This is a genomic window from Yersinia aldovae 670-83 (assembly GCF_000834395.1).
Lineage (GTDB): Bacteria > Pseudomonadota > Gammaproteobacteria > Enterobacterales > Enterobacteriaceae > Yersinia > Yersinia aldovae.
Window position 1 is genome coordinate 461,372 of the sequence record NZ_CP009781.1, and the last position, 57,671, is coordinate 519,042.

Consider the following 57,671-nt stretch of genomic DNA (forward strand, 5'->3'; position numbering starts at 1 on the left):
CCGATATCTACAAACGTTTTGGCGAATTGCCTTTCTTATTCAAAGTGCTTTGTGCCGCGCAGCCATTATCGATTCAGGTTCACCCGAGTAAAGCCGCTGCCGAAATAGGTTTTGCCCGAGAGAATCAAGCGGGTATCCCACTGGATGCAGCCGAACGCAATTATAAAGATGCGAACCATAAGCCAGAATTGGTTTATGCCCTGACGCCATTCCAGGCGATGAATGGTTTCCGCACACTGGATGACATTCAGTCATTATTACAGCCATTGTCTGCCGCCCACCCTGATATCACGGCTTTCCTGCGCGAACCGGATACCGCACACTTAGCCACGCTGTTCGCCAGCTTGCTCAGTATGCAGGGCGAACCGAAAGCGCTGGCACTTGGCATTCTAAAAGCCGCCCTCAATCATCAGTTGGGTGAGCCTTGGGATACGATTCGCAGCATTTCGCGCTTCTATCCTGAGGATAGCGGCTTGTTCTCACCATTGCTGCTGAATGTAGTTACGCTGCAACCGGGTGAAGCGATGTTTTTGTACGCTGAAACCCCCCATGCCTATTTGGACGGTGTGGCGCTGGAAGTGATGGCTAACTCGGATAACGTATTACGCGCAGGGTTAACCCCTAAGTTCATTGATATTCCTGAACTGATGGCCAATCTGCAATTTATTGCCAAACCGGCGGATACTCTGCTGACCACCCCAACACAGCAGGGTAATGAACAAATATTCCCCATCCCGGTTGAAGATTTTGCTTTTTCACTCCATACATTGACTCGCGAGCCGCAAACGTTGGCACAGCACAGTGCCGCCATTGTATTTTGTGTACAAGGTCATGCAGTATTGAAAAAGCACGATCAGGAAATTATGCTACAACCCGGTGAATCATGTTTTATCCCGGCGAATGAATCGCCGGTGACCGTGCATGGCGAAGGTTCTATTGCCCGTGTTTATAACTGAAACGGAACAAAACCAGTAAATGGGTTGTCAATTATCGGCCAGACGAGGTTGTTATCGTCGCAATAATCTTTGTGTATAGGTAATCTATGCCTATATTGATTTGGGGATGCCCTTTTGACGGCACTCCCCTTAATTTGGTGGTAGGTCTTAGTGCCGCGTTCAACATAGTGAATTTGGTATATTAGAAAAGGATGAACGGAACAATGAAAAAATCGTTAGTGGCTGTCAGCGTCATTGTGGTACTTGGCACAGCATGGACTGGAGCCTCATGGTATACCGGTAAACTAATTGAACAACGTATGGGCGAGTTGGTTAATAACGCTAACGGGCAGATTAGAACTCTGTTACCGAAAGCGGGCGTGAAATTCGCGTATAAAGACTACCAACGTGGTCTGTTCAGCAGTCAGGTTCGCTATATTCTGCAAGCCGATAGCAGTGTTGCCGGCGAAAAAGCGTTAAAAGAGGGCGATGAAGTGGCCTTTATCGAGACTATCGATCACGGCCCCTTCCCCTTGGCTCAGTTGAAGAGATTCAATCTGATCCCCAGCATGGCTTCTGTCCATACCGAACTGGCGAACACGCCAGCACTGAAGAAGTTATTTGAAGTGACGAAAGGTAAGTCACCATTTACCGCTGACTCACGTATTTCTTACAGCGGTGACACCTCTTCTGCCATTACTTTCATTGCGATCGACTATCAGCAAAATACCACCAGTATGAAATTCTCTGGTGCTACCATTGATGCTGATGTCTCGCGTGATATGCGTAATGTGAAGATGAGCGGCAACAGTGACAACATCGTGTTCACCAGCAAAAATCAGTGGGACCAACTGGAACAATTTAACCTGCAAGGTCTGACGCTGAAAAGTGACAGCAAAATGGGCAAATTTGATCTCAGCATTGGTGACCAACAACTGGCTATCAAGCAGATGGGTTTCAGTATTGATGGCAAAGAAATGGCCACGCTGGCGGGCTTTAATCTCAACACCCAGTTGGGCGAAACCGATAAAGATCTGAATGGTAAGCTGACCTACTCCCTTGATGCATTAAAGATTCAGGGTAATGATTTTGGTTCAGGTAAGCTGGCCTTCGCCTTCGATAAACTGGATGGGCAAAGTCTGAAGCAGTTCACCAGCGCGTATAACCAACAGGTGCTGCAAGCGGTTCAGGCCGGTGAAAATCTGGACCCAGAAGCCTACCAACAACAAATGACCGAGATGTTGCTGGCCAACGTACCTGCCCTGCTGAAAGGCAATCCGACCGTAAGTATCGCGCCTCTAAGCTGGAAAAATGCCAAAGGGGAAAGCTCATTTAACCTGAATATTGATTTGATGGACCCCGCACAGGCTAAAGCCACAGCAGAACCGCTGCTGCTGAAGTCAGTGAAAAAAGTTGATGCCACGTTGGCCATTCCGATGGCAATGGCAACCGAACTGACCACGCAGGCGGCACGTCTGCAAGGTTACAGCGCGGAAGAAGCTCAGAAACTGGCACAGCAACAAGTCCAGGGCATTGCCGCGATGGGCCAGATGTTTAAACTGACCACCACCAAAGATGACGTTATCAGCAGCAGCTTCCACTTTGCAGATAACCAGGTCGATTTGAATGGTCAGAAAATGTCACTGCAAGAGTTTGTCGGCTTGTTTGGTATGTTCGGTGGCGGCGCACCGGCTGAAGAAGATACCGGCAGTGAGCCAGTAGCACAGTAATCCGTCCCGACAAGAGTGTGGCGGCGATGCAACCACACTCTGTTTCACGCCCCCAGCCGCGTTTTATACTCGCCCCTCCCTCGTAAATATCCTTTCCCTGCATGATGGCGGCTAAGATCCATTTTCTCGACCAAAACGACCTCATACTCTAACTATTTTTGAGCACAATCCGTAGCAGTAAATAATAGGGCTAAACCTTGCTGGCGAATTAATACTCAACAGCCACTCGGCCACTTATCATCATCTGTTATAAATGGGATCTGTTGGCTCTATTTATTTGAAAGACATATTGCATAAAGATAATCCGATACATACTCGTTTTCTTAAAGAAAGAAAAATTGCCACACGCTATTTTAGCGTTTTATTTAGGGCGAGGTATGTAACATGAAATTAAGAACAGTATTAAAAACGTATGATTCAGAAAAAAAGATCCAACATAAAATACGCCAAGAAGCGACCGTTTCCATTAACTCACCGACCAATAACAATTTACTAGGCAGATTATTTGGTGTTAAAAACACACAAGTTATAATCAGGGTCAATTCTCAAGAGGCGAAGATAAACTATAACAAAGTGTTGGGCGGTTTAAAACAGACCATAACTGACTCAAACATGGAGCATAACAAAGCGTGGTTAATTGATGAAAGATTAACAATAGTTTCAGTTGCAGTCAATCAAGCCATTGATCATGCCAATATCGGAAATGAATCAAAAATAGATAAAAAAGATAGAGCAGATTTATTAAATAGAGTAAAAAGTGAATATCATTTAAATGAGGGTTTTTTCAACACTAACAGCCAAGAGGGTATTACTGATAAAGATTTAAGTCTTAACCTGACTCAAAGTTCAGTCAGGACTACACTCCAATCAGATAAATATATTGATGGGAAATTGGCAAAAGTCTACCCACAGTTCGTAAAAAACCTCAGTCTCGAACAATATCAAAAAATAGATTTAGAAAAGAAGAAAATTAAAGATATTGTCATCGAAAAATTAATGGGGAAAATTTGCACCGAGATGATATTTGGTGAAAAACTATTACCAATGGCATTGTCCTCCTTGAAGCAAACGGTAAAATCAGAAGCGGTAAATATTATAACCAGAAACAAACAAGAATCCACCAGGTTATAAAGAGGTAAATACAAATAAAACTCACAATCGATTTGTGAGTTTTATTTTCTCGTGCTGCTGGCTAACGCCAGGCTGAAACTATATGCTCGCGCAGATCTATGTTCAAGCCGAGCCACGGCGAATTAATACCGGCGGCAAAATAACGTTTTGCAGTTGCAGGTCAACGCCCGCGATACGCTGGAGTAACCGTTGCCCGGCACTGTAACCAATCTCTCTGGCAGAACTGGTGACAAAGGTTAATGGTGGCTCGGTTAGCTCGGCTTCCGGTACATCACCAAAACCGATGAGTGCCACTTGTTGATCTAGGTAAGTATCGACACCGGCGCTGCCGATAGTCCGGCCAGTGCGTAAGATACCGAAGTAAGCCCCCAACGCGACCGATGCCTGATGACAAACAATAGCGCTGACATTGGGGTGATTGCGTAACAGCGTTTCTGCTGCATCAGCCGCCGCCTGTTGTTGACTCTCGCATTCGACCACCCATTCAGAACGAAATGGCAGGCCATATTGCACCAAGGTGGCACAAAAGCCCCCCAACCGCTCGGCTCGGGTTAAGGAGTGTGAATGCCCACCAAGATAGGCAATCTGTCGATGGCCGCGGCCAATCAGAAACTCTGTCGCCATTTTTGCGGCCTGCATGTTGTCAGGACGCACCACATCCACCCCTTCCAACACATTCGATCGCGCGGCACAAATCAGCGGGATATCATGCTCGGCGGCCTTTTGCTGCAACCCCATCTCCCGCTTCGCGCCACCGCCCAATACCAGCCCGTCGACCCCTTGAGCAATCAACGTATCAAAACAACGCAGCAATCCCTTCCCCTCCCGACCACTTTGTGTCAGAAAGAGCAGTTTGCCCTCCGCCTCAATCGCCTCACTTAAGCCTGCCGTCATTGCGGCATAAAAGGGATCGCCAATATCGCGCACGATCAAGCCGATAACACCCGATTCACCGCTGCGCAATTGCGCCGCCTGACGGTTGCGGACATAACCGAGCTGTTCGATGGCCTGATTAACCCGCTCTGCGGTTGCCCCAGAGATACGCCCTTTGCCACTGATAGCCAATGAAACGGTCGCCACTGAGACGCCAGCCAATTTAGCCACATCGGTAATCGTAATTTTTTTAATGGTCATAACTGCGGATAAACAAGCCAAGTTAAACGTTTAATCTGATGATGCCCTCGCTAGCCAAAGAATTTGGCGTTGCAGGTAGGCGGCCAGCACGCAAATCCCGATGAACTTATACCGGTAAGTGATTCGGGTGTGTGTCCGCAGCTAACAACTCTGCGGCTTCAAATGCGAAGGTTATACAAAAATAGGATCAGTAATTGTGACATGTCGCTCATATTATCTCGGTTAAACGTTTTATCTTATTTTACCTTTAGGCAGGACGGCGAAATCATCGCCATTTATCGAAAAACAAACCGTTACCCAGAACTGCGGTTGTGAAATGCAGGCATTGCTAACATCAGGTGCGTTAAAACAGGAGTCATTATGTCAGCGGTAAAAAAACAAAAAATTACGCTGTGGGAATTTTTCCAAAGTTTGGGAAAAACCTTCATGCTACCGGTCGCCTTACTCTCTTTCTGTGGGATCATGCTTGGTATCGGCAGCTCACTCAGTAGCAAAGATGTCATCACCCTATTGCCCGTGATTGGTCACCCTGCTTTCCAGTTATTATTCACCTGGATGAGCAAGGTGGGTTCATTCGCCTTTAGCTTCCTGCCGGTAATGTTTGCCATTGCCATCCCTCTGGGCATGGCGCGTGAGAATAAAGGGGTGGCCGCGTTCTCCGGTTTTGTTGGTTTTGCGGTGCTGAATCTGGCGACCAATTTTTACCTGACAACCCGCGGTGTGTTGCCAACCACCGATGCGATGGTACTGAAAACCCACAACATTCAGAATATTTTAGGTATTCAGTCAATTGATACCGGTATTCTCGGCGCAGTCATTGTCGGTATCATCGTTTACCTGCTGCATGAGCGCTTCAATACCATTCGCCTGCCGGATGCCTTAGCCTTCTTTGGCGGTACCCGTTTTGTGCCGATCGTCACGACGGTGGTGCTGGGGCTGGTCGGTTTATTGATCCCGCTAATTTGGCCATTCTTCGCCGCCGGTATCACCGGGTTAGGTAACTTGATTAATGGTGCCGGTATCTTCGGCCCGATGATTTTTGGCAGCGGCGAGCGGTTATTACTGCCGTTCGGCTTGCACCACATTTTGGTGGCACTGATTCGCTTTACTGAAGCGGGCGGTACGATGGATGTCTGTGGCAATAGCGTCAGCGGTGCGCTGACCATCTTCCAGGCCCAGCTCTCCTGCCCAACCACAAGCGGTTTCTCTGAAAGTGCCACGCGCTTCCTGTCGCAAGGTAAAATGCCAGCCTTCCTTGGTGGCCTGCCGGGTGCTGCGTTAGCCATGTATCATTGCGCCAAGCCTGAGAATCGCCATAAGATTAAAGGGCTATTGATTTCCGGTGTGGTGGCCTGTGTGATTGGTGGCACCACTGAACCGATTGAGTTCCTGTTCCTGTTTGTTGCCCCGTTCTTGTATCTGATCCATGCAATCTTAACCGGTTTGGGCTTTACCGTGATGGCATTGCTCGGCGTGACCATTGGTAATACCGACGGTAATATCATTGATTTCGTGGTGTTTGGTATTCTGCACGGCACCGCCACCAAATGGTATTGGGTTCCGGTGGTTGCGGCGATTTGGTTCGTGGCGTACTACATGATTTTCCGCTTTGCCATTCAGCATTTCAATATCAAAACACCGGGACGTGAAAGTGAAACCACGGCCAGCCGCAATGCCGAGAAAGCCGCCAGCGGTGCGGTCATCGGTAAATCCGGTTATAACTCCCCGGCTATTCTGGCGGCACTGGGCGGCGCGGATAATATCGTCTCGCTGGATAACTGTATTACCCGGCTGCGGATGTCCGTTAAGGACATGAATTTGGTAGATAAAGAGGCGCTAAAAGCCAACCGTGCTATTGGTGTTATTCAACTGAACGACCATAACTTACAAGTCGTTATCGGCCCGCAAGTGCAATCGGTGAAAGATGAATTAGACTCACTGATAGGGAATGAACAATTTGCAACGTCATAAGACGCCAGATCAATGAGTGAAGGGGTGCTCCGGTGGCTTACCACCACGACCCCAGCGGCACGTTTCTCTTTCATTTGACTGAGCTATAAATAGGTTTGTCATTAACCTCTACGGGGCACTCGATGCCCCGTTTTTTGATAAGCGAGATGCTGATGTTTGATTTCTCCACACCGGTTGACCGTCACGGCACCTGGTGTACCCAATGGGACTATATTGCCGACCGCTTTGGCGCGGCTGACCTGTTGCCCTTTACTATTTCTGATATGGATTTCCCCACCGCACCGGTGATTCTGCAAGCGCTTAATCAGCGTATCGAACACGGGGTTTTGGGCTATAGCCGCTGGCAACATGACGATTTTCTCGGTGCTATCCGCCATTGGTATCAACAACGTTTTCATTGCAGTATCGATACGTCAATGGCGGTGTACGGGCCGTCCGTGATTTATATGGTGGCTCAGTTGATCCGCTGCTGGTCTGCACCGGGCGATTTTATTGTCACCCACACGCCAGCTTATGACGCCTTCTACAAAGTGATCCTCGGTAACCAGCGCCAGTTACTCAGTTGCCCACTGCACAAAGTGGATAACCAGTGGCAATGTGATATGGCACATCTGGAAGCGTTATTGGCGCGGCCACAAACTAAAGTGCTGCTGTTGTGCAGCCCGCATAACCCGACCGGCAAAGTTTGGACTGCAAAAGAGCTGGCTCAGATGGCGGAACTGTGCGAACGCCATCAGGTAAAAGTGATCAGTGATGAAATTCATATGGATATGACCTGGGGCGAGCAGGTTCATACGCCGTGGAGTGAGGTTGGCCAAACGCCGTGGGCATTGCTGACCTCCGGTTCCAAGACCTTCAACATCCCTGCGTTGACCGGGGCATACGGTTTTATCAGTGACAGTGAAACCCGTGATAGCTACACACAAATGCTAAAAGGCCGGGATGGGCTGTCTTCTCCTGCGGTGCTGGCTATTGTGGCGCATATTGCCGCTTATCGTCAGGCTGAGCCGTGGCTGGATGAGCTGCGCAGCTACCTGCAAGCCAATCTGCTGTATGTGGCACAACGCCTTAACCAGGCGTTCCCCGCATTAAACTGGCAGCCACCGCAAGCAACTTATCTGGCTTGGATAGATTTACGCCCGTTGAATATTGATGACCATCAGTTGCAGGAGGTGCTTATCGAGAAAGAGAAAGTTGCCATCATGCCCGGCTTCACCTACGGCGAAGAAGGCCGTGGCTTCTTACGGCTCAACGTCGGTTGCTCGCGCAGCAAGGTAGAAGCTGGGATGGACAAGCTGATTAATGGCATTCGTGTGTTACAAGCCAATAGCACCAATTAGATAACCCCCGATGATGGGCACTGATCGCCCCGCCCATCATTTGGTGTGATTTCCATCACTTTTTTATGCAACTCAGTGGATATTTTCATCCATTTGTTTTTATAATGATCTGCACTTTACCCACAAGAATCACCTTCTGATAACAAGTGAGTGCCCAGCATGATTGATCCCCGCCTTCCCCTGACTGACATTCATCGCCATCTTGACGGCAATATCCGTGCGCAAACAATTTTGGATCTGGGTCGCCAATTTAATCTGGCTTTGCCTGCTAATGAGTTAGCGGCACTGCGTCCCCATGTGCAGATCACCAAAACTGAACCTGATTTAGTCAGTTTCTTGCAAAAACTCGATTGGGGCGTGGCGGTATTGGGTTCGCTGGATGCCTGCCGCCGTGTGGCTTATGAGAACGTCGAGGACGCAGCCAATGCCGGTTTGCATTATGCCGAGCTGCGCTTTTCGCCATTCTATATGGCGATGAAACACCAATTGCCGGTGGCCGGAGTGGTCGAGGCCGTGATTGATGGCATCCAGTCCGGTTGCCGTGATTTTGCCATTGATATCCGCTTGATTGGCATTCTCAGCCGCACTTTCGGCGAACAAGCCTGTTTGCAAGAACTGGAAGGTTTACTGGCGCATCGTGAGGCGATTACGGCACTGGATCTGGCCGGTGACGAGCTGGGCTTTCCCGGTGGCCTGTTTCGCAGCCACTTCAACCGCGCCCGGGATGCCGGTTTACGCATTACCGTCCACGCAGGTGAAGCCGCAGGGCCGGAGAGTATCTGGCAGGCCATCCGCGAACTGGGCGCAGAACGTATTGGTCACGGTGTAAAAGCGGTGGAAGACATTAAGCTGATGGATTATTTGGCTGCACACAACATTGGTATCGAATCCTGCCTGACATCCAATATCCAGACCAGCACCGTTTCCTCGCTGGCCACTCATCCGCTGGCGACCTTCCTGCGTCATGGCGTATTGGCATCAATTAATACCGATGACCCGGCGGTTCAGGGTATTGAGATTGCCAATGAATACCAGGTGGCAGCACCGGCTGCGGGCTTAACGCCACAGGAGATCCGTCAGGCGCAGCTTAACGGCTTGACGATGGCGTTTATCAGTGAGCAAGAAAAGCAGGCGCTGCGGGATAAAATCGGCGCATAACGGCCTAAAACAGCCCAATAAAAACGCCGGTATCGACTCGCTACACCGGCGTTTTTATTGTTTTTTATCTATTTATATTCAATCATTTGCCTTCTGACTGACCGGCTGAGGCCAGCGCACTGGCAGCCTGCGTTTTTTCAGCATTCTCTCTGGCCACTCGTTTAGCATAACGCTGTGCCAACACCGCGCACACCATCAATTGAACCTGATGGAATATCATCAGCGGCAATACCATAACCCCGACCACAGAGGCAGGAAACAGCACATTGGCCATCGGGATACCGTTAGCCAGGCTCTTCTTCGAGCCACAGAACACGATGGTGATTTCATCGGCGGTATTGAACCCCAGCCAGCGGGCTGCCAGCGTATTAACCACCAGCACCACCGTCAGTAACACCAGCGAACAGAGCAGGATCGCCAACAGCGACCAGCCATCAATTTGATGCCATATCCCCTGAACCACCGCTTCACTGAAAGCAACGTACACCACCAGCAGAATTGATGACCGGTCAGTGATATTGACCCATTTTTTATGGCGCTCCACCCATTTGGCAATCAGCGGGCGTGATAGATGCCCCACAATAAACGGCACCATCAATTGCATAATAATTGAACCGATCGCGTGTAAGGTATCGGTATCTCCCCCCTGTGTTTGCATCAGCATCCCTACCAGCAGCGGCGACAGGAACACACCGAGAATACTGGAAGCCGAAGCACTGCATATCGCCGCCGCAACATTACCGCCAGCAACCGAGGTATACGCAATGGCCGATTGCACCGTCGCGGGCAAAGCACACAGATAGAGAAAGCCCAAATAGAGCGTGGGCGTTAATACGCCAGGGACCAACGCATTCATTCCCAGCCCTAACAACGGGAATAAGGCAAAGGTGCTGAGAAACACCACCAGATGTAGCTTCCAGTGCCCCATGCCCGCCACAATCGCTGCGCGTGATAACTTGGCTCCGTGCATAAAGAACAGCAACGCGATAGCCGCAGTGGTCAGATGCTCAAACCACACTTTAACCTCCCCTTCACACGGGAAGAGGGAGGCAATCATCACCACCAGAATCAGCACGAGTAAAAACTTATCTATCCGTAAACGTTGTAACCAGGACATGCCACTCAATTCCTTCAATATCCCCTTATTTTTGACGTTGTCGGGCGGAGCGGCCTACCGGCAACGTCAATGGTTTTAGGGACCGTTTTTATAATATAACCGTATGAAAAATAACCGTATCAGAAGACATTACTCAGTTTGCAGTGACAACCGGCAACGTTTTTTGCTGTTGATAAGAAGCCAGGCCCAGTTCAATCAGCTCCATCACTTTAATCGCGTCACTGGCCGGAACCGGATTATCAGCGGTGCCGAGAATTGCATCACGAATACCGGCATAATAAGCAGGATAATTACCCGGTAAGGTCAGTAGCGGTTTTGCTGTCAACACGCCATCATGTGACAGTGTCACTATGCCATCGCGCATATCATAACCCCAATCCGCCTGCGGCAGGCGCTCACCGGATTTTAAGCGGTCTTCCTGTGGATCAAGCCCATACTTAACGTAGCTCCCTTCTAGGCCGTGAACGATATAACGGGCCGTTTCTGCAGCCGCCAGCACCGTGCCGTGCAGCACTACACGTTTCCCCTGATAACCAAGCGTGGCGTGGAAATAATCAACAGATTGCGCGCCGGGGCGCAGCATCCCTAAATCGACATTCAGCGTGTCTGGCAAACCAAACAGTTGTAGCGCTTGATCCAGCAAATGTGGCCCTAAATCATACCAAATACCACTACCGGCACCGGCTTGTTCACGCCAGCGCTGACGGATCTGCGGGCGGTAACGGTCGAAATGCGACTCAAAATAGACCACATTGCCTAAGCTGCCTTCCGCCAGTAAGGTTTTTAATGTCAGAAAATCGCTATCCCAACGCCGGTTGTGGAACACCGACAATAGGCGTTGCGCTGCATCCGCTTGTTTCTTCAACTCGTTTGCTTGTGACAGTGTCACGGTAAACGGCTTATCAACCACCACATGCTTACCTGCCGCCAGCGCTTGCTGGGCGAGCGGGAAGTGGGTGTCATTTGGGGTAGGGATCACGATAAGGTCGATGGTGGGATCATCAAATAACGCTTGTGGGCTGGAAACGACGGTCATTGATGGCCAGTCAGCATGGACTTTACTGGCATCGCTACTGGAAACGCCCGCCAGTTCTAATCCCGGCGTACCCATAATCAACGGCGCATGGAACGTTTTACTGGCGTAGCCATAGCCCAGTAAACCTACCTTTATCATTTCAGTCATTCTACTTCCCCTTAGCCGCAATCTATTTGTTTGTTTGGTGTCACTCAATCAACCGATTTGACACCATGATGATTGCCGCGACAAGAGGTAATTTCTGACTTAACGTACCGCACCGCTAAAGCCGCACAATACTCCCCTGATTATCCTGCCATTCCGGTTGACGCAGACTGCGCTGTGGATAATTGGTTTCGATGCTGCGCCGCCGGAAATCACTGGGGCTGACCCCGACCCGTTTGCGGAAAACGCGAGAGAAATAGAGTTGGTCATCATAGCCCACCACCCGGCCAATGGTCGCAATCGGTTCTTGGGTCGTTTGCAGTAATAGTTTTGCCCGAATAACGCGCTGATCTTCACGCCAACGCAATATATTGATACCCACTTGTTCACGGAACAGATGCGCCAAACGTGATGGCGACAAGCAAACATGGCGCGCAACTTCGTCAATACGCAGCTCTCCGGCTAAATTACCGGTAATAAACTGGCACGCCTCGATGACTCGCGAGTCCATAATGCGTTGCGGGCTGAGGGGATCTTCTTCCATCGAACGCAACAACAGCCGTTCAAGCAAGTTCATCCCCAGCTCTTCACCAAAACGGCGACCTGACTTTTGCGTCTGTTCGATATTGGCAAACAGGCGGTCAAATTCCAGTAGTAAGTTATTGTTAGGCAATGATAAACGCCCAACCTCATGGGTTTTGCTGTGCCATTCCAGCCAATCCGCCCAATAAGCCCGTGGGCGAAAATAGACCCAGCGGTGATACCAGCAATCGCTGTTAGGTGAGCGCCCGTAGAAATGCGGCGCTTTCGGCGGAAACAACAGCAAATCACCGGGATTACTGTAAAAAGTATTTTCGCCATCAAAAATCTTCCCCTGACCTTTGATGGTCAGATTAAGAATATAGCCTTTCATGCCGCCCGGTCTGTCGATAAAGAAATCGAGTGGTCCGTCGGCCAGAATCGGGGTTAATCCCGCCACCAAATAGGCGTTAAAGGTATAGCCCGGCAGTAAGGGATTGGGTTGCGGTTCCTGAACCATTCGATGATACATTTAGCCTCCTTGAAGCCCGGCACTTTTTTAAACCACTACGTCACGATGTCAGTTTATCGGGCAGATGGCGTGCTGCCCGATAGTGATCGCAGAACTGTGAGCAAGAGTGGCTTTTTATGGACTTTTCTGCCATCTGGCAATTATACCGTCCGTTTAGCCAGTTGTTTGTAGCGGTCGAAGATAACCGCCGCCAGCAGGATCAAACCACGTACGACATATTGTGAGAACGGAGAGATGTTCAGCAGGTTCATGGCATTTTCCACGGTTCCCAAAATCAAAATACCGGCGATAACATAAGATATTTTGCCGATCCCGCCTTTTAGCGATACCCCACCCAGCACACAGGCAGAAATCACAATCAGCTCATAACCAATGGAGGTCATTGGCTGGCCGCTGGTCATGCGTGAAGCCAAAATGATCCCTGCCGCCGCCGACACCAGGCCAGATAAAACAAAGATAATAATTTTGGTTCGTACTACCGGCACCCCCGCCAGGCGTGCGGCGTCTTCATTGCCACCGATCGCCAGTGTATTGCGGCCAAACGTGGTTTTGTTCAACAGGAAGCCGAACAGAATCAGACAGGCGATGGTGATCCAGATCGGTGCGGGCAGGCCAAACCAGTTGGTATAACCGAGGGCAAAGAAACGTTCATCTTCAATACCGACCGCTTTGCCGTCGGCGATAATGTACGCCAGACCGCGCACAATCTGCATGGTCGCCAGTGTGGTTATTAAGGCATTAATCTTCAGACGGGCAATGACAAAACCGTTGATTAGCCCACAGGCCGCCCCCAACAGCAAACCGGCCGCCACACCAAGCCACAGGCTTTCTGTCATGTTAATGACCACCGCCGTTGTCACACCGGCACAGGCAATAACTGATGCCACGGATAAGTCAAAATCCCCCGATGCGAGGCAGAACAACATGCCGCACGCCACCATCCCTGACATCGAGATGGCCAACCCTAACCCCTTCATATTGATGAAAGAACCAAAGTTCGGCACAAATATCACGCAGCCAATAAAGACCACCGCAAACACCACCAGCATCCCGTAGCTATCCCAGATGCGGGATAGCCCCAGTCCACCATTGACAGAGACCTCCTGCGGTGGCTGCGACTGGCCGTTATGTGGCCCACTTTGTAACTCGGTTGATGCCTGATTCTTCTTTTCAGAACTTAACGTAACGCTGGACATGGGTGTATTCATCACAATTTCCTTCACAATCAGGCCACCGCAGGCGCGGCATCAGCAGCAATATTCGGGGTTCGTAGCATCGCCAAACTTAAAGCTTGCTCTTCCGTAGCATCATCGTGGTCTAACTCACCGGAGATGGCCCCCTCGCGCATCACCACAATTCGGTCTGCCAACCCAAGCACTTCTGGCAAATCACTGGATGCAAACAGCACCGCAATGCCCTGCTTCGCCAGTTGATAAATCACGTTATAGATTTCATGCTTGGCCCCGACATCAATGCCACGGGTCGGTTCATCCAGCAGGATCACTTTCATGTCCTCTGATAACCAGCGGCCTAAAATGGCTTTTTGCTGATTACCACCGGATAGATTCATAATTAGCTGTTGGGCGCTGGGGGTTTTGATATTTAGGGACTGAATACGTAACGCCGCATTCTCTTGCTCCCAGCGATTATTGATCAGGCAGCCCGCAGTCAGTGTCTTGCGCCGCGCGCTGATATTGATATTGTCCTGTACCGAATGGACAGGAATGATGCCATCGGCTTTACGATCTTCCGGGCACAACATGATCCCGGCAGTAATGGCATCAATGGGGGAACGAATCGACAGCGGGTTACCATCCAGCAGCACCTGCCCGCGGGTCAGTTGGGTGTCACCAAATAGCCCTTTGAGCAATTCACTCCGCCCGGCACCGACTAAACCAAACAGGCCGACGATTTCCCCTTGATGCACCGTCAATGTGATCGGTGATGTCACACCTATGGCTTTTACCGCTTGCAGGGTTAAGCGTTCAGCGCCTATTTTGCGTGGCTGATAACCATAGATATCGCCAAGATTACGCCCGACCATCGCTTGCACCAGCTTGTCGTTATTCACCTCAGCCATATCGTCAAAGGTGCACACATAGCGGCCATCTTTAAACACCGTGATAGCATCGCTCAGTGCAAAAATCTCTTCCATGCGATGCGAGACATACAGAATCACCCGCCCTTCGGCGCGTAACTCGCGGATGACGCGAAATAGCTGTTCAATTTCGCGTGCCGAAAGTGAGCTGGTGGGTTCATCAAAAGCAATGATTTTAGCATTGCGGGCTAAAGCCTTCGCTATTTCCACCATCTGCCATTGGCCGATGGAGAGGTATTTCAGGGGCGTATCGGGATCAATATCCAGCCCCAGATGTGATAGCTGCAAACGGGACTCATAACGCAATAACTTGCGATCAACCATACCCATTTTGGTCGGTAATTGACCCAGATAAATGTTCTCCGCCACCGTCATTTCCGGCACCAGATGCAGTTCCTGATAAATGATAGCGACACCGGCGTCCAACGCATCGGTGGTAGTCGCGAAATTAACCGCTTTGCCTTTGATGTGTATCTCGCCCTGCGTCGGCGAATAGTTGCCACTGAGTATCTTGAGCAGCGTCGATTTCCCTGCCCCGTTTTCGCCCATGAGGGCGTGGATTTGACCGGCCTGACAGGTAAAACTGATATCATCCAGCGCCTGAACACCGGGGAAACTTTTTCCGATGCCACAAAAGGCCAGATAAGGTGACTGTTCGGCTTCCAGCTCGGCCTGTAACGCGCAATGGAGTGCTGACATAATGGCTTCCTTATGAAATTTTGGATTGGGGCAAGCCGCAACCTGCCCCGGTGCGCCATAGCAAAGGGATTACATTAAGCCTTTCTTCTCTAACTCAACTTTGAAGTTATCCCGAGTGATCAGCACCACATCCGTCACTTCAGTAAATTTCGGCGGTTCCACGCCTTTGGTTACCCACTCATTCAGCATTTGAATGCTTTTGTAGCCGTGGATATCCGGGCTAGGTAACAGTGAACCGTAGAAACCGGTAGCCTGGCCTTTCGACAATTCGCTCACCGCATCAACACCATTGATACCAATGCCAATCACATTGGGCGCTTTAAAGCCCTGACCTTCTGTAGCACGCACACCCCCCAGCACGGTGTTGTCGTTCATGCCGACGATCAGCCAGTTTTTCACCTCAGGATGCTGAACCAGCATCGAGTTGGCAGCATCGAATGCGCCGGGGATATCATTGGATTTGGTCGGCACTTTATAGATCTGTTTTTCCGGGAAGCCGGCCGCTTTCAACGCATCCATTGAGCCACCGGTACGGCGACGTGCGGTGTCCAGCTCATCAGAGGTAATCGCCATCACCGCGGTTTCACCCGGTTGCCAGCCGCGTTTGTTCATCTCCTTCCACAACTCCTGCCCTTGGCGCTCACCAATTTTGGTCGCCGCCATCATCACCAACGGCACGCTGTCCATTGGTTTACCTTTGGCATTCACAAACTGATCGTCAACAGCAATGACCTTCAGGTTATAGCTGCGTGCTTTTGCTTCAATGGCCGGCCCCAGTTTCGGGTCTGGCGTACAGATGACAAAACCTTTTGCGCCGCTGGCCGCCAGGCTATCAATGGCATTCAGGGTTTTCTCGCCATCAGGTACGGCTATTTTGATGACTTCAAAACCTAAATCTTTCCCCGCTTTATCGGCAAATTTCCATTCAGTCTGGAACCACGGCTCTTCCGGCTGTTTTACCAAAAAACCCAATTTCATGCTTTCGGCAATAGCTGAATGTGACATAAGCGCCGCTAACCCAACCACCGCCAGCGCCTTAGTTAATTTATGCATAATGTTCTCCGGTCTGTTTTTGTAGGAAGAGAGAATTCTTGTTATTTAATCGCTATTTATTCAAACCAATCAATTTCTGGTGGAAACGTTATCAATCATCTTTTTCAGCGTCAGTACAGTTGAATGGTCTTTTATAATCTGCCTACCAAGCCAACTGACTTCACCACACCCCGTCAGACGGATACAGTTTTAGCGTTAATTTCACCCAAGAATGTAGAGCGCTATCGCATCCAGAGATTACAGTTTGTTTATCCATATATTCAGCAAATTTAGCCTCCTCCTAACTTTTGACTAACATCACAAAAACGCTATAGGAAGCAGGAAAGTGCATACTTCCAGCGATTAGCTCCTCACAGCTTGGCACGACTCGCTCCTATGGTTATTGGCAATGAATCCCTGTTTTTATCACTGCAACAGTTAGGAGCAACCACCATGACAGCCAATGTTGTATCGACGGAATGTTCTTTACCGACCAATAAGGCGATAGCGCTCGGTTTAGATTTTGGCAGCGATTCCGTCCGGGTATTGGCGGTAGATTGTCAACTCGGTAGCGAGATCGATACCGAAGTTGTTTACTACCCCCGCTGGCAACAGGGTCTTTATTGTCACGCTGCACAAAACCAGTTCCGCCATCATCCCCTCGATTATATAGAAGCGATGGAACAGGCTATCCGTCAGGTGGTCGGGCGTCTCTCAGAAACACAACGCCAACAGATCGTCGGAATCGGTGTTGACTCCACCGGCTCCACCCCCGCTCCGATTAACGAACAAGGCCAGATATTGGCGCTACGCCCTGATTTTGCAGATAACCCCAACGCCATGTTTGTGTTGTGGAAAGACCACACCGCGATTGAAGAAGCTGAAGAGATCAATCGCTTATGCCACAGTGGTGAGTTTGCCGACTATTCTCGCTATATCGGCGGGGTCTACTCTTCTGAATGGTTCTGGGCGAAGATTCTGCACATCACCCGCGCTGATGCCGCAGTACGTGATGCGGCTGTTTCGTGGATTGAGTTATGTGATTGGGTGCCGGCACTGTTATCCGGCACCACCGCGCCACAGGACATTCAGCGTGGCCGTTGCAGTGCCGGGCATAAAAGCCTGTGGCATCCGTCATGGGGAGGGTTGCCACCGCGTGAATTCTTCGCCGCGCTGGACAGCCGTCTGGTAAATAACCTCGATCACCCCCTCTTTAGCGACACTTATACCGCTGAACGCCCAGTGGGTTTGATTAGCGCCGAATGGGCCAAACGTTTAGGATTGCCCGCAACCGTTATTTTGTCTGGCGGTGCATTTGACTGCCATATGGGTGCTGTCGGTGCGGGTGCTCAGCCTTATACATTGGTCAAAGTTATCGGCACCTCCACTTGTGATATTTTGATTGCTGATGAGCAACGGGTGGGTGATCGCGCCGTGGCGGGGATCTGTGGTCAGGTTGATGGCAGTGTGGTTCCGGGCTGGATTGGCATGGAAGCGGGTCAATCGGCGTTTGGTGATATGTATGCCTGGTTTAGCCGTTTACTCAGTTGGCCGTTACGTCAAGCCGCCCTGACTCAGCCCGAATTGCAACCGCAACTTAAACAAATTGAAGCCAATCTACTCGCGTCACTCACCACCGAATGGGCCAAAAATCCCTCACTTGACCATCTGCCGGTGGTGTTGGATTGGTTTAATGGAAGACGCACGCCGAATGCCAATCAACGTTTAAAAGGGGTGATTACTGATCTCAACCTGGGCACCGATGCCCCAACGCTATTTGGTGGTTTTATCGCGGCAAGCGCATTTGGTGCGCGCGCCATTATGGAGTGCTTCGAACAACAGGGTATTCCAGTGGAGAACGTGCTGGCATTAGGCGGCATTGCGCGTAAATCGCCGGTGATCATGCAGGTTTGTGCCGATGTCATGAATCGCCCGCTACAAATTGTGGCATCAGATCAATGCTGTGCGTTGGGGGCGGCAATTTTTGCAGCTGTCGCGGCGGGCGTCTATCAGGATGTCCCTACAGCTCAACAACAGATGGCATGTAAGATTGAACGCACTCTGACGCCAAATGCCGCTCAGGTTGCTCTTTATCAACAACTTTATCAGCGCTACCAGCGCTGGTGTTCGAGTGCAGAACCCCATTACGCACCGGCCAGCAAGACGCCGCACTGAGATTAGCCAGCATCCTGATTTATAACGGTATGCTTCAACAGTTTGATTTATAAAACGGAGTATCAGATGGACGTATTTAAGCAATCAGAAGTGTGGTTTGTCATTGGTAGCCAGAATCTCTATGGCCCTAAAACCCTGCAACACGTTATGGCGAATGCCGAGCAGGTGGTCAATAGCCTAAACAAAGAAGCGGGTCTGCCTGTAAAATTGGTACTAAAGCCATTGGTCACCACGCCAGATGAAATCACCGCGCTCTGCCGTGAAGCGAACTACCACACATCTTGTATTGGTATCATGACCTGGTTACACACCTTCTCGCCGGCCAAAATGTGGATCGGTGGCCTGAGCATGTTGAACAAACCGTTGCTGCAATTCCATACCCAGTTCAATGCCCAAATTCCGTGGGAAACGATGGATATGGACTTTATGAACCTGAACCAAACGGCACACGGTGGGCGTGAATTCGGCTTTATCGGCGCTCGTATGCGCCAGCAGCACAGCGTTATTACCGGTCACTGGCAGGATAAAGAGGCTCATCAACGCATCGGCCAATGGATGCGCGTTGCCGCTGCCAAACAAGAGAGCCAACAACTTAAAGTGGCACGTTTTGGCGATAACATGCGCGAAGTCGCTGTTACCGAGGGGGATAAAGTCGCGGCGCAAATTCAGTTTGGTTATTCGGTTAATGCCTATGGCATCGGTGATCTGGTCAGCGTGGTCGATGAGGTTAGTCACGGCGACATCAATACGTTGGTTGAAGAGTATGAAGCCACCTACCGTTTCACGGATGCAGTGAAACTGAATGGGAATAAGCGTGAAAATCTGTTGGACGCGGCCCGTATTGAGCTGGGCATGAAGCGTTTTCTTGAAAACGGGGGGTTTAAAGCCTTTACCACCAACTTTGAAAACCTGTACGGTCTGAAACAACTTCCAGGGCTGGCGGTTCAACGCCTGATGCAGCAAGGCTATGGCTTTGGCGGCGAGGGTGACTGGAAAACCGCGGCATTGCTGCGCATGATGAAAGTCATGGGCCGTGGCCTGAAAGGGGGCACCTCCTTTATGGAGGATTACACTTATAACTTCCAACCGGGTAATGATCTGGTGGTGGGTTCCCATATGTTGGAAGTGTGCCCTTCGATTGCCAAAGAAGAAAAACCGCTGCTGGATGTACAGCATTTAGGCATTGGCGGTAAAGCCGATCCTGCTCGTTTAATTTTCTCAACCCCCGCTGGCCCCGCAGTCAATGCCAGCCTGATCGACATGGGGAACCGCTTCCGCTTATTGGTCAATGTGGTTAATACGGTTGAACAGCCCCATCCGTTACCCAAACTGCCGGTCGCCCGCGCAATCTGGCAAGCCCAACCCTCACTGGCCACCGCTGCTGAAGCCTGGATCATTGCGGGGGGCGCACACCACACTGTGTTCTCTCAAGCTATCGGTGTCGATGAACTGCGCCTGTATGCTGAGTTGCACGGCATTGAGTTCCTGTTGATCGATAAAGACACCACACTGCCCGCATTCAAAAATGAAATCCGCTGGAATGAAGTTTATTACCAACTGAATCACTAAGTTAATGAGCTAAGGGGTTTAACGGCCCCTTTACTCGCTATGCAGCCGAGCCATCACGGTAACTCATTGGATGGAAAACCACAGAAAACAGACGACTACCGTATTTTGCGTCTAACACGCTATACAATAATTAAGTTCGCCACTCGTCATATTTGCCCTTACCTTACCTTGCTTTACCGTCACTTAACGAATTATAAATCCACCCTCCTCTCTATTGTATTTTTACGCCAAAGAAACCGGTTTCAGAAACCGGTTGCATAAATGGTAATTTCCCGAATACACTGTGACAAGACGATGGTTCAAATACCTTTAATCCATTATATGAGAGTGATTTTATGTCTGCTTTCCCGAAAGATTTCCTATGGGGTGCTGCCAGCGCCGCTTATCAAGTTGAAGGGGCTTATAACGCCGATGGCAAAGGCCCTTCTATCTGGGATACGTTCTCCCACCTGCCAGGGACGACTTATCAGGGGACTAACGGTGATGTTGCTGTCGATCATTACCACCGTTTTCGCGAAGATGTGGCGTTGATGGCTGAAATGGGGATGAAAAGTTATCGCTTTTCTATCTCCTGGCCACGGTTATTGCCTGCCGGTCGGGGAGCGGTTAATGCGGCTGGGGTTAAATTCTACAGTGACCTAATCGACGCTCTGTTGGAACATAATATTGAGCCGATGATTACGTTGTACCACTGGGATTTACCACAAGCATTGCAAGATGAAGGTGGCTGGGAGGCGCGCAGCACCGCAGAAGCTTTCGAAGAGTACGCCCGTTTGTGTTACCAACATTACGGTGATCGGGTCAAACTTTGGTCAACCTTCAATGAGACAGTCTGCTTTATTGGTTTTGGCTATATTACCGGGGGCCATCCCCCAGGCATTCAAAACCCCGCTCGCGCCATTCAAGCGTGCCACCATGTGTTTGTGGCTCATGCAAAAGCAGTTGCTGCCTTTCGTCGCAGCGGGATCAATGGAAAAATTGGCTTTGTGAATGTTTTACAAACACATACGCCACTTAGCGATTCTAAAGAAGACATGGCAGCTTTCCATTTGGCCGAGGGGATCTTTACTCACTGGTTGTATGATCCGGTGTTGAAAGGTGAATATCCGGCAGCGTTGCTTGAGCAGGCTCAGACACTGTGGGGCGTTCCGCAGTTTGCGCCTGGCGACGAGGCTTTATTACGCGACAATATCTGTGATTTTATAGGTCTCAATTATTACAAACGTGAAACTATCGCTGCAAACAATCAAGATACCCACCTGACCATGAACACCTCTGGTAAGAAGGGCTTAGGACATCAACAAGGTAATGAATTCGGCTTTAAAGGTCTGTTTAAATTCGTACGTAATCCAAATGGCGTTTATACCGACTGGGATTGGGAGATTTATCCGCAAGGTCTCACCGAAGGCATCATGAGTATCAAAGCACGTTATGGTGATATTCCAATCTATATTACTGAAAATGGGTTAGGGGCCAAAGATCCGATTATTGATGGGGAAATCGTCGATGATGATCGAATCGACTACCTAAGCCAGCATATTCAAGCGATAGAAGATGCTATCAAGCAAGGTGCGGATGTTCGTGGCTACTATCCGTGGTCATTTATCGATCTGTTGAGTTGGCTAAATGGTTTCCAAAAACAATATGGTTTTGTGTATGTCGATCACCAAAAGCAACTGGCTCGTCAGCGTAAGAAGAGCTTCTTCTGGTATCAGGACGTGATTAAGTCCAATGGCGCGATACGTTAATTGCCGTAAAAGTTTACGATAGACGTTACTGGGTGAGTGGTGGCTCACCCAGTTTTAACTTATTCAGCGTTATTATTCAGTTTGCAATCGCCATAACCGTGCATACACGCCAGATTGTGCCACCAGCGCTTGATGACTCCCCTGCTCGATCACTTGCCCATCTTTTAATAACAATATTCGATGACACTGACGCAAAGTATTCAAACGATGTGCAATGCAGATAACCGTGCGCCCACGGATGATTTCCGGCAACTGGCGCATTATTGCGGCTTCTGATTCATAATCTAAAGCACTGGTTGCCTCATCCAGAATCAGAATTTTAGGATCAGCCATCAATGCTCTGGCTAACGCAACCCGTTGGCGCTGCCCGCCAGAAAGCATCCCCCCACGTTCCCCGACCTGCGTTTGATATCCCTGCGGTAAAGCCACAATAAAATCATGTGCACCGGCCTGCCGCGCAATCAACTCAACTTGAGTATCATCGGCATCAGGCCGACATTGACAAATATTGTCCCGCACGGTGCCAGAAAACAGCACACTTTCCTGCAATACCACACTCATTTGACGCCGTAACGTCGTCGGATCAGTGATAGCTAAATCCTGACCATCCACCAAAATTTGCCCATGTTGTGGTGTATACAATCGTTGTAATAGTTTGGTTAACGTGGATTTTCCGCAACCTGATGGCCCGGTAATGCCAATAAATTCACCACCCGCAACCTCTAGGTTGAGATTTTGCAAAACTTCAGTGGTATCGGGCCGGTAACGAAAACGCACCTGCTTAAAACTCAAGCTCCCGGCCCGTTGGCTATTTGACGATAACCCGGCATTCCCAGGCTCGGTCGGGGAATCCAAAATAGTACCGATGCGTTTCAAGGCAATCCGTGTGTGCTGGAAATCTTGCCAGATCTGTGCCAAACGTAAGATGGGCTGAGTGACATAACCGGCGAACATATTAAATGCAATGAATTGGCCGGGAGTGAGTTTCCCCGCCAATACCAGCGTCACACCGAACCACAACAAAACAGCGGAAGTCATTTTATTGATGAATGAAATACCTTGCTCCGCCAGATTACCGGCTTGTGAACTGGCAAAGGATGCGCGAACGTAACTGGCTAACGACTGCCGCCAGCGGCGATTAAACAGGGATTCAGTCGCCGAGGTTTTGATCGTTTCCACCCCGCTGATGGACTCCGTGAGAAAAGCCGTACTTTGTGCGCTGGCTTCATATTCCTGCTCCACCCGTTTACGTAATACTCTGCCCGCCGCGCACCAGAATAATAAATAACACATCAGAGAAAACAGCACTATCCATGTTAATTGGGCACTGTAGCAAAACATCACCGCAATAAAGGTGCCGACAAAAACCAGATCGAGCAACATGGTCAGCGCGGAACCGGTTAGAAAACTGCGGATCTGCTCCATTTCCCGCACTTTGGCGATAGTTTGCCCGGTTTGTTGCGCTGAAAAATAGGCCAGCGGTAGCCCCAGTAAATGACGATACAGGCGAGAATTAAGTGTCGCCCCTACCCGGCTGGACAAGTGGGCAAAGAGCCAACTGCGCAACAAGGTATAGCCCGGTTCAGCAATTGCCAGAGCAATCATTGCGACACCCAATACCATAAGGCTATCCATGCCACGACTCACCAGCACTTTGTCGATAATTGCTTCAAACAACAGCGGGGTAACTAACAAAATGCCTTGTAATAGCAGTGAAACCAAAACGATATTGCGCAACTGATGACGATATTTAATAATCACCGGGATAAACCAACTGAAGCCAAATGCAGGTTTCGACTGATCTTTTTGTTCCGCTTTCGCCAGTAAGATAACCTCGCCACACCATATGGCAGCCAATTCTTGCGGCGTTAATGGTTGCCGCTTCCCTGTCGCGGCAACATAGATTGTGGCCTCCTGATCAGTCAGCGCCAATAAAACAAACCATTGAGATCCTTGATGAAACAACACAGGCAAGGTCAGCTTATCCAAGCGCTCAATGGCGCATTTGACTTCCCTTGCGCGTAAACCAATCCAATCAGCACAGCGGCACAACGCGATATTATCTATTTCTTCGGCAGGCACCCCTAGCTTATGCGCCAGTTGCGGGGCTTCTACCGCCAAATCAAAGCAAGCCGCCGCACAAGCGAGTGCTTCCAGGGGCTGAATAGTATGGGGTGAGTGAGGGTTTGTCATATTAACGCTCCCTCATCGCTTCAGACTGGTATTGCTGCAATGGGCTGAGTAAATAATCAATAACTCGCCTACGACCGGTTTTGATCTCCGCACTGACGGCCATGCCCGCAGACAAACGTACCGGTTCCCCCTCGACAATCAGTGTATCGCTGAATAACCGAATGCGAGCCGGGAACACCAGTCCCTGCTGTTGATCCTCCATTGCATCGCGAGAAATGTGCTTGACCTCGCCGGTTAACGTTCCGAAACGGGTATAAGGGAAGCTATCTACTTTTACTTCAACTTCCTGCCCCGGCAACACAAAACCCACATCTTTATTGAGGATCATGACATCAAGTTCTAATGGGTGATTTTCCGGCACCAGCACCATTAGAGGCTGAGCCGCCGTGACAACGCCGCCATGAGTATGAACCGCCAATTGCTGTATCACTCCCGCCACCGGTGCTCGTAAAGTTTGCTGACGCTGCTTTTCTGTCAGTTTGATCTGCTCTTGCTGTAACTGACTGATAACTTCCTGAGTTTTATTGAGCCGTTCACGATAGCTGCGATCTTTTTCCGCCAGATAATGCAACCGCGTTTGGGCCAGACTGTAGGTTTTCGCCTGGAGTATCTCTTGCTCATGTTGCAGGCGGCTAGCCTCAGCACGCGCAACCAGCCATTCGCGTTCTTGCACCAATAATTCAACCTGAGCAATCGATTTAGACTTTGCTAATGTGCGCAAAGCCTCTAGCCGTTGATGAATGTTTTTCAATAAAGCATTTTGGTTAGCGACGCTGGTTATACCCGCCTGGAACTGAGCCTGATTAACCGCCATTTCACTCTCCTGACGTGATAATTCAGCGCTCACTTCGTTATGTTCTTTGAGCAACAGTGCTGAACTGGCACTCACCAAATCCGGAGCGCTGCCATCCGGTGGCGAAAAATTGGCTAAAGGGTCATCCGTCAATAACGCCGCCATGCGCGCCGCTTCTAAGTGACGATGCATTAATTGTTGACTGATATTGCCAAGTTCCGCATCAATACCAATCGGGCTTAACTCAATGAGAATCTGCCCAGCATCAACCCGATCACCATCACGCACATTGATCGCGACCACAACCCCCGGTTCCAGCGGTTGAATCACTTTTGAATGCTCCGCTACAATCACTTTTCCATTGGCGGAAGCATGAATATCAAGCTTTCCGATAATTGACCAAATCAATACCAAAAATAATGTAAATGCCAACAACCATGCAGTACGACGTGCCAGCGGTGCCACCGGTCGTTCCACAATATCCAAATAGGCCGGAAGAAAATCATATTCATCACGGGTGCGCGAACCAGAAACACGGCGCGACCAACTCTTTTTAAGCTGTTTAACTAAATCAGGTTTAGCCAAGAACTGTATCAACTTCATTTTATTTCCTCACCGCTAAACTCAGATTGCTGCTGCCAAAGCCGTGCATAGCTACCGTTCAATTGCAGTAAATCATCATGACTGGCCAGTTCCGTAACCTGACCTTGCGTTATCACCGCGATGCGGTTGCAGTGCCGTACCGTCGATAAGCGGTGAGCAATAGTGATAACGGTTCTACCGGCGGTGATACGGGCCATATTTTTCTGTACTTCTGCTTGCGATTCATCATCCAGTGCGCTGGTCGCTTCATCAAAAATCAAAATACGCGGGTTGGCTAATAAGGTACGGGCAATGGCAATCCGTTGACGTTGCCCACCCGATAATGATGATCCGCCCTCTGACAATACGGTGTCATAACCTAACGGCAGAGCCAGAATAAAGGCATTGGCCCCCGCCAGGCACGCAGCATCAACAACGTCATCTAATGATGCGGTCGGGCGTGAATGTGCAATGTTTTCACGCACAGTACGGTTAAACAGATAACTTTCCTGCATCACCACCCCCACTTGTCGGCGCAAGTATTCAGGGGAGAAATTGTTTATTGGGCAACCATCAATGGTAATCGTGCCCTGCTCAACGTGGTATAACCGTTGTAGCAGGCGGGCCACCGTACTTTTACCTGAACCCGACGGCCCAACCAACCCGATATGTTCGCCAGCGCGCAAGGATAGTGAGAAACGGCGTAATACCGGGTCTAAGTCTGGGCGATAGCGGAAGACCACATCGTTCAGCTCGATGTTGCCATGAAAGTCGCGCTGCGGTGGCGCACCACCGACCGCCTGCTCAGTAGGCAAACTGAGAATGTCAGATATCAGTTTCAACCCAACTTCTGCGCGAATACTTTGTTGCCATAAATCAACCAATTTACTCATGGGCATTAATGCCTGAACTGCCAGCATATTAAAGGCTATTAGCTGGCCAATACTGAGTTGCACCGACATTACCTGATATGCGCCAACCACAATGACCAGTGTGCCTGCGACTTTTTGCAGCAGTTGAGCGGCCTGACTGCTGAGGTTTTGCAGATTTTGTACCCGGAAGTTGGCCTGAGCAAAGTCACGCGTTTGCCCCTCCCAGCGCTGTTGCATTCGGGGTTCCAGCGCCAAACTTTTTACTGTTTCAACGCCAGCCACGGTTTCAGTGAGAAAAGCCCCGTTTTGCGCAGCACAGCAACACAGCACTTCAACTTTCTCTTGTAAGGGGCGAGTGGTCAGTTTAGCCAATAAGAAATAGAGCGGTAATGCGGCTAATATTATTGACGTAAGTAATGGTGAAATACACCACATAACTATAAATAATACAAAGGTAAACACCACATCGACACATAACGTCAGAGCCGACCCCGTGATGAATTCACGGACGTTATCTAACTCACGCACTCTGGCGACAATATTTCCAACATGACGACTCTTAAAATAACTTAATGGCAATCGGATTAAGTGTTGAAATAACTTTCCGCCAAGTAAAATATCTACGCGCGTTGTCGTGTGAGTAAAAAGATATTCCCGTAAGGCTTTTAATATCACTTCATATATACCCACAATAACGAGTACTATAATCAGTACATCAAGTGTTGTCAGTGCATTATGAACCAATACTTTATCCATAATAACCTGAAAGAAGAGCGGTGAGATCAGCGCCAAAAATTGGAGCAGCAGCGATAACACCAATACTTGCACCAATGGCCGCTTGTGGCGCAGTAACACGGGAATAAACCAGCGAATATCAAAGCGTGAATGACTGCAAGAGAACACGACGCCACTCCACAATAGAGTAAAGTCTTTATAATCAATTATTTGTGGTTGCCTGCTATCAGCGTGCTGAAGCAGCACCTGATCCTTATTGATGCGTGCTAACAAGATAAACTTTCCCTGAGTGTCGCGAAATGCGAGGGGTAATTGTTCAGGTTTCAGTTGTTCGAGTGGCAGTTTCTTTATTTTTAACCGGGCTGATGAAGTGTGTGAGTATTGCTTCAAATAATGGTTAAGTGACTTCAGCGTACCCATAGTAGAGGTTTCTATCGCCATTTTTTGTGTGAAGACTTCTATCTCCTCAGCATTCACTCCCGCCAAGCGAAGTAATCGCGATGCGCATATCAATGAGGAGAAAATATGATTATCCATAAATTAAACGACCTGTTATCGGAAGTGTTCCATTGCAGCAAAACAGTTTTAACTGTACGAGATCGTGCATAAACCGGCACTAATAATATAGTTCAATAGCCAGCGATTCCCTGAACAGTAAGCATTTATAATATTAATAATCTCATTTTATCTTTATTAAACAGAAAATCGCTGGAGAGTATCTTTTGCTGGTGGTGTCTCATCAGAATTGGCTATTTGTTACTATTTATTCATATATTAATAAATAGTAACTCACCGCATCACATTTATTGATTTATCTCGTAAATCCTGCGCAACTTTATGCGATAATTTTACCGTAATTTATCACCTCAAACCTGAGTACCGACGTTTTATCATTGATAACAGGAATTTTGTTTGCCATGACTCCGAACCAGCCTGCCGATGCCTTACGCCCTCTATCTCATTTAGCTGATGAAACAGATTTACTGCCAATTCAGCACATTGCCCAACGATTGGGTCTGGGAGAGGACGACTTAATCCCTTATGGGCGTTATATGGCCAAAGTGGATATTCGCGTGCTCAGGCCAGAGGCGTCACAGGGTAAGCTGATCTTAGTTTCCAGTATCACCCCCACCCCACTTGGGGAAGGCAAAACCGTCACCACCATTGGTCTTAGTCAGGGAATTAACCAATTAGGTCATCGCTGCGTTGCTTGTATTCGCCAGCCCAGTCTCGGCCCGGTTTTTGGCGTGAAAGGTGGAGCCGCTGGCGGTGGCGCGTCACAAGTGCTGCCGATGGAGAAATTAAATCTGCATCTTACGGGGGATATTCATGCTATCAGCGCAGCGCATAATCTGGCCGCCGCCGCGCTGGATGCCCGCTTATATCATGAGCAGCGTCTGGGTCAGGCATTTAGCCAGCAAACCGGTATGCCTTTGTTAAATATTGATCCACAGCAGATCCTCTGGCCCAGAGTGGTTGATCATAACGATCGTGCGCTGCGGCAGATTCGGGTCGGGATCGGTGGCGCGTCTCATGGTGTCGAGCGCGATGACCATGTTGAAATTACTGCCGCATCAGAATTGATGGCTATTCTGGCCTTAACTGAAAGTTTACGTGATATGCGACAGCGCATTGGGCGCATCATTCTGGCCTATTCCCTTGAAAATAAGCCGATCAGTGCTGATGACCTGGGCGTTGCGGGTGCCATGACCGCGTTAATGAAAGAGACAATTCACCCCACCTTGATGCAGACCAGCGAGCAAACACCGGTGCTGATTCATGCCGGGCCTTTTGCCAATATCGCACACGGTAACTCTTCCGTATTGGCTGACCGATTAGGCTTACAGTTAGCCGATTATGTGGTGACGGAAGCCGGTTTCGGGTCTGATATGGGAATGGAAAAGTTCTTTAATATCAAATACCGCCAGTCTGGTATTGCCCCGTCATGTGTGGTGTTGGTGGCAACAGTGCGCAGCCTAAAGGCCAATAGTGGCGCTTTTGATATCAAACCGGGCCAGCCGCTGCCCGCAGAGATCCTCAACACCAACATTCCGTTGCTGAACAAAGGCTGTGCTAATCTGAAGTGGCACATTGATAATGCGAAAAGTTATGGTCTACCGGTCATAGTGGCGATTAACCGCTTTCCCGACGACAGCGCTGAGGAGTTGGCATTTTTAACCGATTACGCCATGTCTGCCGGCGCTTCGGCCTGCGAAATCAGTGATGCCTTTGCCGATGGGGGAGCCGGCACCGCCACACTGGCTCGTCAAGTGATCAAAGCCTGTGAACATACCACCGCCCCGAGACTTCCTTATCCGGATACCGCCTCGCTGGAGCAGAAATTACAGGTATTGGCACAACGCTATGGTGCGGCTACAGTGACTTTTACACCGCAAGCCCGCCAGCAGCAGGCAGCAATTACTGCCGCCGGTTTCGGCCATCTGCCCTTGTGTATTGCCAAAACCCCACTCTCGATCAGTGCCGATGCTGCGCTTAAAAATGCACCACAAGGTTTTACCTTGCCGATCACGGCTTGCGCCGTGTCAGCGGGTGCCGGGTTTATCCGCCTTTATGCCGGTAATATCATGACCATGCCGGGGCTGGGCACGCAACCGGCGTATCATCATATTGATATAGATGACGAAGGACGCATTTGCGGGTTAAGCTAGCGCGATACAGCGAAGGGATAATGGCAAAATGGTTATCCCTTTTGATTAATAGATAAAAAGGCGCATCATGTCTCAACCACAGGAATATCAACGTATTGGCGGCTGGTTATTGGCCCCGCTGGCTTATTTGATTGTGACACTGCTCAGTGCGAGTCTAATGTTAACACTGTACGCGATGGCTATCTTTACGCCAGAATCGAGAGAGTACCTCATCACCAACTCGCAAGCCTTTACCCTGCAATGGTATTTTTCAGTGGCCACCACCCTGCTGATGTGGGTCTATACCTTATGGGTTATCTGGCTGTTTTGCAGCCGTTCACGCCGCTTACCAAAATGGTTCATCCTGTGGCTGCTGTTAACGGTATTATTAGCCTTAAAAGCGTTTGCGTTCTCACCGGTTTCCGATGATATTGCCTTGCGCACGCTCGGATGGCCCCTGCTGGCAGCCGCTGTTTTTGTGCCTTACATGAAGCGTTCGCAGCGAGTGAAACACACTTTTACAGAGATTTAAGGAAATTACGCACCTTTTCCCCCTAAAATAAGGGAAAAATAGCAATAACCCTGCACTTCATCTGTTGTCGTCTGGCCGCCAATTTTGGATAATAGGCGGCTTTTATTTTTTTAGGCTCCGCAATGACTGAATACCTGCTTTTGTTTGTCGGCACCGTTTTGGTAAATAATTTCGTTCTGGTCAAATTTCTTGGCCTATGCCCGTTTATGGGCGTCTCCAAAAAACTGGAGACGGCCATCGGTATGGGTCTGGCGACCACTTTTGTGCTGACATTGGCATCGGTCTGCGCCTGGATGGTAAACAGCTTTATTTTGCTGCCACTGGGGTTGGTCTATTTGCGGACACTGGCCTTTATTCTGGTTATCGCTGTGGTGGTGCAATTCACTGAATTAGTGGTGCGTAAAACCAGCCCGGCGCTGTATCGCTTGCTGGGGATATTTCTGCCACTGATCACCACCAACTGCGCGGTTTTAGGGGTGGCGCTGCTTAACGTGAATCAATCTCATAATTTCATGCAATCGGCAATTTACGGCTTCAGTGCAGCGGCCGGTTTCTCTCTGGTCATGGTGCTCTTCGCCGCTATCCGCGAGCGCCTGGCGGTGGCCGACGTTCCCGCGCCCTTCCGTGGCTCCGCCATCGCCCTGATTACCGCAGGGTTGATGTCGCTGGCCTTTATGGGCTTTACCGGGCTGGTGAAGTTCTAATGATGTCGCTATGGATTGCTATCGGCGCATTGAGCGCGCTGGCACTGGTTTCCGGCGCAGTGCTTGGCTTTGCAGCACGCCGCTTTCAGGTAGAAAGTGACCCGGTGGTTGAGCAGGTCGATGCTATTTTACCGCAAAGCCAATGTGGCCAATGTGGTTACCCCGGCTGTCGCCCCTATGCCGAAGCCGTGTCTGGCGGCGGTGAAAAAATCAACAAATGTGCCCCCGGTGGCGAGCAGGTGATGCTCAAGCTGGCCGAATTGCTGGCGGTGGAGCCTCAACCGCTGGACGGCGATGAGACGGCGGCCCATCCCCTGCGTAAAGTGGCCTTTATTGATGAAGCAAACTGCATCGGTTGCACAAAATGCATTCAAGCTTGTCCGGTTGATGCCATCGTCGGGGCAACCCGCGCGATGCATACGGTGTTGCCGGATCTCTGTACCGGTTGTGACTTGTGCGTCGCCCCTTGCCCGACCGATTGCATTGAAATGATCCCGGTTGCTACCACGACCGCTAACTGGAAGTGGGACTTGAACACCATTCCGGTTAAAAATCTGCCCGCACAATGCGTTGCCTCACATATGATCCCCGTAAAAATAATAGATGTGGAGCAACATGTTTAAGCTGTTCAATTCCCGCAAGCACGACATTATCTGGGACTTCGACGGTGGCATCCATCCGCCGGAGATGAAGCTGCAATCAAGTACAGTACCAATGCGCGTCGCCTCCCTGCCCGATGAATTGATCATTCCGTTGCAACAACATCTGGGGCCAGAGGGTGAACTGTGCGTCAAAGTGGGTGAACACGTATTAAGAGGCCAACCGCTGACCATCGGCCGTGGGCGCACCGTGCCAATACATGCGCCCACCTCCGGCACCATCACCGCTATCGCGCCCCACACCACTGCCCACCCCTCCGGTTTGGCAGAGTTATGTGTGCATATTACCCCAGATGGCGAAGACCGCAGGCCACCGCCACAATCGTGGGCAGACTACACGCAGCGCGACAAAACCGCCCTGCTTGATCGCATTCATCAGGCGGGCATTGCCGGTTTAGGCGGTGCGGGTTTTCCGACGGCCAGCAAGTTACAAAGCGGTTTGAACGGAGTTAATACCCTTATTATTAATGCTGCCGAATGCGAGCCTTACATCACCGCTGATGATAAATTGATGCAAGATCATGCTGATGAAGTGGTTAGTGGCATCCGCATATTGATACATTTGCTGCAACCAAAGCAGGTGCTGATTGGTATTGAGGATAATAAACCGCAGGCGATTACCGCACTGCGCCACGCATTGCGCATTCATGAAGATATTCAGTTACGGGTAGTGCCGACCAAGTATCCATCGGGTGGTGCCAAGCAGTTAACCAAGCTGCTGACCGGTAAAGAGGTGCCATTTGGCAAACACTCCTCTGCCATCGGGGTTCTAATGCACAACGTCGGTACCGTGGTGGCAATTAAACGGGCGATTATCGACGACGAACCGTTAATTGAGCGCGTCGTAACATTAACCGGCGATGCCTTATCGCAACCGGGGAATTTCTGGGCCAGAATCGGAACGCCGGTACGCCACCTGCTGGCGCTGGCAGGCTTTCAGCCTCAACCGCAGCCGATGGTGATTATGGGGGGGCCGCTGATGGGCTTTACCTTACCGAGCCTGGATGTGCCAATCGTTAAAATCAGTAACTGTATTTTAGCCCCCGCAGAGGCAGAGATGGGGCTGTCTGAGCCGGAGCAATCCTGCATTCGCTGTGGGTTGTGTGTCGATGCTTGCCCTGCCGGTTTATTGCCCCAGCAACTGTATTGGTTTAGCCGTGGTGATGAACATGAGAAGGCGCGCAATCATAACTTGTTTGATTGTATTGAATGTGGCGCATGTGCCTATGTTTGCCCAAGTAATATTCCTCTGGTGCAGTATTACCGTCAGGAAAAAGCAGAAATTCGCGCCCTTGATCAGGAGTCGGCCCGTGCAGCAGAGGCTAAAGCGCGCTTTGAAGCTAAACAGGCTCGCCTTGCGCGCGAGAAGCTGGCACGCGAATTGCGCCACAAACAGGCGGCAGTCAAACTCACCGATGCTGATCAACACACCGTAGAAGCCGCAGTCAGCCGATTAGCACGCCCGGCCGATAGCGACGATACAGAGATCAAAATAGTGGCTGGGCAAATACCGGATAACAGTGCGGTGATTGCCGCTCGCGAGGCTCGTAAAGCGCAGGCCAGAGCCAAACAGCGTGAAAAGTCGCTTTCAGAGCCGATTGAAGGTGCAACAGAGGCACTTGACCCTCGTCAGGCAGCCGTCGCCGCCGCCATTGCTCGCGTTAAAGCCAAAAAAGCAGCACAGGCACAGCCAGCGGTTGATACGGTGAATAACGAACCCGCACCGCTTGAAGAAGACCCTCGTAAAGCGGCTGTCGCGGCCGCCATTGCCCGTGTTAAAGCCAAAAAAGCAGCACAGGCACAGCCAGCGGCTGATACGGTGAATAACGAACCCGCACCGGTTGAAGAAGACCCTCGTAAAGCGGCTGTCGCCGCCGCCATTGCCCGCGTTAAAGCCAAAAAAGCAGCACAGGCACAGCCAGCGGCTGACACGGTGAATAACGAACCCGCACCGGTTGAAGAAGACCCTCGTAAAGCGGCTGTCGCCGCCGCCATTGCCCGTGTTAAAGCCAAAAAAGCAGCACAGGCACAGCCAGCGGTTGATACGGTGAATAACGAACCCGCACCGGTTGAAGAAGACCCTCGTAAAGCGGCTGTCGCCGCCGCTATTGCCCGCGTTAAAGCCAAAAAAGCAGCACAGGCGATTAACCTGGATTAACCTCCGCGCTCAACGCCTCCTTTGGGGGGCTGGGCGTTAATTTACCGCCATCAGATAACGGTAAACCACCGCAATATCCCGCAGCTTAGATTCAGCATGGCAGTTGTCTATTTCGATAACTTCCATCTCAATGCCACTATCAACGTCATTACGCAACTTAGGCAGCACGTCATTAAACAGGTAAGTCGAGAACTTTACGCACTCTTTGGCACTGCCCTGATGAGAAATTGATAAAAACTCGCCCGCCGGGATAACGATATGATCAACCTCACGGTTGCCCTGAATTTCATGTCTTTTCTCTTTGTCGATGGCCGTGGAGTAAAACACGCCATTCTGCCCCTGTTGGCAATCCTTGGCAGAGAATATGGAGTAAACGCGCTGGCAGGAGAAGTTCACTTCTTTAAAGAAATCGAGCAAGATTTCATCTTTCATTGCCATGCAGGATGAGTGTTGGCCGCTGCAATGGTTACGCTCATCAAAGTTCAAACGGCGGGTAAAACCAACCAGTTGTTGCTCCGTTAGCGATACTCGATTGATTTCTGGCGTATAATTTTCGCAGAAACCAAACCGGGGGATCATTCCCTGCACATCCCAGTGTTCCATCTGGCGAAAACTGTTCGGCGTCACGCCAAAGCGCTTTTTAAAGGTGCGAGTGAAGGTCTGTTGCGAGTCAAAACCTAGCTCATCAGAAATACCGACGATTGGCCGCCGCGAGATGCGCAATGCCACTGCCGCTCGGGTTAGCACCCGGCCACGGATATAGGAAGCCAACTGTAATCCGACAATACTTTTAAATTTCCGTTGCAGATGCCATTTTGAATATCCAGAAATCTTCGCCACATCGTCCAGTGTGGGCCTTTTCTCTAAATTAATTTCTATCCATTCAATTAACTCTTCTATAAATAATATGTCGTCGTTTATCATCTCATTATTCTTTAAATATATAATTACTCTGCATACTCTACATTAATCTATCATTATGCCAATGCTTTTCTCAACACCAATTGATGAAGCTAATAACTTGTTACTATACAGTTAATTGAGTAATCAACAGAAACTAATATCACTATCAAACCACGGATGTTAAACATGCCCGGCAGGCGATAATCCTAATTATTTTTCGCTATCTGAACAGTCGGTTCAACTATTTGTTTGTTACTATCTCGATATGAATTGCAAGTTAAATCTAACGGTTAATAATATCTATTCGTCACCACGGCGAGTTTAATCCCCTGCGCATTAGCGATAATAACCCTACTGATTAAGACGTATTACACCTTGCCCGAATAGGGTAGAATGCGGCAAAAATATTATCCCCCTGACGGTTGGGTGTATTGGCGTCGGTAAGAGTAGCTTGCTGCGTTTGACCACTCTAATAAATATTCGACATATGGTTGCAATTTCATGAAATTCAGGCCCGTAACAGCGTCCCAAAACAAAGGGTTGCAGATTGCCAGTTCTCCTTTTACCCATAATCAGCGCAGTACTCGCAGTATCATGCTGCTGGTCATGCTGGCCTGCATCCCCGGCATCATCGCTCAAACCTGGTTTTTTGGTTATGGCAGCCTGATTCAAGTTGCGCTGGCAGTGGTTACCGCTCTGCTGGCAGAAGGGGCGGTTTTGCAATTACGCCGACAGCCGGTGCTGGCTCGGTTACAAGATAACTCCGCCCTGCTCACCGGTTTGCTGCTGGGGATAAGTTTGCCGCCCCTGGCCCCGTGGTGGATGATTGTGTTAGGTACCCTGTTTGCTATTGTCATTGCCAAACAGCTCTACGGCGGGCTGGGGCAAAATCCGTTTAACCCAGCAATGGTCGGCTATGTGGTTCTACTTATTTCATTCCCAGTGCAAATGACCAGTTGGTTGCCGCCACTGCCGCTACAAGGTACACCGGTGGGGTTTTATGATGCCCTTTTAACCATTTTCACCGGTTACACCCACACCGGGGCCGACATTCATCAATTGCAGATAGGTTATGACGGTGTCAGCCAGGCCACACCGCTCGATACCTTTAAAACAGCGCTGCGTTCACAACCGGCGCAACAGGTGATGCAACAGCCGATTTTTGCAGGCGCGCTGGGCGGCGTAGGCTGGCAATGGGTTAATATTGGCTTCCTGGCGGGCGGGCTATTGTTGCTGTGGCGTAAAGCTATCCATTGGCACATCCCCGTCAGTTTCCTGCTGGTGTTGGCCGGCTGTGCGGCCATCAGTTGGATGATTGCGCCACAAAGTTTTGCCTCACCAATGCTGCATCTGTTTTCTGGTGCCACCATGTTGGGGGCATTCTTTATTGCCACTGATCCGGTCAGCGCCTCCACCACCCCACGGGGACGCCTGATCTTCGGCGCATTAATCGGTATTTTAGTGTGGTTAATCCGGGTTTATGGCGGCTATCCCGATGGCGTTGCTTTTGCTGTGTTACTGGCTAACATTACGGTTCCGCTGATTGATCACTACACCCAACCACGCGTCTATGGACATAAATAAGGAGCCGTTATGCTCAAAACCATGAAGCGTCACGGCATCACGCTGGCATTGTTTGCCGCAGGTGCGACCGGATTAACCGCCGTGGTTAACGCATTGACCGAAAATACCATTGCTCATCAAGCCGCCCTGCAACAAAAAGCGTTGCTGGATCAGGTGGTTCCAGCAGAGTTTTATGATAATGACATGCAAGGGGAATGTTACGTTGTCACTGATATTGCACTTGGCAATATGGCCCCCCACCGGCTCTATCTGGCGCGCCGAGGCGATACGCCGGTGGCTGCCGCCATCGAGACCACGGCCCCTGATGGCTACTCTGGTGCTATCCAATTATTGGTTGGCGCAGATTTCCACGGTAACGTGCTAGGCAGCCGCGTCGTCGAGCACCATGAAACGCCGGGCCTTGGTGATAAAATCGATATCCGCATTTCGGATTGGATCTCTCATTTCAGCGGGCAACATGTGGCCGGTGAGCAAGATAAACGCTGGGCGGTGAAGAAAGACGGTGGCCGTTATGATCAGTTTACCGGTGCCACCATCACCCCTCGCGCGGTGGTGAAAGCCGTGAAGAACACCACGCTGTATCTGGAGACGCTGCCCATGAAACTCGCAAACTTACCCCCTTGCGGAGGCAATCCATGAGTGAAGCAAAAGATCTGTTGGCCCAGGGGTTATGGAAAAATAACTCCGCACTGGTGCAATTGCTGGGGCTTTGCCCGCTGTTAGCCGTCTCGTCTACCGCGACCAATGCTCTGGGGCTAGGTTTAGCCACCACACTGGTGTTGGTGTGTACCAATACCGCCGTGTCAGCCCTGCGCCGTTGGGTACCAAATGAAATCCGTATTCCTATTTACGTGATGATTATTGCCTCAGTGGTCAGCACGGTACAAATGCTGATCAATGCCTATGCCTTTGGTTTATATCAATCACTGGGGATATTCATCCCGCTGATTGTCACTAACTGTATCGTTATCGGCCGCGCTGAGGCTTACGCAGCTAAGAACCCGGTTGGTTTATCGGCGCTGGATGGGCTGGCAATGGGGCTTGGCGCAACCGGTGCATTGTTCGTGCTAGGATCGTTACGTGAAATTCTGGGGAACGGGACGTTATTCGACGGTGCCGATATGCTGCTGGGCGACTGGGCAAAAGTGCTACGAATTGACGTTCTGCATCTGGACAGCCCATTCCTGCTGGCGATGCTGCCACCGGGGGCTTTTATTGGCCTCGGGTTACTGCTGGCGGGTAAATATGTCATCGACGAAAAAATCAAAGCGCGTAAAGCCCGATCATTGGCGGCTACGCCGCAACTTCAGGATGGAGATGCTGAGAAAGCCTTATGAACCAAGAGAAACGTGTCGCAATTCTGACCCGCCTGCGGGATAACGACCCGCACCCCACCACCGAACTGGTCTACACCTCACCTTTTGAGCTGCTGATATCTGTACTGCTGTCAGCCCAAGCCACCGACGTGAGTGTCAATAAGGCCACCGCCAAACTTTATCCGGTGGCCAATACGCCTCAGGCGATACTGGATTTAGGTGTGGATGGTGTTAAGTCATATATCAAAACTATTGGTTTGTTTAATACCAAAGCTGAGAATGTGATTAAAACCTGCCGTATTCTGCTGGAAAAGCATCAGGGCGAGGTGCCGGAAGACCGCGCAGCACTCGAAGCCCTGCCCGGTGTGGGGCGCAAAACCGCCAATGTGGTACTGAATACCGCCTTTGGCTGGCCAACCATTGCAGTGGATACCCATATATTTCGTGTTTGTAATCGTACCGGCTTTGCGCCAGGCAGCAATGTTGATCAGGTTGAAGCCAAACTTCTCAAAGTGGTGCCAGCAGAATTTAAACTCGATTGCCATCATTGGCTTATCCTGCATGGCCGCTATACCTGTATTGCCCGTAAGCCACGCTGCGGTTCATGCATTATTGAGGATTTATGCGAGTTTAAAGAGAAGGTCTATCCAGAGCATTAATATGCGCGCGGTGACAACTTAATCATCAAGTCGGCGCACCAAGGACGGGCGCGCCGGCGGTTTACGCGGTGATGCCACGAACAGCACGTTTTCCCTTGGTTCGGCCTTAGCATCAATGTTGAGTTCTTTGTCGCTCTATTTCTCACGATAAGCCCGCTTGATGTGGTGATCGCACTATTCGATTAGACTCCCCCGCCGCGCCCCACTAGACTTGTGACAAAATTCACTCAAACAATTAATTATTTTGTTACTTGTTTGAAACAAAAAAAGCACCTGCGGCTTATTATGAAATTTAAATCGGCAATAAAACCCTATACCGGCGCGGCTGGGGGATGGGGATCGCTTGAAGCGACCACGCGTTTTGTTCTGGACAGCAAACAGGCATTAAACAACATTCGCAATCTACTGCGCGTCAATTAGGTCAAGGGGTTCGACTGCCCCGGCTGTGCCTGGGGTGATGATAATCACAGCACCTTCAGCTTTTGCGAGAACGGGGCTAAAGCCGTCAGTTGGGAAGCCACCCGCAAAGCGGTAGAGCCGCCGTTTTTTGCCGAACACAGCCTGACCACATTGCGCCAGCAAAGTGACTATTTTCTCGAATATCAGGGCCGGATAACGCATCCGATGCGCTACAACCCGCACACCGACCATTATCAACCGATCAGTTGGCAAGCGGCGCTTGAGCTGATAGCACAACATATTACTGATCTGGATAACCCGGATCAGTTGGCGTTATATACCTCTGGCCGTGCCAGCAATGAAGCCTCTTATTTGTATCAGTTATTTGGCCGCATGTTAGGTACTAATAACTTCCCTGACTGCTCCAACATGTGCCATGAAGCCAGTGGTATCGGGCTTAAACAGAGTATCGGGGAGGGTAAAGGCACCATTCGGATGCAGGATTTTGCACTGGCAGATGCCATTTTTGTCTTCGGCCAGAATCCAGGGACCAACCATCCACGCATGTTGCACAGCCTGCGCCATGCCAAAGAGCGTGGCGCACGCATTGTAAGTTTCAATACGTTACGCGAGCGTGGCCTGGAGCGTTTCGCCGATCCGCAAAATCCCATTGAGATGTTAACGCCTAAATCCTCCCCCATCAGTTCTGCTTATTTTCAACCTAATCTGGGTGGGGATATGGCCGCCGTGCGCGGTATGGTCAAAGCGCTGCTGGAAACGCATCGCACACGGCTGGCACAGGGTGAGTCAGGCTTATTCGATGGCGAATTTATTGCCACACACACTCAGGGTATTGATGACTATCTGACCGCCGTCGATAACACCTCGTGGGCGCAGATTATTCAGCAATCGGGCCTCAGTGAGTCACAAATACGCCATGCAGCCGATATTTATCAGCACGCGGAGCGCGTTATCCTGACGTGGGCGATGGGCGTGACCCAGCACAAACACTCCGTTATCACCGTGCGCGAGTTAACCAATCTTCAGTTGTTATTTGGTCAGTTAGGTAAACCCGGCGCGGGGTTGTGTCCGGTACGCGGCCATAGCAATGTACAGGGTAACCGCACGATGGGAATTGACGAAAAGCCCTCAGCGGCGATGCTTGAACGGTTGGGTAACCATTTCGGCTTCACGCCACCACAACGCGCGGGTTACAACACGGTAGAGGCGCTTGAAGCCATGCTGCGGGGCGACGTAAAAGTCCTGATTGCGTTAGGTGGCAATCTGGCGGCAGCGGCACCCGATACCGAGCGTACCGCACAAGCTTTGCGCACATGTCAGCTCACCGTTCATATCAGTACCAAACTGAATCGTAGCCACTTAATAACCGGTGCAAATGCCTTAATATTGCCCACGTTGGGGCGTACTGAACGTGATATGCAAGCCACCGGCTCACAATACATTACTGTAGAAGACTCATTCAGTATGGTTCATGCCTCTGAAGGTGTGGGTAAACCGCTGGCAGAAACGCAACACGCTGAAACCGCCATTGTGTGTGGGATTGCCCATGCTGTTTTCGCTAAAAAGCCGCTTGATGGCGCAAAATTGGACTGGCTGGCGTTAGCCGATGACTACAATCTAATCCGTGACCATATCGCCGCAACCATTCCCGGTTTTGATGATTTTAACGCCCGTTGCGCGCAACCCGGTGGCTTCTATCTGGGGAGCACGGCGGCTGAAATGCGCTTTGCAACGCCGAGTGGCAAAGCTGAGTTCTGTGCCTCATCGCTGCCAGATAGCCTATTCCCGCACATGGCTGGCGTTGCCGCTCCGTTTGTCTTACAGACGTTACGTTCGCACGATCAATACAACACCACTATTTATGGTTTGGATGACCGTTATCGTGGGGTTTATGGTCAGCGGGAAGTGCTGTTTATCAATCCGCAAGATTTGGCCGAACTGGCATTAGAAGATGGCGATTTGGTGGAAATTGAAACACTGTGGAATGACGGCATTACCCGCAAAGTCAGCGGATTTAAACTGGTTAGTTACGATATTCCGCGCGGCAATCTGGCGGCCTATTACCCGGAAACCAATCCGCTGGTGCCGCTCTCCAGCGTGGGTGACCAAACCCATACACCGACGTCGAAATCAGTGCCGGTTACCGTGCGCCGCTGGCAATCGCCACAGACATTGCGCATCGCTTAACCGGTTGTGCCAAACTGCGCCGTTATCTGGCAGGGTAATATATTTATACTACCAATGGATATCACCTTATCAATGATAAGGGTTATCCATGACAAGGAATTGTCTCTCTACGTGATATGCCACTTGCCCGAAGAGACTGATTCGCGTAAAACTGTCAGCCGGATTAACCCCACTCACTACACCATTCACTGGACGATATGTTTCAAGATAACCCGCTGCTGGCGCAGCTAAAACAGCAACTTCACACTCAGACCCCGCGCGTTGAAGGCGTGGTTAAAGGGACTGAGAAAGGCTTTGGCTTTCTTGAGGTAGATGGGCAGAAAAGTTACTTTATTCCGCCACCACAGATGAAGAAAGTCATGCATGGCGATCGGATTATTGCCACTTTGCATACCGATAAAGATCGTGAGATTGCTGAGCCGGAAACACTGGTTGAGCCATTTTTATCGCGCTTTGTTGGTCGGGTGCAGAGAAAAGACGATCGTTTATCGATCGTGCCTGACCACCCTTTGCTACGTGATTCCATTCAATGTCGTCCGGTGCGTGAACTGACGCACGACTTCCAGAACGGTGATTGGGCGGTGGCAGAAATGCGCCGCCACCCGTTAAAAGGTGATCGGGCTTTTAATGCTGATCTGACTGCCTTCATCACCGATGGCGAAGACCATTTCGTCCCGTGGTGGGTCACACTGGCGCGCCATAATCTGGAGCGTGAAGCTCCCATGATGGTCGAGTCTGCCTTACACGGCACTGAGCTTGAGCGTGAAGACCTGACTGCGCTGAACTTTGTCACTATCGACAGCAATAGCACCGAAGATATGGATGATGCGCTGTACGTGGAAGACCAAGGTGATGGTTCTCTGCTACTGACCATTGCTATCGCCGATCCGACAGCTTATGTCGATGAGAACAGTGAGTTGGATTTAATTGCCCGCAAACGCGCGTTCACCAACTATCTGCCGGGCTTTAACATCCCGATGCTGCCACGCGACTTGTCCGATAACCTCTGCTCTTTGCGCCCTAACCAACGCAGGGCGGTGCTGGTTTGTCGCGTAACCATTGCCGTCGATGGTGCCTTGGGTGAGGATATTCGCTTCTCGGCGGCGTGGGTTGAGTCAAAAGCCAAGCTGGTTTATGACGAAGTGTCCGACTGGCTGGATGGCAATCCAGGCTGGCAGCCGCCTGACGCGGATATTGCCGAGCAAGTCATGCTGCTAAAACGGGTGTGTGATGCGCGCAGTCGCTGGCGTCAACAGCACGCTCTGGTGTTTAAAGACCGCCCTGACTATCGCTTTGTGCTCGGTGACAAAGGCGAGGTGCTGGATATCATTGTTGAACATCGCCGCATCGCCAACCGTATTGTTGAAGAGTGCATGATTGCCGCTAACGTCTGCGCAGCAATTGCCCTGCGTGATAATCTTGGCTTTGGGATTTATAACGTCCATACCGGCTTTGATCCAGCGCTGGTTGAACAAGCCGCGACAGTGCTACAAGCCAATGGGGTTGAGGCCGATCCACAAGCGCTGCTCACGCTGCCGGGTTTCTGCGAGTTACGCCGTCATCTTGATGCGCTGCCAACCCAGTTCCTTGATAGCCGCATTCGTCGCTTCCAGACCTTCGCTGAAATCAGTACCACCCCGGGGCCACATTTCGGTCTGGGGCTTGAGGCTTATGCAACCTGGACCTCGCCAATTCGTAAATATGGCGACATGGTTAATCACCGTCTGCTCAAAGCCATCATTAGCGGCCAGCAGGCAGAGAAGCCACAGGATGAGATAACCCTTCAGTTGGCAGAACGTCGCCGCCTGAATCGTATGGCTGAACGTGATGTCGGCGACTGGCTATATGCCCGCTATCTGCAACCACAAGCGGGCACCGATACCCGTTTCGCGGCGGAAATTATTGATGTTACCCGTGGCGGCCTGCGTGTGCGTTTACTGGATAACGGCGCAGTGGCCTTTATCCCGGCACCGTTCATTCATGCGGTGCGTGATGAAATGGTATGCAGCCAGGAAACCGGCACGGTGCAGATCAAGGGTGAAACAGTTTACAGCCAGAACGACAAAATAGAGGTTCGCATTGCCGAAGTGCGGATGGAAACCCGTAATGTGGTGGCCCGCCCGGTGGTCTAAGCCGCAGGCGGCCTAACATAACAACGTTACAGTGTAACAACCCGTGGAGATGTAACACCATCCCACGGTTTTTTTAATTATCCCGTTCAATTCCACGTTATGCCCCTCGCCAACTTGCGCCGATCGCCGTCATAAAATGTAAGCAAACAATACTGAATGTTACGCTAAAGTCATTTACTGATCACAGTTTTTACTTTCGCATCTTTTTTTTCACATCAAAGCTCCTATGTTAACTAACGGTTTGCATCTTTTTTCCCAAAACGGGTGCTGATGACGGGTATACCCCGAACATAACGAAGGAGTTGTTACCCATGAAGAACATAAAGAGCACCGTCATATGGCTGACAGTGGCGTTAATTGGTGCATTCGCCTTTGCCATGCTGGCACTGAGCCGTGGTGAGCATGTCAATGCCATCTGGCTGGTGATTGCCTCGGTGGCGTGTTACAGCATCGCTTATCGCTTTTACAGTCTGTTTATTGCCAAAAATGTGTTTGAGCTTGATGACCGTCGCCTAACACCGGCTGAGCGGCGCAATGACGGTTTGGACTATGTGCCAACCAATAAGTGGGTGCTGTTCGGTCACCACTTTGCAGCAATCGCCGGAGCCGGGCCGCTCGTTGGGCCAATTTTGGCGGCGCAGATGGGGTTCTTACCGGGCACTATCTGGATTCTGGTCGGGGTGATGATGGCCGGAGCGGTGCAAGACTTTCTGATCCTGTTTATCTCTACCCGCCGTGATGGCCGATCGCTTGGGGAAATGGCAAAGCAAGAGTTGGGCGCATTTGCTGGGGTTATTACTATGCTGGGCGCATTGGGGGTGATGATTATCATCTTATCTGCGCTGGCACTGGTGGTAGTTAAAGCCCTCGCTGACAGCCCTTGGGGCTTATTTACTATCGCCACAACCATCCCGATCGCGCTGTTTATGGGCGTTTATATGCGCTTTATCCGGCCAGGTAAGATTGCCGAGGTGTCATTAATCGGTTTTGTGCTGATGATGGCCGCAATCATTTATGGCGGTAATATCGCAGCTCACCCTTACTGGGGGCCATTCTTTACCTTGCATGGCACCACCCTAACCTGGGTGCTGGTGATCTATGGCTTTATTGCCTCCGTATTGCCGGTTTGGTTGTTACTGGCTCCACGCGACTATTTATCCACTTTCCTGAAAATTGGCGTCATTATTGGTTTGGCGATTGGTATCGTATTTGCTATGCCTGAAATGAAGATGCCTGCCGTCACACGCTTTATTGATGGTAGCGGCCCGGTGTTCTCCGGTAGCCTGTTCCCGTTCCTGTTTATCACCATTGCTTGTGGCGCTATCTCTGGCTTCCACGCACTGGTGGCCAGTGGCACCACCCCCAAACTGATTGAGCGCGAAAGTCACACTCGGTTTATCGGTTACGGTGCGATGTTGATGGAATCTTTCGTCGCTATCATGGCGTTAATTTGTGCCTCCGTTATCGATCCGGGCGTCTATTTCGCCATGAACTCACCGGCAGCACTGATTGGCACCACGGTAGAAAGTGCGGCATTGGCGATCAACAGTTGGGGATTTGTCGTTACCCCTGAAACTCTGGCGATGATCGCCAAAGATGTGGGCGAAAACTCTATCCTATCGCGAGCGGGCGGTGCGCCGACCTTTGCCGTCGGCATGGCCCATATCATCAGCGAAGTATTCAATAGCCGCAATATGATGGCATTCTGGTATCACTTTGCCATTCTGTTTGAAGCGATGTTTATCCTGACCGCAGTCGATGCCGGTACCCGTGCTTGCCGCTTTATGGTGCAAGATTTGGTCGGCGTGGTGGTGCCAAGTCTGGCCAATAACCGCTCATGGCTGGGGAACTTATCGGGGACTACGGTGGCGGTCGCTTGCTGGGGTTTCTTTGTTTATCAAGGGGTGGTCGATCCGTTGGGAGGCATTAATACCCTGTGGCCGCTGTTCGGTATTGGCAACCAGATGCTGGCCTCAATGGCACTGATTTTAGGCACCGTGGTGCTGTTTAAAATGAAGAAACAGCGCTATGCCTGGGTGACCATTGTGCCCACCATCTGGCTATTTATTACCTCGATGACCGCAGGTTGGCAGAAGATATTCCATGAGAAACCGAGTATTGGCTTCCTGGCGCAAGCGAAGAAATTCTCCGCCGGTGTTGAGCAAGGGGTATTAATCGCGCCAGCCAAGAGCATTAAGGACATGGAAACCATCGTGTTCAACAACCAAATCAACGCGGCGCTGTGTGCGTTCTTTATGCTGGTCGCGGTGACGATGTTGATTTCAGCCCTGTTGGTGGGGCGTCGAGCGTTGAAAGCCAGCAAACCGACCACCCATGAGACTGAAATCGTGTTCCGTGAGGAGACTGCCCGTGGCTAATCGTGTAATACCCTACCGCCTGCGGCCTGCCACTGTTTCAGCGCCAGGTTCACGCCAGATTATACGTTGCACTCCGCTGATACTGGCTGAGGCTCCCCCCACCACACGCGGGGCAAGGATTCGCCTGATTGCGCGTCGGATAGCGCAAAGTTTCCGCCTAATGGTTGGCGTGCAGGATTACGGTAATTATGTCAATCATATGCGCTGCCAGCATCCGGACACGCCGCCAATGACGGAGCGGGAGTTTCACCGCTATTGTTTGGATGCACGTTTTCCGAGTAAAGCGGGAAAATTGGGCAAATGCCCTTGCTGATGTCGCACGTTGATATAATAAAGTGACAACGTAACGCCCTGTAATCTATTTACCGGGCGTTTTTCCCCTAAAGCTGACTCAGGATGGTAGTGCCAAATGCGCCCAGCCAATCCTGTTCAAACTGTTCTACCGCTGCTTTTACCGCCGGTGTGGTGATAAACTGTTCTGCCACATCCACCGGAATAGTGACCGACTGGCAACCCGCCAGCAGGCAATCGATCACCTGATGCGGGGTGCGAAAACTGGCTGCCAGCACTTTAGCACCCGGCGCATGTAGAGTGAGCAATTGCTGTAATTCACGAACCATCGCAATACCATCGCCGCCCTGTGCGTCCAGTCGATTCACATAGGGCGCGACATATTCCGCACCGGCCAGTGCTGACAACAAGCCTTGTCCGGCACCATACACCGCCGTACCCAGTGTCGGAATCGACATGGTTTTCAATTTCTTAATTGCTGCCAATCCCTCAGCAGTTACCGGTATTTTGATGACCAGACCCGGCACACGCTGCGACAGTAACATGGCTTCAGATACCATCTGTTCGCTGTCACTGGCCAATACCTGTGCAAATAACTTCCCTGTGCCGCCGAGTGCGTCGCGCAGCGCCGGTAACACCTCCCAAATAGGTTTGCCCGCTTTAGCCAGAATGCTTGGATTGGTGGTAACCCCTTGTAAAGGCAACACGCGCGCCAGGCGTTTAACTGCGGCAACATCTGCGGTATCGAGATAAAGCTCCATAAGAACCTCCGGTTTGGCATCGTTAAGCGAATATATTAATGAAGAATCATTAGCCGCAATCATAGACTAACCCGCAGGTAATAACGTGACATCGATCAATTAACTTTCATTCGAAAGTTAATTTAATTTCGAACAAAGATATTAATCTTTATACTGTGGATAGAAAAGGAATGAAAAACCTATAGCTTTCACTGCTTTTATTGCGATAATACAAGATGTTATCTGTCAAACTTAGCGTATTATTAATCGTACTGCGCTTACCCATACAGGGAATGACATGAATCTAAGACAACAAACCATTTTACAGCTCGTCAATGACCGGCAACGTGTCAGCGTCAGCGAACTGGCGCAGACGACTGGCGTTTCAGAGGTCACCATCCGTCAGGATCTCAATTTACTTGAGAAACAGGGCCTGCTTACGCGAATACACGGCTCTGCGCTCGCCCTTGAAAGCGATGATGTTGATATTCGCATGATGACGCATTTTGCCACGAAGCAAAAACTGGCCAATTACGCCGCCTCGTTGGTCAACGACGGTGAAACCGTGTTTATTGAAAGTGGCAGCAGTAACGCTCTGCTGGCCCATCATCTGGCACAGCGGCCCGGTATCACGCTGGTTACGGTGAGTGGCTACATCGCCCGCCAGTTGAAAGATTCGGCCTGCGAAGTCATTTTGCTGGGGGGGATTTATCAGAAGAAAAGCGACAGTATGGTTGGCCCGCTGACGCAGCTCTGCTTGCGCCACGTCCATTTCAGCAAAGCATTCATCGGCATTGATGGCTATCAGGCTGATACCGGCTTTACCGGCCGTGATATGTTGCGCGCAGATGTCATTAATAGCGTGTTGGCGAAAGGCGCTGAAAATATTATTCTGGCTGATGCCTCTAAATTTGGTCAGGTACACCAGAACTCACTCAGCCCGCTCTCCGCCATCAGCCGGGTAATTACCGACCACCGATTAGCGCAAGATTATCAACAGCAACTTGTCGTGCACGGCATACGGCTCGATATCCTGAGCGAATAAGATGCATAACGGAGTAACAACAGTGGCAGACATCACCTTCTCGCGTGAACAGACACAACGCATGGCGCGTAAGATTCAGGAGTATCTGGAGCAAGAGCACAATATTGAGCTGGAAGATTTTGACGCGGAATTTTTACTGCAATTTATCAGCAGTGAGCTGGGCGCACATTATTATAATCAAGGTATCAATGATGCGATTGCACAAGTTGAGGCCAAAATGCTCGATATCACTGATTCGGTGTTGTGGCTGGAGAAACCCGTGCAAGATTGAACACGGGCTGCTGCGAGTTAACTACTGGCCGTAGTACGCATCCTTACCGTGTTTACGTAAATAATGTTTATCCAGCAAACACGGCTGCATATCACTCAATTGCGGGTTCAACTGCCGTGAGAAGATGCCCATATACGCCAACTCCTCCAGTACCACTGCGTTATGAACGGCATTATCCGCACTGCTTCCCCAGGCAAATGGCCCATGCGAGTTAACCAACACCGCTGGCACATCTTGCGGTGTTATGCCCCGCTGATGGAAGGTTTCGACGATCACATTACCGGTTTCCCATTCATAACGCCCGGCAATCTCCTCGTGTGTCATCAGGCGGGTGCAAGGGATGGTGCCATAGAAGTAATCCGCATGCGTGGTGCCCCATGCGGGCAAGTCCAACCCAGCCTGCGCCCAGATAGTGGCATGACGAGAATGTGTGTGAACGATACCGCCAATTTGAGGAAAATTGAGGTACAACACACGATGCGTATCGGTATCTGACGAGGGTTTCTTGCGCCCTTCCACCACCTTGCCGCTGGCTAACTCCACCACGACCATGTCATCTACCGTCATAACATCGTATTCCACACCTGACGGTTTGATAACTAACAGGCCACGTTGTCGGTCAACTGCACTGACATTTCCCCAAGTGAATGTCACCAAATTATGGCGTGGTAAGGCAAGATTGGCGGCAAGGACTTGCTGCTTCAGTTCGTTGAGCATCGTTGTATCCTGAATAGCTGAATGACGTCCATTTTCAGCGGCACAGGCAAGAACAGGTATGGGGCAATTGGCTATAAACTGCGTACAGTCCTGCTGGAAAGTGAAGATTGAGTAAGGCGAGCAGCAGGAAATCATATCTTTTGCGGCAACAGCCAGAGCGTGCTGATGCCGCTAACCTGCGATTATTCCTAATAACTAGCGTGAACTCGCCAAATTAGGACTATTTACCTATTAAATGATCTGCGGATACTTATACTGCGTTGCATAAGATACAAAATACTTTTCCGGCATTAACTCTGGATTTAACGCAAAACGGCATTTTTTATGCCAAACATTAACAAAAACAGACGGCAGCTAGAATTAAAGCAGCACCTATACTTATAGGGTAGTTTTAATTTGGCACGGATATATCAGGGTAAATGGGCCTAAAACTTGTGTGGCCTGATCTATCCGTGCCGAGCTAACGTCAGGAGAATAAATTATGATGATAATCAATAAACGATTTGCTACTGCTGCATTGGCGCTCACGCTGGCCTTATCACTGACGGCTTGCTCCAATATGTCCAAACGTGACCGTAACACCGCAATAGGTACGGGTGCCGGTGCGGTTGGCGGCGCAGTATTGACGGGGAGTACGCTAGGAACATTAGGCGGCGCGGCTATTGGTGGGGTTATTGGCCATCAGGTCAGTAAATAAACTTATCCTTCGTTCTTGAAACTGTAGCGTTGTTGGCGGCGCTCATGCACCCGAATCACTGACATAAGTCAGCTCATCGGGATTTATTCGTTCGCCGCCTAGCTACAGTCTCAATGACTTTGGATATTTTGTTTTATTCTTGAAACGTTAGCGATAGCAAAGTTGACTGACGGGGAAATGTGACGAATGGGTCGTAGCAGCGTAAGCTGCCGAAGCGCCCATCGGGGCAGTCACCCCGTCAAACTCCACTCAATAAAGCAAAGTGTTATAATTTCTTTCACCCCCCCGCCAGTTTGACTTTCATCCCTTTGGCTTCGAGCAATTGCTTAAGAAGATCGCGTTTATCCCCTTGAATCTCAATGATGCCGTCTTTGATTGAACCACCGCAACCGCACTTCTTCTTTAATTCTGCTGCGAGTTTTTCTAGCATTTCATCACTGCCATCAATCCCTGTAATTAAGCACACGCCCTTTCCTTTGCGGCCACTGGTCTGACGCTGAATACGCACGATGCCATCACCTTTAGGTCGCGCGGGCTTTATGTCTGGCTCGCTGATGCGACCAGTATCCGTTGAATAAACCAAACGGCTATTATCGTTACTCATTATGCACGTTCCCCAGAGAGGCCAGAATCTCCGCCAGTGTTTTTTCCGGATCAGCAGATTGGGTGATCGGACGCCCAATCACCATATAATCCACCCCCGCCGCTACAGCTTGTTCTGGCGTCATAATACGGCGCTGATCGCCCGCATCACTGCCTTCTGGGCGGATACCCGGTGTTACCAGCTTAAAATCGCTGCCGCAAACCTGCTTTAGGCGCACCGCTTCATGAGCAGAACAGACCACGCCATCCAACCCGCAATCCCAGGTCAATTTTGCCAGCCGTTCTGCCTGTTCTGCCGGGCTGATATTAATGCCGATATCACGTAAATCCTCGCCATCCATGCTGGTCAGCACCGTGACGGCAATCAGTAATGGCGCGTGTTGACCATAAGGCAATAAAACCTCTTTCGCCGCTGTCATCATGCGCGCACCACCCGCAGCATGGACGTTAACCATCCACACGCCCAGCTCTGCCGCTGCGGCAACAGCACGCGCGGTAGTATTTGGAATATCGTGGAATTTCAGGTCAAGAAACACGTCGAAACCACGTTGATGCAGGTCACGAACAAGCTGTGGGCCGTATAAAGTAAACATCTCTTTGCCGACTTTTAAGCGACAATCCCGCGGATTAACACGATCAGCAAAGGCTAACGCGGCGTCTTTATTGGCATAATCCAGTGCGACAACAATCGGAGAAGAGCATAAGCCACTGTTATTCGTTTTACTTTCAGACGTCATTTTTAAGCCTTTTCCCGTCAATACGTGGTGTTTAAATCAAGAATAATAACGCTCGCATTATTCTACAGGGAGTAACCGCGAAATTACAGCATCGGCAAGTCTGAGTGTGTTATCCCTTTGTCAGGCTTTAGCTGTTACCGTCAACTTGCGTCAACGGAACAAAACATGCCATAGCCTGCGTAAAGTAAAGTAGTTTCAAGAAGGGTAAATTATCAATCAAATTATTTGATTAATATCATCAGGCTTTTGTGATTTTCATTAAACAAGGATACGGTATTATACACTCCATCGCAGACATTGATTGTCTACACAGTAGGTCAAATAATAAATACGTATGGAGTTCACCATGAAAATCATTAAATATATCGCCCCTGCACTGGTACTTTCCTTAGCCTCATTTGGCAGCTTCGCTGCGACTCAAGTGCAGCACCAATCATCAGTAGAGTTGAATAAAATTGGCTCTATCTCCGTCAGCAATGCCGGGACGCTAACTGAACTTGAAAGCCTGTTAGCCCAAAAAGCCGATGCTGCCGGGGCTAGATCATTCGAGATAATCTCCGCTAGCGGCAATAATAAACTGCACGGCACAGCAACGATTTACCGCTAAGTCTTACCCTCCCTCGGGTTAAGTCTGTGTCCCCCCTCAAGAGCGCCTCTGCGCTCTTTTTTACGTTTTAATGTGAATTTTTCGTGACAATTGTGTTATCCCCTGGACAGTTTCCACTTACTCGCTTAGCTTGGTATCTTCCCCTACGTTAAAGGTTATATGATGAGCGAAATTTCTACCTTAACCATTAAAATCCCTCTGGAATTAAAAGAGAAAATTAAAGCAATTGCGTTGGAGAAGCAGCTTTCTCTCAGTGCAGAAGTGTGCGAAAGATTAGAAAAAAGCCTTGAAGATGAGGTTAAAAGTAGCAAAAGTAGCCGTAAAGATACCAAATTGCATCATAACGACATTGATAACCAAGGTGTTGAAGAGATTTCAGAGCAGCCGTTAAGTCAAAAAGAATTGAAGAAATTGCGGCAGTTATTGAAAGTTGGCGTGAGAACGCCACAGAAGAAAAAGTAAGGTTTGAATCCCTCGCATCATCAGCTCTGACAATCGGGTGGCACGCGTCACCCGTTTTTTATTGCCCGTCCAACCCACGAATAGGTTTGACTGAGGCCCAGGCCCGGCAGGAAGGACAGTGCCAGTAAAGCGAATGAGCCGTAAAACCACATTTATGGCAGCGGTAACGCGGCTTGGTACGGATTTGCTCGCCCACCATATCACGCAGTAACAGCAAGCTCTCTTTCGCACGCCCTTCTTCGGCATCGGCTAAGTGATAATCCATCAAACGATAAAAAACACGCATAGTTGGATGACGTTGCAACTGGCGGTTGATATAGGTTTGGGCCACATCACGCCCCTCTTGCTGCTCCAGAATTTCCGCCAACATCAGCTCTGCGGTCGCACCGGTATTATCTTCGACGCAGCGTTTGAGGAAACTGGCCCAGGCTTCGGGTTGCTGTAAGTGTTGATAACAATCACTGAGCATCGGTAACGCTTCACTGACCACTTCTTTGTCTTGTTCCAGCACCCGCTCCAACGCCGCGACACCTTTCGCATACTCGCCCCTGGCAATATGGACGCGGCCTTGCATAATGGACACCCGAGCGCATTGTTTGTCGGCCGAGGCGGCTTTTTTCAACAGCCCCGTGGCCTTATCAAGATCATCACTGCCCATCGCCTGCAACGCCAGTTCGCAATAGAAATGGGCGATCTCTAAACGCTGATTCTCTTTGCCCATTTTGACCAGTTTTTCTGCCACCTCAATGGCGTTATTCCAGTCGCTGGTGGCCTGATGGATGACCAACAGTTGTTGCAATGCCCCGAGGCGGAAATCCTGCTCCTCAACCAATTGATTGAACATATCTTCCGCCCGGTCGTACAAACCGGCAGCCATATAATCGCGGCCGAGTTGCTGAATCGCCAGCAGACGTTGTTCAAAAGTTAAGGAGGCACTTTCCATTAGGGCTTGATGAATGCGGATAGCGCGGTCAACTTCACCACGAGAGCGGAACAGATTGCCTAACGTCAGATGGGCTTCAACCGTCGAACTGTCCTCTTTCAACATTTCAAGAAACAGATCAACCGCTTTATCCTGCTGATTAGATAAGAGGAAGTTAACCCCGGCCACGTATTCACGAGACAGACGGTTAGCATCCTGCTGTTTATCCTGCTGGGCGCTTCTACGCCCCATGTACCAACCGTAAGCGGCGGCAACGGGCAACAGCAGAAACAGCATTTCTAACATAGAAAATTATTCCTTGCCGACAGCCGGTGCGGACACCGTAGTGTTGGGTTCAACAGGCTGTTCAAGCTGAGATTCAAGACGTTTAATTTTCCGCTCTGCCCGGCCGAGAGAAATTCGCACCCGCAGATAAAAAAGCCCACAAATGACCCACCCCAGAACCAAACCAGCCGCAAAAAGCGTTGCCAATAACGTTGATACCCGATATTCACCCTGAGCCAATAAATAATTAAAGGTCACTACCTGATCGTTATTCGCCCCTAAAGTGACTGAAATCACGAAAATCACCAGCACTAACAAAAAAATCAGCAAATATTTCACGTTTTTTCCCAAAGGCCGAATCAACCTGATGAATTATGCCAAAAATATGGCGTCCATACTTAATAAATTAGCACTTCCTTGCCCTGCAAAGAAACCCTGCCCGCCAATAAAGCACCTAACCCCCGCCTAATCGATATTATTTTAAGCGGCGGTTCTGAGAATCAGGCTTCATTGTGCCATTTATTCAGACTCGCGTTTTTTAATCTCTTGCCGCTCCTGAGGTGGAATATTGAGCGGGCCAAACCAATGCTGCACTAACCAGCACACCACCGTGACCAGTAAACCGCTAATCAATGTGGCCGCAATCAAATCACGTGGCCAGTGCATGCCTAAAACCAACCGGCTTATCATGACACTTTGCGCCCATAACATCAGTAACATGATGGTTTTATAATGGCGACGCGGCCACAGTAATCCAACCGCCAATAGTGCCCAACTGGCCGCAAATACGGTATGACCCGAAGGGAATGCAAAGCCAGTTTCAAACTGCCAGTGGCGGCTCAACCAGGCAGGGATCAAGGTTTCGCCCTGCAACTGCTGTTTGACTAACGCACTCCGTTCTGCGCGCGATAATGAATAGAAAAAGCGATTATCAATATGATGTTCGGCTTCAAGCCACACCACAAAAGGTCGCGGTTCCTGTACCTGCTCTTTAATCAGTGATTTCACACCCTGGCCGACACCAATCACCACACCCAATATGATGAACAGCCCAATAGCCGCTTTGATACGAAAGCGCAGGCACCACAGAAACCAACTACTGAGCACTATGCTGGTGAGAATTCCCCAGGGCGCAGTCACCGTTTCTGTGGCCCAAAACAATCCTTTGAGCCAGAAATTTGCGCCTCCAGGCTGCCATTGCCAGCCTGAAAGCCAAATCACCAACGTCGGTAATAGCAAGATAAGTGTTCCGACTGCAATTCGCTGCGCTATGTTCCACATCTGGCATCCTTTTCTTTCTTTTCATTCAAAGCAATAACTAAATAATATAAGCCATACTAGCCATTTGATAACATAGATAAATTTTCCTTGTATCGTCAATATTAAGCTACTGACGATTTTCTCTTTCACTATTGATGCTTTGTTGAACAGCAGTGCGTTAAAAGTTATGGCAATATAGCTAATAATGAGTGTAGATAATTTTTTATTTAACCTTATTTAGCCAAAGGACTTGGCACTGTGGGCCGTTAGCAAGCCCCCAGCGGTATCAAGTAAGAGGCCATACATCTGGTTAAAGCGGGAATCCGGCAGTAGGATGCTCGACAACATACTTTAAGAGTCTGAAGTCATAATATGAACAGTAAGATGCAGCTAAAACGTGTAGCAGAGGCCAAATTACCTACCCCGTGGGGGGATTTCTTGATGGTCGGTTTTGAAGAACTGGCTACCGGGCATGACCATTTGGCCTTGATATTTGGTGATATTAGCGGTGATAAACCGGTGCTTTCCCGGGTTCATTCTGAATGCCTAACCGGGGATGCATTGTTTAGCCTGCGTTGCGACTGTGGTTTTCAGTTAGAAGCCGCACTCGCACACATTGCGGAAGAAGGCCGTGGCGTATTGATCTATCATCGTCAGGAAGGCAGAAACATTGGGTTGTTGAATAAAATCCGCGCTTACGCGTTGCAAGATCTGGGGGCTGACACCGTTGAAGCGAATAATCAGCTCGGTTTTGCTGCCGATGAGCGTGATTTCACGCTGTGCTCTGATATCTATAAATTGTTAGGTGTTAAAGCCGTGCGTCTGCTAACCAATAACCCCAACAAAGTGGAGATCCTTTCTGACGCCGGGATCAATATTGTAGAGCGCGTGCCATTGATTGTCGGGCAAAACCCTAAGAATGCGCAGTATATGGCAACTAAAGCGGCAAAAATGGGCCATTTGCTCTCAGAATAATCAATGGGTGGCAGCAGAAACCAATAAAAGGTGGCTTATTAACCCCCCTTTATTGGTTTACTACAGAAGTGACACCGTCACGAAAACGAGGGTTTTGGTCGCTACAGCATCTTGCGGATCACATAATGCAGAATGCCGCCGTTTTCGAAGTAGACCAATTCATTACCGGTATCAATCCGGCAATGAGTATTGACCGTTTGCTGACGACCATCGGCGTAAGTTAGGGTTACCGCAACAATCTGCCCCGGTGTCAACTGTTGTAAGCCACTGACACTAATAGATTCGTCTCCGGTCAGCCCCAAGGTCTTACGATCCACGCCGTGAGGGAACTCAAGCGGTAAAATACCCATGCCGATTAGATTCGAGCGATGAATACGTTCGAAGGATTCAGCAATAACCACTCTGACACCCAACAATCGAGGCCCTTTGGCCGCCCAGTCACGGCTGGAACCGGAACCATACTCTTTGCCGGCAATAACGGCTAACGGCACATCTTCCTGTTGGTAACGCATTGCAGCATCATAGATAGGCATCTCATTCTGAGAAGGAATATGGCGAGTCATCCCCCCCTCAATGCCGGGAACCATTTCATTACGGATACGGATATTGGCGAAAGTACCACGCATCATCACTTCATGGTTACCGCGACGCGAGCCATAGGAGTTAAACTCTTTAATCTCCACCCCGCGATCACGCAGATAACGGCCTGCCGGACTGTCCATTTTGATATTACCCGCCGGCGAAATATGGTCGGTGGTCACGGAATCGGCCAAAATAGCCAGGATTCGCGCGTGATGAATATCCTCAACCGGCTCAGGTAATGCCTGCATATCACTAAAGAAAGGCGGCAAACGGATATAGGTCGAATCTTGCTGCCAATCATAGGTTGGTGTGCTTTCGACCTCAATGCCCTGCCACTCTTCATCACCATCAAACACTGCGGCATACTCTTGGTGGAACATTTCTGTTTTAACTTCTTGAACCGCATTGGCAATCTCAAGTCCCGATGGCCAGATATCTTTCAAATAGACCGGATTACCCTGTGGATCATCGCCCAGCGCATCTCGCGTCAAATCAACATTCATATTTCCCGCCAACGCATAAGCCACCACCAGCGGCGGTGATGCCAGCCAGTTAGTTTTAACCAGCGGATGAATGCGTCCTTCAAAGTTACGGTTACCCGAAAGTACCGCGCCAACGGTTAAATCCCCTTCTTTGATGGCTTTTTCTATTGAGTCGGGTAATGGCCCGGAGTTACCAATACAAGTGGTGCAGCCGTAGCCCACCAGGTTGAAAGCCAGATTATCCAGATAAGGCGTCAATCCTGCGGCATTAAGATACTCGGTCACCACTTTAGAGCCGGGCGCTAGCGAGGTTTTCACCCAAGGCTTGGTTTTTAGCCCCTTTTCAGCCGCTTTTTTGGCTAACAGACCCGCGGCCATCAGCACACTGGGGTTGGAGGTATTGGTACATGAGGTAATAGCCGCAATCACCACCGCGCCGTGTTGTAACTCATGCGTTTTGCCATCCACAGTAAAAGTGACGTGATCAACTTTATCTTTCTTACTGTTGATTTCCAGCTCTTCAAATGCCTTGAACGCCTGCGGCACTTTAGGCAAAGCAACGCGATCCTGTGGCCGTTTCGGCCCTGCCATACTCGCCTCTACGCAGCTCAAGTCCAGAGATAACTGGCTGGTAAACCGGGGTTCATCACCCGGATTGCGCCATAAGCCTTGTGCTTTGCTATAGGTTTCGACTAAGGCAATCTGCTGATCACTGCGGCCACTTAACCGCATATAGCTCAGAGTCACGTCATCTACCGGGAAGAAACCACAGGTCGCACCAAACTCCGGCGACATATTGGCAATAGTGGCACGGTCGGCCAGCGGTAAATCTGCCAGTCCATCACCGTAAAACTCGACAAACTTACCCACCACACCGTGTTTTCTCAGCATTTGTGTCACCGTCAATACCAAGTCGGTTGCGGTGATCCCCTCGCGCATCTTGCCGGTCATTTTGAAACCAACCACATCGGGGATAAGCATTGAGATGGGCTGGCCCAGCATCGCAGCTTCAGCCTCTATCCCGCCAACGCCCCAGCCGAGTATTCCCAAGCCATTGATCATGGTGGTGTGAGAATCGGTACCCACCAGAGTATCCGGGTACGCCACCTCCTTGCCCTCTTGCTGTTCGTGCCACACCGTCTGGCCCAAATACTCCAGGTTAACCTGATGGCAAATCCCAGTACCCGGCGGCACCACCCGGAAGCGGCTGAAGGCTTTTTGCCCCCAGCGCAGGAAGGTATAGCGTTCATGGTTACGTTCCATTTCAAGCCGGACGTTTTCACCAAAAGCCGCTTTATCACCGAACTCATCAACCGTGACTGAGTGGTCAATAACCAGATCGACCGGCGAGAGCGGATTAACCTGTGCGACATCGCCCCCCAAGCGTTGTACCGCTTCACGCATGGCCGCCAGATCAACCACCGCCGGTACACCGGTGAAGTCCTGCATCAATACCCGCGCGGGCCGATAAG

46 protein-coding genes and 1 pseudogene (2 of these 47 running past the window's edge) are annotated in these 57,671 nt (G+C 50.1%); 28 read left to right on the top strand and 19 right to left on the bottom strand.

Annotated features, from left to right (window positions below; translation table 11 throughout):
* The 3 genes from manA to AT01_RS02170 all read left to right on the top strand — a co-directional run.
* Positions 1-956, top strand: the 3' portion of a protein-coding gene (manA, locus tag AT01_RS02160) for a mannose-6-phosphate isomerase (RefSeq protein WP_042545901.1). 214 nt of this gene lie to the left of the window's left edge; the window shows 956 of its 1,170 coding nt (coding positions 215-1,170); its start codon lies off the left edge, out of view; it ends in the stop codon at positions 954-956.
* Between the two features lie 203 nt (positions 957-1,159).
* Positions 1,160-2,665, top strand: coding sequence for a YdgA family protein (locus tag AT01_RS02165; protein WP_042545902.1), 1,506 nt, complete (start codon positions 1,160-1,162; stop codon positions 2,663-2,665).
* Positions 2,666-3,049: 384 nt separating this feature from the next.
* Complete coding sequence (locus AT01_RS02170; protein ID WP_042545903.1) at positions 3,050-3,796, top strand: hypothetical protein; 747 nt, start codon at positions 3,050-3,052, stop codon at positions 3,794-3,796.
* A 102-nt stretch (positions 3,797-3,898) separates the two neighbouring features.
* Here the strand turns inward: AT01_RS02170 and malI are convergent, their stop codons facing one another.
* Positions 3,899-4,930, bottom strand: a complete 1,032-nt coding sequence (gene malI, locus AT01_RS02175; RefSeq protein WP_042545904.1) for a Mal regulon transcriptional regulator MalI — start codon at positions 4,928-4,930, stop codon at positions 3,899-3,901.
* A 360-nt stretch (positions 4,931-5,290) separates the two neighbouring features.
* On the opposite strand from malI, the gene malX reads away from it, so the two are divergent.
* The 3 genes from malX (at position 5,291) to add (ending at position 9,399) form a co-directional block, all read left to right on the top strand.
* Positions 5,291-6,901: a maltose/glucose-specific PTS transporter subunit IIBC gene (gene malX, locus AT01_RS02180; protein ID WP_042545905.1), complete on the top strand. Its 1,611-nt coding sequence runs from the start codon at positions 5,291-5,293 to the stop codon at positions 6,899-6,901.
* Between the two features lie 152 nt (positions 6,902-7,053).
* The gene (locus AT01_RS02185; protein ID WP_042548455.1) at positions 7,054-8,241 is read left to right on the top strand and encodes a MalY/PatB family protein; all 1,188 of its coding nucleotides are present in this window, start codon (positions 7,054-7,056) and stop codon (positions 8,239-8,241) included.
* A gap of 159 nt (positions 8,242-8,400) precedes the next feature.
* Positions 8,401-9,399 (top strand): adenosine deaminase, encoded by a 999-nt coding sequence (add, locus tag AT01_RS02190; protein ID WP_042545906.1) that lies wholly within the window; start codon positions 8,401-8,403, stop codon positions 9,397-9,399.
* Positions 9,400-9,481: 82 nt separating this feature from the next.
* On the opposite strand, the gene AT01_RS02195 is transcribed toward add, so the two are convergent.
* The 6 genes from AT01_RS02195 to AT01_RS02220 form a co-directional block, all read right to left on the bottom strand.
* Positions 9,482-10,516, bottom strand: a complete 1,035-nt coding sequence (locus AT01_RS02195; RefSeq protein WP_042545907.1) for a bile acid:sodium symporter family protein — start codon at positions 10,514-10,516, stop codon at positions 9,482-9,484.
* A 133-nt stretch (positions 10,517-10,649) separates the two neighbouring features.
* Positions 10,650-11,699 (bottom strand): oxidoreductase, encoded by a 1,050-nt coding sequence (locus AT01_RS02200; protein ID WP_042545908.1) that lies wholly within the window; start codon positions 11,697-11,699, stop codon positions 10,650-10,652.
* 115 nt (positions 11,700-11,814) lie between these two features.
* Positions 11,815-12,747, bottom strand: a complete 933-nt coding sequence (gene araC, locus AT01_RS02205) for an arabinose operon transcriptional regulator AraC (protein ID WP_042545909.1) — start codon at positions 12,745-12,747, stop codon at positions 11,815-11,817.
* A 140-nt stretch (positions 12,748-12,887) separates the two neighbouring features.
* Positions 12,888-13,943, bottom strand: a complete 1,056-nt coding sequence (gene araH, locus AT01_RS02210) for an L-arabinose ABC transporter permease AraH (protein WP_042548456.1) — start codon at positions 13,941-13,943, stop codon at positions 12,888-12,890.
* A gap of 29 nt (positions 13,944-13,972) precedes the next feature.
* Entirely contained in the window at positions 13,973-15,544 is a 1,572-nt protein-coding gene (gene araG / locus AT01_RS02215; protein WP_042545910.1) for an L-arabinose ABC transporter ATP-binding protein AraG, read from the bottom strand.
* Positions 15,545-15,613: 69 nt separating this feature from the next.
* On the bottom strand, positions 15,614-16,597 hold the full coding sequence (locus AT01_RS02220; protein WP_042545911.1) for an arabinose ABC transporter substrate-binding protein: 984 nt from the start codon (positions 16,595-16,597) through the stop codon (positions 15,614-15,616).
* A gap of 432 nt (positions 16,598-17,029) precedes the next feature.
* Here AT01_RS02220 and AT01_RS02225 point away from each other — a divergent pair, with 432 nt between their 5' ends.
* The 3 genes from AT01_RS02225 to AT01_RS02235 all read left to right on the top strand — a co-directional run bounded on the left by AT01_RS02225 (position 17,030) and on the right by AT01_RS02235 (position 22,068).
* The gene (locus AT01_RS02225; protein ID WP_042548457.1) at positions 17,030-18,751 is read left to right on the top strand and encodes a ribulokinase; all 1,722 of its coding nucleotides are present in this window, start codon (positions 17,030-17,032) and stop codon (positions 18,749-18,751) included.
* Between the two features lie 66 nt (positions 18,752-18,817).
* Entirely contained in the window at positions 18,818-20,320 is a 1,503-nt protein-coding gene (araA, locus tag AT01_RS02230; protein WP_042545912.1) for an L-arabinose isomerase, read from the top strand.
* A 335-nt stretch (positions 20,321-20,655) separates the two neighbouring features.
* The gene (locus AT01_RS02235; RefSeq protein ID WP_042545913.1) at positions 20,656-22,068 is read left to right on the top strand and encodes a GH1 family beta-glucosidase; all 1,413 of its coding nucleotides are present in this window, start codon (positions 20,656-20,658) and stop codon (positions 22,066-22,068) included.
* Positions 22,069-22,140: 72 nt separating this feature from the next.
* Here AT01_RS02235 and AT01_RS02240 read toward each other — a convergent pair whose 3' ends face one another.
* Genes AT01_RS02240 through AT01_RS02250 form a run of 3 tightly spaced genes read right to left on the bottom strand, consistent with a single transcriptional unit; the run spans position 22,141 to position 27,780 of the window.
* On the bottom strand, positions 22,141-24,261 hold the full coding sequence (locus AT01_RS02240; RefSeq protein WP_042545914.1) for a type I secretion system permease/ATPase: 2,121 nt from the start codon (positions 24,259-24,261) through the stop codon (positions 22,141-22,143).
* 1 nt (position 24,262) lies between these two features.
* Positions 24,263-25,657, bottom strand: coding sequence for an HlyD family type I secretion periplasmic adaptor subunit (locus tag AT01_RS02245; RefSeq protein WP_042545915.1), 1,395 nt, complete (start codon positions 25,655-25,657; stop codon positions 24,263-24,265).
* Positions 25,654-27,780: a peptidase domain-containing ABC transporter gene (locus AT01_RS02250; RefSeq protein WP_042545916.1), complete on the bottom strand. Its 2,127-nt coding sequence runs from the start codon at positions 27,778-27,780 to the stop codon at positions 25,654-25,656. Before AT01_RS02250 ends, AT01_RS02245 begins: the two co-directional genes overlap by 4 nt.
* Positions 27,781-28,160: 380 nt before the next feature.
* Here AT01_RS02250 and AT01_RS02255 point away from each other — a divergent pair, with 380 nt between their 5' ends.
* The 5 genes from AT01_RS02255 (at position 28,161) to rsxC (ending at position 33,944) form a co-directional block, all read left to right on the top strand.
* Positions 28,161-29,912, top strand: a complete 1,752-nt coding sequence (locus AT01_RS02255) for a formate--tetrahydrofolate ligase (RefSeq protein WP_042545917.1) — start codon at positions 28,161-28,163, stop codon at positions 29,910-29,912.
* Between the two features lie 67 nt (positions 29,913-29,979).
* Positions 29,980-30,423, top strand: a complete 444-nt coding sequence (locus AT01_RS02260) for a DUF2569 domain-containing protein (protein ID WP_004705028.1) — start codon at positions 29,980-29,982, stop codon at positions 30,421-30,423.
* 122 nt (positions 30,424-30,545) lie between these two features.
* Entirely contained in the window at positions 30,546-31,127 is a 582-nt protein-coding gene (gene rsxA, locus AT01_RS02265; RefSeq protein WP_042545918.1) for an electron transport complex subunit RsxA, read from the top strand.
* Positions 31,127-31,750 (top strand): electron transport complex subunit RsxB, encoded by a 624-nt coding sequence (rsxB, locus tag AT01_RS02270; RefSeq protein WP_004705031.1) that lies wholly within the window; start codon positions 31,127-31,129, stop codon positions 31,748-31,750. Before rsxA ends, rsxB begins: the two co-directional genes overlap by 1 nt.
* Positions 31,743-33,944, top strand: coding sequence for an electron transport complex subunit RsxC (gene rsxC / locus AT01_RS02275; RefSeq protein WP_042545919.1), 2,202 nt, complete (start codon positions 31,743-31,745; stop codon positions 33,942-33,944). The genes rsxB and rsxC overlap by 8 nt, the downstream gene beginning before the upstream one ends.
* Before the next feature lie 36 nt (positions 33,945-33,980).
* On the opposite strand, the gene AT01_RS02280 is transcribed toward rsxC, so the two are convergent.
* Complete coding sequence (locus AT01_RS02280; protein ID WP_004699265.1) at positions 33,981-34,868, bottom strand: helix-turn-helix domain-containing protein; 888 nt, start codon at positions 34,866-34,868, stop codon at positions 33,981-33,983.
* 480 nt (positions 34,869-35,348) lie between these two features.
* Between AT01_RS02280 and rsxD the strand changes: the two genes are divergently transcribed.
* The 8 genes and pseudogenes from rsxD (at position 35,349) to AT01_RS02320 (ending at position 45,836) form a co-directional block, all read left to right on the top strand.
* On the top strand, positions 35,349-36,431 hold the full coding sequence (gene rsxD / locus AT01_RS02285) for an electron transport complex subunit RsxD (RefSeq protein WP_042545920.1): 1,083 nt from the start codon (positions 35,349-35,351) through the stop codon (positions 36,429-36,431).
* Between the two features lie 9 nt (positions 36,432-36,440).
* The gene (rsxG, locus tag AT01_RS02290) at positions 36,441-37,070 is read left to right on the top strand and encodes an electron transport complex subunit RsxG (RefSeq protein WP_004699261.1); all 630 of its coding nucleotides are present in this window, start codon (positions 36,441-36,443) and stop codon (positions 37,068-37,070) included.
* Positions 37,067-37,768, top strand: a complete 702-nt coding sequence (locus tag AT01_RS02295) for an electron transport complex subunit E (RefSeq protein WP_042545921.1) — start codon at positions 37,067-37,069, stop codon at positions 37,766-37,768. Before rsxG ends, AT01_RS02295 begins: the two co-directional genes overlap by 4 nt.
* Positions 37,765-38,406 (top strand): endonuclease III, encoded by a 642-nt coding sequence (nth, locus tag AT01_RS02300; RefSeq protein WP_042545922.1) that lies wholly within the window; start codon positions 37,765-37,767, stop codon positions 38,404-38,406. The genes AT01_RS02295 and nth overlap by 4 nt, the downstream gene beginning before the upstream one ends.
* A gap of 285 nt (positions 38,407-38,691) precedes the next feature.
* Positions 38,692-41,013: pseudogene (locus AT01_RS02305) on the top strand (FdhF/YdeP family oxidoreductase).
* A 197-nt stretch (positions 41,014-41,210) separates the two neighbouring features.
* The gene (locus AT01_RS02310) at positions 41,211-43,145 is read left to right on the top strand and encodes an exoribonuclease II (protein ID WP_042545923.1); all 1,935 of its coding nucleotides are present in this window, start codon (positions 41,211-41,213) and stop codon (positions 43,143-43,145) included.
* A 311-nt stretch (positions 43,146-43,456) separates the two neighbouring features.
* Complete coding sequence (locus AT01_RS02315) at positions 43,457-45,523, top strand: carbon starvation CstA family protein (RefSeq protein ID WP_042545924.1); 2,067 nt, start codon at positions 43,457-43,459, stop codon at positions 45,521-45,523.
* Positions 45,516-45,836, top strand: coding sequence for a YbdD/YjiX family protein (locus AT01_RS02320; protein WP_042545925.1), 321 nt, complete (start codon positions 45,516-45,518; stop codon positions 45,834-45,836). Before AT01_RS02315 ends, AT01_RS02320 begins: the two co-directional genes overlap by 8 nt.
* A gap of 67 nt (positions 45,837-45,903) precedes the next feature.
* Here the strand turns inward: AT01_RS02320 and fsa are convergent, their stop codons facing one another.
* Complete coding sequence (gene fsa / locus AT01_RS02325) at positions 45,904-46,575, bottom strand: fructose-6-phosphate aldolase (protein ID WP_042548458.1); 672 nt, start codon at positions 46,573-46,575, stop codon at positions 45,904-45,906.
* A 277-nt stretch (positions 46,576-46,852) separates the two neighbouring features.
* Here fsa and AT01_RS02330 point away from each other — a divergent pair, with 277 nt between their 5' ends.
* Complete coding sequence (locus tag AT01_RS02330; protein ID WP_042545926.1) at positions 46,853-47,599, top strand: DeoR/GlpR family DNA-binding transcription regulator; 747 nt, start codon at positions 46,853-46,855, stop codon at positions 47,597-47,599.
* Positions 47,600-47,621: 22 nt separating this feature from the next.
* Positions 47,622-47,870, top strand: a complete 249-nt coding sequence (locus AT01_RS02335) for a DUF2164 domain-containing protein (RefSeq protein ID WP_042545927.1) — start codon at positions 47,622-47,624, stop codon at positions 47,868-47,870.
* Between the two features lie 21 nt (positions 47,871-47,891).
* On the opposite strand, the gene araD is transcribed toward AT01_RS02335, so the two are convergent.
* Positions 47,892-48,587 (bottom strand): L-ribulose-5-phosphate 4-epimerase, encoded by a 696-nt coding sequence (gene araD / locus AT01_RS02340; protein ID WP_042545928.1) that lies wholly within the window; start codon positions 48,585-48,587, stop codon positions 47,892-47,894.
* Positions 48,588-49,068: 481 nt separating this feature from the next.
* Here araD and osmB point away from each other — a divergent pair, with 481 nt between their 5' ends.
* Positions 49,069-49,284 carry an osmotically-inducible lipoprotein OsmB gene (gene osmB, locus AT01_RS02345; protein WP_042545929.1) on the top strand — a complete coding sequence of 72 codons (216 nt, stop codon included), beginning with the start codon at positions 49,069-49,071 and terminating at the stop codon, positions 49,282-49,284.
* Positions 49,285-49,561: 277 nt separating this feature from the next.
* On the opposite strand, the gene yciH is transcribed toward osmB, so the two are convergent.
* Both yciH and pyrF read right to left on the bottom strand, forming a co-directional pair.
* Positions 49,562-49,888, bottom strand: coding sequence for a stress response translation initiation inhibitor YciH (yciH, locus tag AT01_RS02350; protein WP_042545930.1), 327 nt, complete (start codon positions 49,886-49,888; stop codon positions 49,562-49,564).
* Positions 49,881-50,624 carry an orotidine-5'-phosphate decarboxylase gene (pyrF, locus tag AT01_RS02355; RefSeq protein WP_004699239.1) on the bottom strand — a complete coding sequence of 248 codons (744 nt, stop codon included), beginning with the start codon at positions 50,622-50,624 and terminating at the stop codon, positions 49,881-49,883. The genes yciH and pyrF overlap by 8 nt, the downstream gene beginning before the upstream one ends.
* 346 nt (positions 50,625-50,970) lie before the next feature.
* On the opposite strand from pyrF, the gene bhsA reads away from it, so the two are divergent.
* A complete protein-coding gene (gene bhsA, locus AT01_RS02360) occupies positions 50,971-51,231 on the top strand; it encodes a multiple stress resistance protein BhsA (protein WP_042545931.1) in 261 nt (86 codons plus the stop codon).
* Between the two features lie 162 nt (positions 51,232-51,393).
* Entirely contained in the window at positions 51,394-51,693 is a 300-nt protein-coding gene (locus AT01_RS02365; RefSeq protein WP_042545932.1) for a hypothetical protein, read from the top strand.
* Positions 51,694-51,751: 58 nt separating this feature from the next.
* Here AT01_RS02365 and lapB read toward each other — a convergent pair whose 3' ends face one another.
* From lapB to pgpB, 3 genes are all read right to left on the bottom strand, one after another.
* On the bottom strand, positions 51,752-52,921 hold the full coding sequence (gene lapB, locus AT01_RS02370; protein WP_004699231.1) for a lipopolysaccharide assembly protein LapB: 1,170 nt from the start codon (positions 52,919-52,921) through the stop codon (positions 51,752-51,754).
* A 6-nt stretch (positions 52,922-52,927) separates the two neighbouring features.
* The gene (locus AT01_RS02375; protein ID WP_042545933.1) at positions 52,928-53,239 is read right to left on the bottom strand and encodes a LapA family protein; all 312 of its coding nucleotides are present in this window, start codon (positions 53,237-53,239) and stop codon (positions 52,928-52,930) included.
* A gap of 180 nt (positions 53,240-53,419) precedes the next feature.
* Positions 53,420-54,181: a phosphatidylglycerophosphatase B gene (gene pgpB, locus AT01_RS02380; protein ID WP_042545934.1), complete on the bottom strand. Its 762-nt coding sequence runs from the start codon at positions 54,179-54,181 to the stop codon at positions 53,420-53,422.
* Positions 54,182-54,544: 363 nt separating this feature from the next.
* On the opposite strand from pgpB, the gene ribA reads away from it, so the two are divergent.
* Positions 54,545-55,135, top strand: a complete 591-nt coding sequence (gene ribA / locus AT01_RS02385; protein ID WP_042548459.1) for a GTP cyclohydrolase II — start codon at positions 54,545-54,547, stop codon at positions 55,133-55,135.
* A gap of 101 nt (positions 55,136-55,236) precedes the next feature.
* On the opposite strand, the gene acnA is transcribed toward ribA, so the two are convergent.
* Positions 55,237-57,671, bottom strand: the 3' portion of a protein-coding gene (acnA, locus tag AT01_RS02390; RefSeq protein WP_042545935.1) for an aconitate hydratase AcnA. Its footprint extends 238 nt past the window's final position; 2,435 of the gene's 2,673 nt are visible here — the last part of the coding sequence; its start codon lies off the right edge, out of view; the stop codon is at positions 55,237-55,239.

Excerpts from the sequence above, each read along its gene's own strand:
- AT01_RS02165 (WP_042545902.1), top strand. The coding sequence starts at position 1,160 with ATGAAAAAATCGTTAGTGGCTGTCAGCGTCATTGTGGTACTTGGCACA.
- AT01_RS02170 (WP_042545903.1), top strand. The coding sequence starts at position 3,050 with ATGAAATTAAGAACAGTATTAAAAACGTATGATTCAGAAAAAAAGATC.
- malI (WP_042545904.1), bottom strand. The coding sequence starts at position 4,930 with ATGACCATTAAAAAAATTACGATTACCGATGTGGCTAAATTGGCTGGC.
- malX (WP_042545905.1), top strand. The coding sequence starts at position 5,291 with ATGTCAGCGGTAAAAAAACAAAAAATTACGCTGTGGGAATTTTTCCAA.
- AT01_RS02185 (WP_042548455.1), top strand. The coding sequence starts at position 7,054 with ATGTTTGATTTCTCCACACCGGTTGACCGTCACGGCACCTGGTGTACC.
- add (WP_042545906.1), top strand. The coding sequence starts at position 8,401 with ATGATTGATCCCCGCCTTCCCCTGACTGACATTCATCGCCATCTTGAC.
- AT01_RS02195 (WP_042545907.1), bottom strand. The coding sequence starts at position 10,516 with ATGTCCTGGTTACAACGTTTACGGATAGATAAGTTTTTACTCGTGCTG.
- AT01_RS02200 (WP_042545908.1), bottom strand. The coding sequence starts at position 11,699 with ATGACTGAAATGATAAAGGTAGGTTTACTGGGCTATGGCTACGCCAGT.
- araC (WP_042545909.1), bottom strand. The coding sequence starts at position 12,747 with ATGTATCATCGAATGGTTCAGGAACCGCAACCCAATCCCTTACTGCCG.
- araH (WP_042548456.1), bottom strand. The coding sequence starts at position 13,943 with ATGTCCAGCGTTACGTTAAGTTCTGAAAAGAAGAATCAGGCATCAACC.
- araG (WP_042545910.1), bottom strand. The coding sequence starts at position 15,544 with ATGTCAGCACTCCATTGCGCGTTACAGGCCGAGCTGGAAGCCGAACAG.
- AT01_RS02220 (WP_042545911.1), bottom strand. The coding sequence starts at position 16,597 with ATGCATAAATTAACTAAGGCGCTGGCGGTGGTTGGGTTAGCGGCGCTT.
- AT01_RS02225 (WP_042548457.1), top strand. The coding sequence starts at position 17,030 with ATGACAGCCAATGTTGTATCGACGGAATGTTCTTTACCGACCAATAAG.
- araA (WP_042545912.1), top strand. The coding sequence starts at position 18,818 with ATGGACGTATTTAAGCAATCAGAAGTGTGGTTTGTCATTGGTAGCCAG.
- AT01_RS02235 (WP_042545913.1), top strand. The coding sequence starts at position 20,656 with ATGTCTGCTTTCCCGAAAGATTTCCTATGGGGTGCTGCCAGCGCCGCT.
- AT01_RS02240 (WP_042545914.1), bottom strand. The coding sequence starts at position 24,261 with ATGACAAACCCTCACTCACCCCATACTATTCAGCCCCTGGAAGCACTC.
- AT01_RS02245 (WP_042545915.1), bottom strand. The coding sequence starts at position 25,657 with ATGAAGTTGATACAGTTCTTGGCTAAACCTGATTTAGTTAAACAGCTT.
- AT01_RS02250 (WP_042545916.1), bottom strand. The coding sequence starts at position 27,780 with ATGGATAATCATATTTTCTCCTCATTGATATGCGCATCGCGATTACTT.
- AT01_RS02255 (WP_042545917.1), top strand. The coding sequence starts at position 28,161 with ATGACTCCGAACCAGCCTGCCGATGCCTTACGCCCTCTATCTCATTTA.
- AT01_RS02260 (WP_004705028.1), top strand. The coding sequence starts at position 29,980 with ATGTCTCAACCACAGGAATATCAACGTATTGGCGGCTGGTTATTGGCC.
- rsxA (WP_042545918.1), top strand. The coding sequence starts at position 30,546 with ATGACTGAATACCTGCTTTTGTTTGTCGGCACCGTTTTGGTAAATAAT.
- rsxB (WP_004705031.1), top strand. The coding sequence starts at position 31,127 with ATGATGTCGCTATGGATTGCTATCGGCGCATTGAGCGCGCTGGCACTG.
- rsxC (WP_042545919.1), top strand. The coding sequence starts at position 31,743 with ATGTTTAAGCTGTTCAATTCCCGCAAGCACGACATTATCTGGGACTTC.
- AT01_RS02280 (WP_004699265.1), bottom strand. The coding sequence starts at position 34,868 with ATGATAAACGACGACATATTATTTATAGAAGAGTTAATTGAATGGATA.
- rsxD (WP_042545920.1), top strand. The coding sequence starts at position 35,349 with ATGAAATTCAGGCCCGTAACAGCGTCCCAAAACAAAGGGTTGCAGATT.
- rsxG (WP_004699261.1), top strand. The coding sequence starts at position 36,441 with ATGCTCAAAACCATGAAGCGTCACGGCATCACGCTGGCATTGTTTGCC.
- AT01_RS02295 (WP_042545921.1), top strand. The coding sequence starts at position 37,067 with ATGAGTGAAGCAAAAGATCTGTTGGCCCAGGGGTTATGGAAAAATAAC.
- nth (WP_042545922.1), top strand. The coding sequence starts at position 37,765 with ATGAACCAAGAGAAACGTGTCGCAATTCTGACCCGCCTGCGGGATAAC.
- AT01_RS02310 (WP_042545923.1), top strand. The coding sequence starts at position 41,211 with ATGTTTCAAGATAACCCGCTGCTGGCGCAGCTAAAACAGCAACTTCAC.
- AT01_RS02315 (WP_042545924.1), top strand. The coding sequence starts at position 43,457 with ATGAAGAACATAAAGAGCACCGTCATATGGCTGACAGTGGCGTTAATT.
- fsa (WP_042548458.1), bottom strand. The coding sequence starts at position 46,575 with ATGGAGCTTTATCTCGATACCGCAGATGTTGCCGCAGTTAAACGCCTG.
- AT01_RS02330 (WP_042545926.1), top strand. The coding sequence starts at position 46,853 with ATGAATCTAAGACAACAAACCATTTTACAGCTCGTCAATGACCGGCAA.
- araD (WP_042545928.1), bottom strand. The coding sequence starts at position 48,587 with ATGCTCAACGAACTGAAGCAGCAAGTCCTTGCCGCCAATCTTGCCTTA.
- osmB (WP_042545929.1), top strand. The coding sequence starts at position 49,069 with ATGATGATAATCAATAAACGATTTGCTACTGCTGCATTGGCGCTCACG.
- yciH (WP_042545930.1), bottom strand. The coding sequence starts at position 49,888 with ATGAGTAACGATAATAGCCGTTTGGTTTATTCAACGGATACTGGTCGC.
- pyrF (WP_004699239.1), bottom strand. The coding sequence starts at position 50,624 with ATGACGTCTGAAAGTAAAACGAATAACAGTGGCTTATGCTCTTCTCCG.
- bhsA (WP_042545931.1), top strand. The coding sequence starts at position 50,971 with ATGAAAATCATTAAATATATCGCCCCTGCACTGGTACTTTCCTTAGCC.
- AT01_RS02365 (WP_042545932.1), top strand. The coding sequence starts at position 51,394 with ATGAGCGAAATTTCTACCTTAACCATTAAAATCCCTCTGGAATTAAAA.
- lapB (WP_004699231.1), bottom strand. The coding sequence starts at position 52,921 with ATGTTAGAAATGCTGTTTCTGCTGTTGCCCGTTGCCGCCGCTTACGGT.
- pgpB (WP_042545934.1), bottom strand. The coding sequence starts at position 54,181 with ATGTGGAACATAGCGCAGCGAATTGCAGTCGGAACACTTATCTTGCTA.
- ribA (WP_042548459.1), top strand. The coding sequence starts at position 54,545 with ATGCAGCTAAAACGTGTAGCAGAGGCCAAATTACCTACCCCGTGGGGG.